At 66.0% G+C, this 54,999-nt stretch carries 57 protein-coding genes (1 of these 57 only partly in view); 22 read left to right on the plus strand and 35 right to left on the minus strand.

Going from position 1 to position 54,999, the window contains the following annotated elements:
- Positions 1-137: 137 nt before the first annotated feature.
- From JWN03_RS30700 to JWN03_RS30715, 4 genes are all read right to left on the minus strand, one after another.
- Entirely contained in the window at positions 138-2,357 is a 2,220-nt protein-coding gene (locus tag JWN03_RS30700) for a transglycosylase domain-containing protein (RefSeq protein WP_297622292.1), read from the minus strand.
- Positions 2,358-2,466: 109 nt separating this feature from the next.
- The gene (locus JWN03_RS30705; protein ID WP_297622294.1) at positions 2,467-3,366 is read right to left on the minus strand and encodes a carbohydrate ABC transporter permease; all 900 of its coding nucleotides are present in this window, start codon (positions 3,364-3,366) and stop codon (positions 2,467-2,469) included.
- Complete coding sequence (locus JWN03_RS30710) at positions 3,366-4,340, minus strand: carbohydrate ABC transporter permease (protein ID WP_297622398.1); 975 nt, start codon at positions 4,338-4,340, stop codon at positions 3,366-3,368. Before JWN03_RS30710 ends, JWN03_RS30705 begins: the two co-directional genes overlap by 1 nt.
- Positions 4,341-4,445: 105 nt before the next feature.
- Positions 4,446-5,747, minus strand: coding sequence for an ABC transporter substrate-binding protein (locus tag JWN03_RS30715; RefSeq protein WP_297622295.1), 1,302 nt, complete (start codon positions 5,745-5,747; stop codon positions 4,446-4,448).
- 235 nt (positions 5,748-5,982) lie between these two features.
- Here JWN03_RS30715 and JWN03_RS30720 point away from each other — a divergent pair, with 235 nt between their 5' ends.
- Together JWN03_RS30720 and JWN03_RS30725 are read left to right on the plus strand one after the other, a co-directional pair.
- Entirely contained in the window at positions 5,983-6,810 is an 828-nt protein-coding gene (locus JWN03_RS30720; protein WP_297622296.1) for a DUF2786 domain-containing protein, read from the plus strand.
- Positions 6,811-6,861: 51 nt separating this feature from the next.
- Complete coding sequence (locus JWN03_RS30725; protein ID WP_297622297.1) at positions 6,862-7,368, plus strand: TIGR04338 family metallohydrolase; 507 nt, start codon at positions 6,862-6,864, stop codon at positions 7,366-7,368.
- 18 nt (positions 7,369-7,386) lie between these two features.
- Here the strand turns inward: JWN03_RS30725 and JWN03_RS30730 are convergent, their stop codons facing one another.
- Positions 7,387-8,370, minus strand: a complete 984-nt coding sequence (locus tag JWN03_RS30730; RefSeq protein ID WP_297622298.1) for an o-succinylbenzoate synthase — start codon at positions 8,368-8,370, stop codon at positions 7,387-7,389.
- A gap of 540 nt (positions 8,371-8,910) precedes the next feature.
- Between JWN03_RS30730 and JWN03_RS30735 the strand changes: the two genes are divergently transcribed.
- Both JWN03_RS30735 and JWN03_RS30740 read left to right on the plus strand, forming a co-directional pair.
- Entirely contained in the window at positions 8,911-9,399 is a 489-nt protein-coding gene (locus JWN03_RS30735; RefSeq protein WP_297622299.1) for a hypothetical protein, read from the plus strand.
- A 24-nt stretch (positions 9,400-9,423) separates the two neighbouring features.
- Positions 9,424-9,759, plus strand: coding sequence for a hypothetical protein (locus JWN03_RS30740; RefSeq protein WP_297622300.1), 336 nt, complete (start codon positions 9,424-9,426; stop codon positions 9,757-9,759).
- Between the two features lie 2 nt (positions 9,760-9,761).
- Here JWN03_RS30740 and JWN03_RS30745 read toward each other — a convergent pair whose 3' ends face one another.
- Both JWN03_RS30745 and JWN03_RS30750 read right to left on the minus strand, forming a co-directional pair.
- On the minus strand, positions 9,762-10,400 hold the full coding sequence (locus tag JWN03_RS30745) for a Uma2 family endonuclease (protein WP_297622302.1): 639 nt from the start codon (positions 10,398-10,400) through the stop codon (positions 9,762-9,764).
- A gap of 107 nt (positions 10,401-10,507) precedes the next feature.
- Positions 10,508-11,677 carry a thiolase family protein gene (locus JWN03_RS30750; protein WP_297622305.1) on the minus strand — a complete coding sequence of 390 codons (1,170 nt, stop codon included), beginning with the start codon at positions 11,675-11,677 and terminating at the stop codon, positions 10,508-10,510.
- 96 nt (positions 11,678-11,773) lie between these two features.
- Here JWN03_RS30750 and JWN03_RS30755 point away from each other — a divergent pair, with 96 nt between their 5' ends.
- Positions 11,774-12,265, plus strand: a complete 492-nt coding sequence (locus JWN03_RS30755) for a winged helix-turn-helix transcriptional regulator (protein WP_441343087.1) — start codon at positions 11,774-11,776, stop codon at positions 12,263-12,265.
- Positions 12,266-12,332: 67 nt separating this feature from the next.
- Here JWN03_RS30755 and JWN03_RS30760 read toward each other — a convergent pair whose 3' ends face one another.
- On the minus strand, positions 12,333-13,403 hold the full coding sequence (locus JWN03_RS30760) for an ABC transporter ATP-binding protein (protein WP_297622308.1): 1,071 nt from the start codon (positions 13,401-13,403) through the stop codon (positions 12,333-12,335).
- A 241-nt stretch (positions 13,404-13,644) separates the two neighbouring features.
- Here JWN03_RS30760 and JWN03_RS30765 point away from each other — a divergent pair, with 241 nt between their 5' ends.
- The 3 genes from JWN03_RS30765 (at position 13,645) to JWN03_RS30775 (ending at position 17,229) form a co-directional block, all read left to right on the plus strand.
- The gene (locus tag JWN03_RS30765; RefSeq protein WP_297622311.1) at positions 13,645-14,439 is read left to right on the plus strand and encodes an LLM class F420-dependent oxidoreductase; all 795 of its coding nucleotides are present in this window, start codon (positions 13,645-13,647) and stop codon (positions 14,437-14,439) included.
- A gap of 286 nt (positions 14,440-14,725) precedes the next feature.
- Complete coding sequence (locus JWN03_RS30770) at positions 14,726-16,507, plus strand: ABC transporter substrate-binding protein/permease (RefSeq protein WP_297622313.1); 1,782 nt, start codon at positions 14,726-14,728, stop codon at positions 16,505-16,507.
- Entirely contained in the window at positions 16,504-17,229 is a 726-nt protein-coding gene (locus JWN03_RS30775) for an amino acid ABC transporter ATP-binding protein (protein ID WP_297622315.1), read from the plus strand. Before JWN03_RS30770 ends, JWN03_RS30775 begins: the two co-directional genes overlap by 4 nt.
- 118 nt (positions 17,230-17,347) lie before the next feature.
- On the opposite strand, the gene JWN03_RS30780 is transcribed toward JWN03_RS30775, so the two are convergent.
- Both JWN03_RS30780 and ggh read right to left on the minus strand, forming a co-directional pair.
- Positions 17,348-18,076 (minus strand): glycoside hydrolase family 25 protein, encoded by a 729-nt coding sequence (locus JWN03_RS30780; RefSeq protein WP_441343088.1) that lies wholly within the window; start codon positions 18,074-18,076, stop codon positions 17,348-17,350.
- Positions 18,077-18,191: 115 nt separating this feature from the next.
- Complete coding sequence (gene ggh, locus JWN03_RS30785) at positions 18,192-19,532, minus strand: glucosylglycerate hydrolase (RefSeq protein ID WP_297622317.1); 1,341 nt, start codon at positions 19,530-19,532, stop codon at positions 18,192-18,194.
- Positions 19,533-19,740: 208 nt separating this feature from the next.
- On the opposite strand from ggh, the gene JWN03_RS30790 reads away from it, so the two are divergent.
- The 3 genes from JWN03_RS30790 to JWN03_RS30800 all read left to right on the plus strand — a co-directional run bounded on the left by JWN03_RS30790 (position 19,741) and on the right by JWN03_RS30800 (position 22,278).
- A complete protein-coding gene (locus tag JWN03_RS30790; protein ID WP_297622319.1) occupies positions 19,741-20,445 on the plus strand; it encodes an SDR family oxidoreductase in 705 nt (234 codons plus the stop codon).
- Positions 20,446-20,608: 163 nt separating this feature from the next.
- Positions 20,609-21,415 (plus strand): polysaccharide deacetylase family protein, encoded by an 807-nt coding sequence (locus JWN03_RS30795; RefSeq protein WP_441343090.1) that lies wholly within the window; start codon positions 20,609-20,611, stop codon positions 21,413-21,415.
- Positions 21,416-21,486: 71 nt separating this feature from the next.
- Positions 21,487-22,278: a polysaccharide deacetylase family protein gene (locus tag JWN03_RS30800; RefSeq protein ID WP_297622323.1), complete on the plus strand. Its 792-nt coding sequence runs from the start codon at positions 21,487-21,489 to the stop codon at positions 22,276-22,278.
- Between the two features lie 188 nt (positions 22,279-22,466).
- Here JWN03_RS30800 and leuS read toward each other — a convergent pair whose 3' ends face one another.
- Positions 22,467-25,370 carry a leucine--tRNA ligase gene (gene leuS, locus JWN03_RS30805; protein WP_441343089.1) on the minus strand — a complete coding sequence of 968 codons (2,904 nt, stop codon included), beginning with the start codon at positions 25,368-25,370 and terminating at the stop codon, positions 22,467-22,469.
- Positions 25,371-25,549: 179 nt separating this feature from the next.
- Here leuS and JWN03_RS30810 point away from each other — a divergent pair, with 179 nt between their 5' ends.
- Positions 25,550-25,960 carry an SdpI family protein gene (locus JWN03_RS30810; protein ID WP_297622325.1) on the plus strand — a complete coding sequence of 137 codons (411 nt, stop codon included), beginning with the start codon at positions 25,550-25,552 and terminating at the stop codon, positions 25,958-25,960.
- Between the two features lie 7 nt (positions 25,961-25,967).
- On the opposite strand, the gene JWN03_RS30815 is transcribed toward JWN03_RS30810, so the two are convergent.
- The 3 genes from JWN03_RS30815 to JWN03_RS30825 form a co-directional block, all read right to left on the minus strand.
- A complete protein-coding gene (locus JWN03_RS30815; RefSeq protein ID WP_297622327.1) occupies positions 25,968-26,396 on the minus strand; it encodes a GNAT family N-acetyltransferase in 429 nt (142 codons plus the stop codon).
- 14 nt (positions 26,397-26,410) lie between these two features.
- A complete protein-coding gene (locus tag JWN03_RS30820) occupies positions 26,411-26,707 on the minus strand; it encodes a hypothetical protein (protein ID WP_297622329.1) in 297 nt (98 codons plus the stop codon).
- Between the two features lie 69 nt (positions 26,708-26,776).
- The gene (locus JWN03_RS30825) at positions 26,777-27,172 is read right to left on the minus strand and encodes a DUF4345 domain-containing protein (protein ID WP_297622331.1); all 396 of its coding nucleotides are present in this window, start codon (positions 27,170-27,172) and stop codon (positions 26,777-26,779) included.
- Between the two features lie 87 nt (positions 27,173-27,259).
- Between JWN03_RS30825 and JWN03_RS30830 the strand changes: the two genes are divergently transcribed.
- Positions 27,260-27,868 carry a TetR/AcrR family transcriptional regulator gene (locus JWN03_RS30830; protein WP_297622333.1) on the plus strand — a complete coding sequence of 203 codons (609 nt, stop codon included), beginning with the start codon at positions 27,260-27,262 and terminating at the stop codon, positions 27,866-27,868.
- On the opposite strand, the gene JWN03_RS30835 is transcribed toward JWN03_RS30830, so the two are convergent.
- The 3 genes from JWN03_RS30835 to JWN03_RS30845 form a co-directional block, all read right to left on the minus strand.
- Positions 27,865-28,179, minus strand: coding sequence for a hypothetical protein (locus tag JWN03_RS30835; RefSeq protein WP_297622335.1), 315 nt, complete (start codon positions 28,177-28,179; stop codon positions 27,865-27,867). The genes JWN03_RS30830 and JWN03_RS30835 overlap by 4 nt on opposite strands.
- On the minus strand, positions 28,176-29,045 hold the full coding sequence (locus JWN03_RS30840; protein WP_297622404.1) for a DUF692 domain-containing protein: 870 nt from the start codon (positions 29,043-29,045) through the stop codon (positions 28,176-28,178). Before JWN03_RS30840 ends, JWN03_RS30835 begins: the two co-directional genes overlap by 4 nt.
- A 143-nt stretch (positions 29,046-29,188) precedes the next feature.
- A complete protein-coding gene (locus JWN03_RS30845; RefSeq protein ID WP_297622337.1) occupies positions 29,189-30,127 on the minus strand; it encodes a TIGR04222 domain-containing membrane protein in 939 nt (312 codons plus the stop codon).
- A gap of 120 nt (positions 30,128-30,247) precedes the next feature.
- On the opposite strand from JWN03_RS30845, the gene JWN03_RS30850 reads away from it, so the two are divergent.
- On the plus strand, positions 30,248-31,216 hold the full coding sequence (locus tag JWN03_RS30850) for a bile acid:sodium symporter family protein (RefSeq protein ID WP_297622339.1): 969 nt from the start codon (positions 30,248-30,250) through the stop codon (positions 31,214-31,216).
- Here the strand turns inward: JWN03_RS30850 and JWN03_RS30855 are convergent.
- Genes JWN03_RS30855 through JWN03_RS30870 form a run of 4 tightly spaced genes read right to left on the minus strand, consistent with a single transcriptional unit; the run spans position 31,170 to position 35,819 of the window.
- Entirely contained in the window at positions 31,170-32,270 is a 1,101-nt protein-coding gene (locus tag JWN03_RS30855; RefSeq protein ID WP_297622341.1) for an aminotransferase class I/II-fold pyridoxal phosphate-dependent enzyme, read from the minus strand. The genes JWN03_RS30850 and JWN03_RS30855 overlap by 47 nt on opposite strands.
- A complete protein-coding gene (locus JWN03_RS30860) occupies positions 32,267-33,310 on the minus strand; it encodes a 3-oxoacyl-ACP synthase III family protein (RefSeq protein ID WP_297622342.1) in 1,044 nt (347 codons plus the stop codon). Before JWN03_RS30860 ends, JWN03_RS30855 begins: the two co-directional genes overlap by 4 nt.
- A gap of 11 nt (positions 33,311-33,321) precedes the next feature.
- Positions 33,322-33,981 carry an SRPBCC family protein gene (locus tag JWN03_RS30865; protein ID WP_297622343.1) on the minus strand — a complete coding sequence of 220 codons (660 nt, stop codon included), beginning with the start codon at positions 33,979-33,981 and terminating at the stop codon, positions 33,322-33,324.
- A gap of 2 nt (positions 33,982-33,983) precedes the next feature.
- Positions 33,984-35,819, minus strand: coding sequence for a thiamine pyrophosphate-binding protein (locus JWN03_RS30870; protein ID WP_297622344.1), 1,836 nt, complete (start codon positions 35,817-35,819; stop codon positions 33,984-33,986).
- 187 nt (positions 35,820-36,006) lie between these two features.
- On the opposite strand from JWN03_RS30870, the gene JWN03_RS30875 reads away from it, so the two are divergent.
- The 3 genes from JWN03_RS30875 (at position 36,007) to JWN03_RS30885 (ending at position 38,424) form a co-directional block, all read left to right on the plus strand.
- The gene (locus JWN03_RS30875; RefSeq protein WP_297622345.1) at positions 36,007-36,522 is read left to right on the plus strand and encodes an EXLDI protein; all 516 of its coding nucleotides are present in this window, start codon (positions 36,007-36,009) and stop codon (positions 36,520-36,522) included.
- Positions 36,523-36,646: 124 nt separating this feature from the next.
- A complete protein-coding gene (locus JWN03_RS30880; RefSeq protein ID WP_297622346.1) occupies positions 36,647-37,606 on the plus strand; it encodes an ATP-binding cassette domain-containing protein in 960 nt (319 codons plus the stop codon).
- Entirely contained in the window at positions 37,603-38,424 is an 822-nt protein-coding gene (locus tag JWN03_RS30885; RefSeq protein ID WP_297622348.1) for an ABC transporter permease, read from the plus strand. Before JWN03_RS30880 ends, JWN03_RS30885 begins: the two co-directional genes overlap by 4 nt.
- Positions 38,425-38,576: 152 nt before the next feature.
- Here JWN03_RS30885 and JWN03_RS30890 read toward each other — a convergent pair whose 3' ends face one another.
- The 3 genes from JWN03_RS30890 to JWN03_RS30900 all read right to left on the minus strand — a co-directional run bounded on the left by JWN03_RS30890 (position 38,577) and on the right by JWN03_RS30900 (position 40,561).
- Positions 38,577-39,290: a zf-HC2 domain-containing protein gene (locus tag JWN03_RS30890; RefSeq protein ID WP_297622349.1), complete on the minus strand. Its 714-nt coding sequence runs from the start codon at positions 39,288-39,290 to the stop codon at positions 38,577-38,579.
- On the minus strand, positions 39,287-39,772 hold the full coding sequence (locus tag JWN03_RS30895; RefSeq protein WP_297622350.1) for a sigma-70 family RNA polymerase sigma factor: 486 nt from the start codon (positions 39,770-39,772) through the stop codon (positions 39,287-39,289). The genes JWN03_RS30890 and JWN03_RS30895 overlap by 4 nt, the downstream gene beginning before the upstream one ends.
- Before the next feature lie 174 nt (positions 39,773-39,946).
- Positions 39,947-40,561 carry a YqgE/AlgH family protein gene (locus JWN03_RS30900; RefSeq protein ID WP_297622352.1) on the minus strand — a complete coding sequence of 205 codons (615 nt, stop codon included), beginning with the start codon at positions 40,559-40,561 and terminating at the stop codon, positions 39,947-39,949.
- A gap of 220 nt (positions 40,562-40,781) precedes the next feature.
- Between JWN03_RS30900 and JWN03_RS30905 the strand changes: the two genes are divergently transcribed.
- On the plus strand, positions 40,782-41,543 hold the full coding sequence (locus tag JWN03_RS30905; protein WP_297622354.1) for a lysophospholipid acyltransferase family protein: 762 nt from the start codon (positions 40,782-40,784) through the stop codon (positions 41,541-41,543).
- Positions 41,544-41,550: 7 nt separating this feature from the next.
- On the opposite strand, the gene JWN03_RS30910 is transcribed toward JWN03_RS30905, so the two are convergent.
- Complete coding sequence (locus tag JWN03_RS30910; protein WP_297622356.1) at positions 41,551-41,883, minus strand: GNAT family N-acetyltransferase; 333 nt, start codon at positions 41,881-41,883, stop codon at positions 41,551-41,553.
- 97 nt (positions 41,884-41,980) lie between these two features.
- On the opposite strand from JWN03_RS30910, the gene JWN03_RS30915 reads away from it, so the two are divergent.
- Positions 41,981-43,105, plus strand: coding sequence for a glycerate kinase (locus tag JWN03_RS30915; protein WP_297622358.1), 1,125 nt, complete (start codon positions 41,981-41,983; stop codon positions 43,103-43,105).
- A 31-nt stretch (positions 43,106-43,136) separates the two neighbouring features.
- Here JWN03_RS30915 and JWN03_RS30920 read toward each other — a convergent pair whose 3' ends face one another.
- Entirely contained in the window at positions 43,137-43,487 is a 351-nt protein-coding gene (locus JWN03_RS30920; RefSeq protein ID WP_297622360.1) for a winged helix-turn-helix transcriptional regulator, read from the minus strand.
- Positions 43,488-43,503: 16 nt separating this feature from the next.
- On the opposite strand from JWN03_RS30920, the gene JWN03_RS30925 reads away from it, so the two are divergent.
- The gene (locus JWN03_RS30925) at positions 43,504-44,142 is read left to right on the plus strand and encodes an NAD(P)-dependent oxidoreductase (protein WP_297622362.1); all 639 of its coding nucleotides are present in this window, start codon (positions 43,504-43,506) and stop codon (positions 44,140-44,142) included.
- A gap of 10 nt (positions 44,143-44,152) precedes the next feature.
- Here JWN03_RS30925 and JWN03_RS30930 read toward each other — a convergent pair whose 3' ends face one another.
- The 5 genes from JWN03_RS30930 to JWN03_RS30950 all read right to left on the minus strand — a co-directional run bounded on the left by JWN03_RS30930 (position 44,153) and on the right by JWN03_RS30950 (position 47,340).
- The gene (locus JWN03_RS30930; RefSeq protein WP_297622364.1) at positions 44,153-44,389 is read right to left on the minus strand and encodes a helix-turn-helix transcriptional regulator; all 237 of its coding nucleotides are present in this window, start codon (positions 44,387-44,389) and stop codon (positions 44,153-44,155) included.
- Positions 44,379-45,230: an ABC transporter permease gene (locus JWN03_RS30935; protein ID WP_297622367.1), complete on the minus strand. Its 852-nt coding sequence runs from the start codon at positions 45,228-45,230 to the stop codon at positions 44,379-44,381. The genes JWN03_RS30930 and JWN03_RS30935 overlap by 11 nt, the downstream gene beginning before the upstream one ends.
- Positions 45,227-46,156 (minus strand): ABC transporter ATP-binding protein, encoded by a 930-nt coding sequence (locus JWN03_RS30940; RefSeq protein WP_297622369.1) that lies wholly within the window; start codon positions 46,154-46,156, stop codon positions 45,227-45,229. The genes JWN03_RS30935 and JWN03_RS30940 overlap by 4 nt, the downstream gene beginning before the upstream one ends.
- A gap of 138 nt (positions 46,157-46,294) precedes the next feature.
- On the minus strand, positions 46,295-46,735 hold the full coding sequence (gene aroQ / locus JWN03_RS30945) for a type II 3-dehydroquinate dehydratase (RefSeq protein WP_297622370.1): 441 nt from the start codon (positions 46,733-46,735) through the stop codon (positions 46,295-46,297).
- A 20-nt stretch (positions 46,736-46,755) separates the two neighbouring features.
- Complete coding sequence (locus tag JWN03_RS30950) at positions 46,756-47,340, minus strand: hypothetical protein (RefSeq protein ID WP_297622372.1); 585 nt, start codon at positions 47,338-47,340, stop codon at positions 46,756-46,758.
- A gap of 338 nt (positions 47,341-47,678) precedes the next feature.
- On the opposite strand from JWN03_RS30950, the gene JWN03_RS30955 reads away from it, so the two are divergent.
- A complete protein-coding gene (locus tag JWN03_RS30955) occupies positions 47,679-49,355 on the plus strand; it encodes an NTF2-like N-terminal transpeptidase domain-containing protein (protein ID WP_297622374.1) in 1,677 nt (558 codons plus the stop codon).
- A 34-nt stretch (positions 49,356-49,389) separates the two neighbouring features.
- On the opposite strand, the gene JWN03_RS30960 is transcribed toward JWN03_RS30955, so the two are convergent.
- The 4 genes from JWN03_RS30960 to JWN03_RS30975 form a co-directional block, all read right to left on the minus strand.
- Positions 49,390-49,773, minus strand: a complete 384-nt coding sequence (locus tag JWN03_RS30960) for a DUF3054 domain-containing protein (RefSeq protein ID WP_297622376.1) — start codon at positions 49,771-49,773, stop codon at positions 49,390-49,392.
- Positions 49,774-49,850: 77 nt separating this feature from the next.
- A complete protein-coding gene (locus JWN03_RS30965; protein ID WP_297622378.1) occupies positions 49,851-50,987 on the minus strand; it encodes a lysylphosphatidylglycerol synthase transmembrane domain-containing protein in 1,137 nt (378 codons plus the stop codon).
- Positions 50,988-50,991: 4 nt separating this feature from the next.
- Positions 50,992-52,509: an adenylate/guanylate cyclase domain-containing protein gene (locus tag JWN03_RS30970; protein WP_297622405.1), complete on the minus strand. Its 1,518-nt coding sequence runs from the start codon at positions 52,507-52,509 to the stop codon at positions 50,992-50,994.
- Positions 52,510-52,756: 247 nt separating this feature from the next.
- Positions 52,757-53,593, minus strand: coding sequence for an SAM-dependent methyltransferase (locus tag JWN03_RS30975; RefSeq protein WP_297622380.1), 837 nt, complete (start codon positions 53,591-53,593; stop codon positions 52,757-52,759).
- 451 nt (positions 53,594-54,044) lie between these two features.
- On the opposite strand from JWN03_RS30975, the gene JWN03_RS30980 reads away from it, so the two are divergent.
- A protein-coding gene (locus JWN03_RS30980) for an AI-2E family transporter (protein ID WP_297622407.1) crosses the window boundary here: on the plus strand, positions 54,045-54,999 show its 5' portion. It continues 233 nt past the right edge of the window; the window shows 955 of its 1,188 coding nt (coding positions 1-955); the start codon lies at positions 54,045-54,047; its stop codon lies beyond the right edge, outside the window.

The following is a 54,999-nucleotide window of genomic DNA, read 5'->3' on the forward strand; positions in this document are numbered from 1 at the left end:
TCCGACCCCACCCTGCTCCCAACCCGCATCCTGCCACCGATGTCCGGAGTCGATGGCACCGGTGGCCGTTTCCACAATATCCGTGGCCGGGGGCGGATGGGTCCGGTAGTCGCGATTCATGATCAACAACTCTGTGGCTAACCGGGAACGGGGATGCTGAGGCCGGGGAAGATCTCCACCTGCCGTGGCGCCGGGGCGGGTGGAATCACCACCACCGGTTCCTGTTGCGGTCCCGGAGCCGGGTTGAGAATGTCGTAATTGCCATTGGCCGGCGGCGCGCCGGACAGCGGATTCGAATTCGGGAATTGCTCGATCGGTGAGCCTCCCAGTGCGCCGTCCATGGTCTGCTTCCAGATGTCCGAGGGCAGGCCGGAGCCGTAGACGGCCGATCCGCGTGCGGTGTGAATCGGTTGCGACTGTTCGGTTCCCACCCACACCGCGGTGGACAGCGAGGGGGTGAATCCGACCATCCAGGCGTCCTTGTTCTGCCCGGTGTCGCCCAGCTGGGTGGTGCCGGTCTTGGCTGCCGACGGCCGCCCGGCCGCGAGATTGTGATTATTGGAGTAGGCGGCGATCGGCAGCATGGCCTGCGTCACGGTATCGGCCACCGCGGCCTGGATGCGCTGTTCGCTCTTCTGCGGATCGGCCCCGCGATCCAGCAGCACCCGGCCGTCGCCCGTCATCACCTTCTGCACGAAGTAGGGCGCGCGGTACGCGCCGGACGCACCGATGGTGGCATACGCGGAGGCCATATCGATCGGCCGCACCGAATACGCGCCCAGCACGATGGCGGGCAGCGGTGCTGCGCCGTCCTCGGACAGCGATTTACCGGCCACACCGGGAATCTGGTCGGGAATGCCGGCCTGATGTGCCGCATTGGCAATGGCTTTCGGGCCCTCGAACAGACTTTGCGTGAGCCGGTAGAAGCTGGTGTTGAGCGAGCGCTTGAACGCCTCGCTGAGCGGGCAGGTGCCGCAGGATTCGCCGCCGACATTCTGGATCTTCTCGCCGTTGACGGTGACCGGTGCGCTGTCGAGCGGGTAGGACATCGTGATGCCCTGCTGCAGCGCCGCCAGCACCGCGAAAGTCTTGAAGGCGGAACCGGTTTGCAGCGGCGCCTGCGCGAAGTCCATGCCGATGCCGTCGGGTCCGCCGTAGTACGCGCGCACTGCGCCGGAACGCGGATCGACCGACACCACGGCGGTGCGCAGTTCGCCCGGCTGCCCGCCCATCACAGTGCCGACGGCATCGAGCGCGGCCTGCTGGGCGCGGGCATCGATGGTGGTGATGATCTGCAGCGCACCGGTATTGAGTTCCTGCTCGCTGATGCCGGAGGAGCGCAGTTCGCGCAGCACCTGGGTGCGGATGAGTCCCTCCGGGCCGCGCGGGATGCTGTCGTCGATTTGGGTGGCGGGCACGATGACGGGGAATTGGACTGCGGCGCGGTCGTTTTTGGTGAGTGCGCCCATTGTCACCATGCCGTCCAGCACGTAGGTCCAGCGGTTGCGCAGCTGATCCAGATGGGTTTCCGGATCCAGCAGCGACGGTGTGCGCACCACGGAGGCGAGCATCGCGCCCTCGGCGACGGTCAGCTCCGGTACCGGCTTGCCGAAGTAGGCCTTGGCGGCGGCGGAGATGCCGTACGCGCCGCGGCCGTAGTAGATGGTGTTGAGGTACGCGGCGAGGATGTCGTCCTTGCTCCATTCGCGGGACATCTTCGCGGAGATGATGAGCTCGCGCATCTTGCGGCTCAGTGTCCGTTCGGAACTCAGGAAGGCGTTCTTCACATACTGCTGGGTAATGGTGGACCCACCGCCGGCGTCCTCCTTGCCCAGCAGATTGTCCCGGGCGGCGCGGGCGAAGGCCGCGGTGGAGAAGCCGGGATTGCTGTAGAAGTTGCGATCCTCGGCCGAGAGCATGGCCAGGCGCACCGGTTCGGGGACGTCGGTGAGCGGTACCGGAATCCGATTGCCTTCCGGCGGAACGACCTTCGCGATGACGCTGGTGCCGTCGGCGGCGAGGATGGTGGCGATCTGATTGGTCTGTACCGCTGCCGGATCGGGGATCTCGGCGCTCCAATAGGCGAGTCCGAGCAGCAGGGTGGGTAAGACGAAGAAGATCACGAACAGTGCGGTGATCACCTGCCGAATGCGTTGACCGCGCGTTCTGGGTGTGCGCGGCCGTGCCGGACGTGGTGCGGCCGTGGACTTTTCGGCTGGTTTCGGGCGCCGCCGCGGTTTGCTGCTTTGCCCGGTCTGCTTGGGGAGGGGGCTGGTCGGGAGCTCGTTCCACCCTGCCAGGGTGTCGTACGGCGCAGGTTGTTCACGGCGCCGCTTACGGGACGAGCTCACGAGCATCTCCTTCCGGAGCGTCGACAAAGCTTGCGTACTTCAGCGCCGCAGACGCGGCGCGACCCATGCTAATGGACGCATGGGCCGCGCTCTGTCATTCCGGGTGTACGCGGGATCAGCTCTTGACGCCGCCTGCGGTGAGACCGGAGATGATGCGGCGCTGGAACAGCAGCACCATGATCACCAGCGGAATCGAGACGATGGTGCCCGCGGCCATGATCGCCGCGTAGGGCTGGACCAGCGGATCGTTGCCGGAGAATCGGGCGACGGCGACGGTCACCGGTTCGGTCTTGTCGCTGGAGAGCAGGCTCGCCAGCAGGTATTCGTTGACTGCCGCGATGAAAGCCAGAATCGCCGTGGTGAATACGGCGGGCGCGGCCAGCGGCAGCATGACCAGCCGGAAGGCCTGGAAGCGCGAGGCGCCGTCGATGCGCGCGGCTTCCTCCAGCTCCCAGGGCAGTTCGGTGAAGAACGATGCCAGGATGTAGACGGTCATGGGCAGCACGAACGAGATGTTCGGGATGATCATGGCCTGGTAGTGGCCGATCCAGCCGAGATCGGTGAACAGCTGGAACAACGGCGTCACCAGCACCACGACCGGGAACATGGAGGCGCTCAGAATGAGCCCGGAGACCACGTACTTGCCGCGGAAGGTGAGTCGCGCCAGCGCGTAAGCGGCCATGACGCCGATGAGCAATGCGACAGCCGTGGTGATCGAGCCGATGACAACGCTGTTGACCAGTGCGCGCCCGAAGTTGTTGCCGCGGTCGGTGTCGAAGGCATTGCGGAAGTTCTGAAAGGTGACGTGTGTCGGCCACGGCGTGTTGTCGAAGGTGTAGACCGGATCGCGCAGCGCGGTGACGACCATCCAGTAGAACGGTCCCAGGCCCCAGACCAGGACGATGAGTGCGCCCAGGTAGACGCGGCCGGAGGCGAGTCGTTTGGTCCACGGAACTGCTTGCCCGGCAGGGGCTTTCGGCTTCGACACGGTCTCGGTCGCCAGATCGGTGCTCATCAGTGCGCCTCCCGCTGTTCTTCCTGGGTGCGAACCGCATTGGCGCCCAATACCTTCACCAGCAGGAACGCGACGGCGAAGATGAGCAGGAAGGTGATGATGGACAGTGCCGACGCGCTGTTGGGGCCCTGGCGCACCTGATCCACCACCAGCATGGAGATGGTGCGGGTGTGCGGGCTGTTCTGCGTCATGATGGCCGGCAGGTCGTACAGGCGCAGCGCGTCCATGGTGCGGAACAGGATTGCCACCATGAGCGCCGGTTTCAGCAGCGGCAGCGTGATATTGGTGAAGCGCTGCCAGGCCGAGGCGCCGTCCACGCGGGCGGCCTCGTACACATCGCCCGGAATGACCTGCAGGCCCGCCAGAATCAGCAGCGCCATGAACGGGGTGGTCTTCCACACGTCGGCGGCAATGACCGCGAAACGCGAGGGCCACTCGGCGGCGGTCCACAGGATGTGGGTGCCGAGTACCCGGTTCACCACGCCGTCGTACTGGAACATGAACTCCCACAGCCGCGCGGTGACGGCGGTGGGGATGGCCCACGGGATGAGCACGGCGGCGCGCAGCAGGGCGCGGCCCTTGAACGTCTTGCCCATGATGACGGCCATGCCGAGCCCGATGCTGGCCTCGAGCGTCACCGTGACCACGGTGAACAGCAGGGTGATGGCGATGGCCGTCCAGAACGACGCGCCGAGATTGCCGGTGGGGCAGTCGACCGTCTGGCCGAGCGAATCGGTGCACTGCTGCAATATCCAGTGCGTGTAGTTGTCGAACCCGGCGCTGCCGCCCTCGGTGAACATGCCGGTGGACTTGTCGAGGCCCTGGTCCTTCTGGAAGGACATCCACACGGCGCGGCTGACCGGATAGCCGATGACGACGGCCAGTGCCAGCAGCACCGGGCTGACGAACAGCCACGCCTTCGCCGACCCGCCCAGGGCGGATCGGCGTTTCGGTTGCGGCGGTGCGGATTTCATGGTCTTGCCAGGCAGGTCGGGCGTCGCGACATCGGTCGCTCCCGAAGGACGTGACACCGTTTTCTTCTCCTACGGGACTCGAGCGTTATCCGCACTGCGTCGAGACTACGAACCGGCGGTCTCGATGCCCTTCTGCATTCCGACAATGGCGTCGTCTACGGATTTGGTGCCGGTCAGAGCAGCATATGCGTTGTCCTGGATGGCCTTCGACACCGCCGGGTAGAACGGGGTGACCGGACGCGGCACGGCCGAGGCGATGGAATCCTTCAGCGCGGGCAGGTACGGCATCTTGGCGATGAGGGCCGGATCGTCGTAGACCGAGGCCCGGACGGACGGCAGCGCACCCTGGGCGATGATGTGCTGAGCGTCCTCGCTGATCAGGTAGCGCAGGAAATCCAGTGCGGTGGCCTTGTTCTTGGAGAAGGCGCTGATGCCCGCGTTGTAGCCACCGAGGGTGGAGGCGCCGATACCGTCCTTGCCGGGCAGCGGGGCGACCGCGAACTTGTCCTTCACCGCGGAGGCGTCCGAGCCCGCGTCACCGAAGCTGGAGGGCCAGCCGCGCATGAACATGAGCTTGCCGCTGACGAAGGCGTTCTGGCTCTCCGGCTCCTTGAAGGAAATCGCTTCCTTCGGGATGTCGCCGTTCTTGTAGGCGTCGACCAGCACCTGCAGGCCGGCGCGCGCCTGCGGGCTGTTCACGGTGGGGGACTTGCCGTCCGGGCCGACGAAGCTGCCGCCGAAGGCATTGATGAGTTCGGCGGTGTTCACCGTCAGACCCTCGTAGGGCGCGAACTGACCGGCGTAGCAGCCGATTCCGGCGTCCTTGGCCTTCGGGCACGAGGCCAGCAGTTCGGTCCAGGTCTTGGGCGGCTCGGGAACCAGATCCTTGCGGTAGAACAGCAGGCCACCATTGGTATTGCGCGGCGCGGCGTACAGGGTGCCGTTGTAGGTGGCACTGGCCACCGGCGGCGACAGCAGGGTGGAGGTGTCGATCGCGAAGGAGTCCTTCAACGGCTGGATCCAGCCCTTGGCGGCGAACTCCGCGGTCCACGGCACGTCGAGCGCGACCACGTCGTAGTCGGACTGCTTGGCGCGCATGTGCTGCACCAGGTCGTCGTACTGCTGGGAAGCGTCGTTCGACTGCTCCTTGAACGTCACCTTCTCGTCCGGGTGCGAGCTGTTCCACCGGTCGATGAGCTGCTTGACCGCACCGGTTTCGGTGGTGTCCTTGCCCTCGACATAGGTGATCGGGCCACGCCCGGTGAGGTTCTGCGAGGTGGCGTTGCTGCTCGAGTCACTCGAGCAACCCGCGGCGAATGTCGCGGTGAGCAGCGCAGCGGAGGTGATAGCCACCGCAGCGCGCGGAATCAGCGACGATCGTAGGGACGACACCTTCTTCAAAACCATCTTTGATACTCCAGGGTCGAGACGTGAGCGGCGGCACACTCAGCCGGTTGCACAAGGGAAGATACATGGTTGCGCTAACGTTCGTCGGAGCTACCTCGTGGTTCGTGGCCCGTCTCGGTCTGGACTGCGGCTCCATAGACCTGCGCCTTGGAGCGGGGGAGCGAAGCGGAGGAGCGGAGGAGGGAAGACCGAGACTCCCAGGGCCACGAACCCGCCGGAGCGAAGCGGAGGCAAATTGGGTACAGACAAACTACTGACACGTATCGGTGGATTGCTGCGCCAAGCCGAATCCACCGACAACGAGCACGAGGCCGAGGCGTTTCTCGCTGCCGCGCAGAAGCTCGCGACCAGGTCTTCGGTCGATCTGGCGGTGGCGCGCGCGCATATCGCGGGCCGGGAGCGGCGGCCGACGCCGATCCAGCGGGTGGTGCCGATCGGCGAGCCCGGCAAGAAGGGGCTGCGCACCTACGTGCAATTGTTCGTGGCCATCGCGGCCGCCAATGATGTGCGCTGTGATGTGGCGCGGTCCTCGACGACGGTCTACGCCTACGGTTTCGACACCGATATCGACACCTGCGAGGCGCTCTACAGCAGCCTGCTGGTGCAGATGGTGCGGGCGTCGGATCAGTACATCAAATCGGGGGCCTACCGGACCGCGACCACCGAGAAGGTGGTCGCCGAAACCCGGTGGGGCCGTACCGTGCAGCGCCGGGTGCAGGCGCCGGTAGCCGCAGTGACCGCGCGCCTGAATTTCCAGATGGCCTTCGCCGCGCGCATCGGACGCCGGCTGGGCGAGGTCAAGACCGAGGTGGAGGCCGAGGCGGTGCGCACCGAAACCGTTTCCACCGGAACAGCATTGGCGTTGCGCAACAAGGAGCTGGAGCTCACCGACTTCTACACCAGCACCTCCGAGGCGCGCGGCACCTGGCGCGGGCCGCAGGCGTCGGCGGGCTATTCGGCGGCCGCGCGCCGGGCCGGAGACCGCGCGGGCAAGGCGGCACGTTTGGGCACGGCCCCCGAATTGGACGGCGCTCGCGGGCAATTGCCGCGCGGCGGACAGTGAGCCATCACCCGGTGGCAGGCAACCATCGGCTGGCCGGAAACGGGCGCGGCGGTGCGTGATTCGCAACGGGCTCAGGTGTACGACGCGGAAATGCTGGTACGCGGAGTATTCGAGCGCGCCGACGAATTCGGGGCGCGCACGGTGGAGGTACTCGGTTCACAGGTGACGCTGCCGATCGAGCGAAAGTTCGCCTCGGTGGAATCGGTGCAGAGTTATGTGGATCGGGTGCTCGCATTGAATTGGGTACGCGCCCAATGGGAACGGTCGGAAACCCCGATTCTGGTGCGCGCCCGGGCCGGTGCGAAGGCGGCCCACTACGAGGCCGAAGGAGCTGTTCTCGCTGTTCCGCTGCATGTGCACGGCCGCGCGTGGGCGCTGCGGGAATTGGTGATCCTGCACGAATTGGCGCATCACCTGGACCCCGATCACGCCGGAACCGCGGCGCACGGACCGGAATTCTGCGGCCGCTATGTGGAATTGGCGGAGGGCGTCATAGGGCCGGAAGCCGCGCTTCTCCTGCGCACCACCATGTACTCCTGTGGCGTCCGAATTACCTGACCCGCACCATTGCCCGCCCTATTCCAGGTGGCGGCGAACACGAGTGAGGCGGCTGTGCCACCAGGCGGTCCTTTCCGGGTCCGGGTGCCGGTAGCGCTTCAGCAATTCGAGGCTGGGGGTCGGCGGGGTGGCCGGGACCGCGAGGTAGCCGTCCACCGGGCGCAGGGACTCTGGGACCAGATCTCCGGTGAAGAGGGAGAGGGTGTCCAGACCGCACGCGAAGTCGAGTTCTGGAAGTGTTGCGGCCAGGGCGATCTGGGCGGAGAGGCCAACGCTGGTCTCCAGTGCCGAGGAGACGATGCAGGGCAATCCGGCAGCTTCGGCGACCTGCAGTGCCCGCCGGACTCCGCCCAGCGGTGTGCATTTCAACACCGCGACATCCGCCGCGCCCGCCACCGCGACCCGCATCGGATCCTCCGCGCGCCGAATGGATTCGTCAGCGGCAATACGCACATCCACCCGCCGGCGCACGGCAGCCAGCTCCTCGATGGTGCGGCACGGCTGCTCGACGTATTCCAAACCCCCTGCGGCCCGGTCGATCTGCTTGATGTGCTCGACCGCCGTTTCCACATCCCACAGCCCATTGGCGTCGACCCGCACCGCCCCGCCGGGCCCCAGCGCCTCCCGAGTAGCCGCCACCCTGTCGAGATCCTCCGCCAGCGACCCCGGATGATCGGCAACCTTCACCTTCGCGGTCCGGCACCCCGACGCGGCAACGATCTCCCGAGCCCGCTCCGGTCCAACGGCCGGAACAATGCAGTTCACCGGCACCCGATCCCGCACCGGCTCAGGCCACCCGATGGTCACCTGCTCCACCGCCGTAGCAAGCCAGGCAGCCGCCTCCCGATCGTCGTACTCGGGAAACGCACAGAACTCCCCCCACCCGAGCGGCCCGGGTATCAACATCCCTTCACGAACCGTGATCCCGCGAAACCGAGTCCGCATCGGAATCGCATAGACGATCGCAGCATCGAAGTCCGGGGCACCAGCGCTCTCGTTCATTAACCGAGCACCCTACTCAGCGGACGTACGGGCCGGGCCGCAGCCCGGTACCGGTACCGAAAACTGTTTCGGCCCAACCGATGGACGCGCACACTGGGCATAGCCGAACGCGGAGCTCGCGGGAATCGGAGTGGCGGTGGGCGCGCGACACGGTGAGAATGCCGGGAGAAGACGATCGACCGGGGGAGCCCAAATATGTATCCGCCCAATGAACCGCGACGGCCAGGGGCGGATGGCCCTCGCCCGAATCCCGCCCGCCCGCCGACGCCGACGCCGCCGCCGGGACCGGGTGGTCCGGTGCCGCAACGGAATCCAGGCGCGCCCGGACGTCAGCAGCCCCCGCTCGGTCCGGGACGCCCGCAGGGACCGGGCGGTGCGGGGCAGCCGCGGGGGCCGGGAGAGCCGGTGCCGCAGCGGAATCCGGGCGGGGCGGTCCGGCCGCCGAGTCCCGGAAGTTCCCGGGGTGCAGGTGGGCCAGGCGGTTCGGTGCCACCGCAGGGGCCAGGCGGCCACATTCCTCCGCAGGAGCCGGGCCGCGCGGTGCCGCCATCTGGGGCGGATGCGGCCGAAACGGTGAAGCACAACCTGCCACCTGGTGATTCCGGCGTGAACTCGGTGGTGGCGCCGGGGCCGAATCCATTGGTGGCAAAGGAGACTCGGGTGGGGCGGGGCCTGGTCGGGCGCACGGACGTACTGCTGGCGGCGGTGCTGTTCGTGGTGGATATCGGTATTGCGGCGCTGTTTGCCTATGACCTTTTCGGTAAGGCATTCGGGCTGATTCATAACCGGTGCACTGCGAAGAAGGATTTCTCGGTGCAGTGCGAGGCGATTCGGCCTGCCGGATCTGCCCTGTGGGGCTTGCTGATTGCGGGCGGTGGCATGTCGCTGGCCCTGGGTGCGGCGCTGGTGCTGGCCGCGGTCGCGGCCATGACGGGGCGGCGGGCCTGGTGGTGGACTGCGGCGGCGCTGCCGGTGATCGCGGTGTGCGGGGCGATCGGACATGTTCTGGTCGGCAACGCCGTCGGGTGACGCGCGGGCGCGCATGCTGGAGGGATGGCGGAGTGGTGGCGGCCGCCCATGCGCTGGGCCGATCTCGCTATCTCCACGCTGATCTATATCGCGGCATGCGGATCGGCCTGGGTGATAGCGGGTTTCGTGCCGGACTACCACGTGCTGGCCCGCGGTTCAGGTGATCCGCGCTACCTACCCGTTGCCTACGCCGTCGGCTGGTTCGGCATCGCCGTAACCCTCATGCTGGTCCCCCTGTGGATCCTCCGCGCCGCCCAATGGCGCCAACGCTCCTGGACCACCGCACTACTCGCCTTTCCCATGCTCATCGAAGCCTGGGTCCTCGGCCTCCTCACCGCCATAGTGGCAGTGTCGATCTGAACTCAGTCGAGCCCCTCGTCCAGCTCTTCCCAGGTGAGCCTGGTCTCGAAGGGAACCAGGGTGTCGATGGCCGCGCCGAAATCATCGGTTCGGGTTCGGTGTCCGTTGGACACGTATTTGCCTTCGGAATTGAGCGTGAGCATCTCGATGGAGACTGCCGGGCCGTCGTCGTTGGCCATCCGGACAATCCAATAGTGCTGGATACCGTACCGGGCGTACTCGGCCCGTTTGTCGATGGTGTCAGCCGTGACGGTGGTGGGCGACACCACCTCGACCGCCAGAATCGTGTCGGCGACCGTCGGTTTGGTTTTCCAGCGATTCCGAGGCTGTTCGATGCACCGGTAGACGATGGCATCGGGCCGCTTGTAGTGGAAGGGAACCTCCGATACCAGCATGTCGATGTCACGGTTCACACGCAGGCACGGCTGCCGATTCGTTCGCTTCGCCTCGCCATCGGCCAGCGCTCGTTCGATATTGCGAGAGACGATGTTGTGATTCGGGGACGGCGATTCACAAAAGACGATCATCCCGTCCTTGATCTCGACCGTCCGGGACACGTCCTCGGGCATTTCCAGATAGTTGTCCATGTCGACGGGCTGGCTGTAGGTCTTCGGTGAAGACCAGTCGAACGCTTCCGACACAGTGGTCATCCTTCGGCTCGGGATTCCCCGTTATCGTACGTCGCCCACTGTGGCGGAAGCGTGCCTGGACCACTGTGTTTGTGGCTTTCCGGCACCTGCGGCTGCTGTCAGAGGCGTTCGTAGAGGGTGGCGTTGGCCAGTCCGCCTGCCTCGCACATGGTTTGCAGGCCGTAGCGGGCGCCGCGGTCGTGCATGGCGTGGACGAGGGTGGTGGCGAGGCGGCTGCCGGAGGCGCCGAGGGGGTGGCCGATGGCGATGGCGCCGCCGTTGACGTTCACCTTGGACAGGTCGGCTCCGGTCTCGTGGGCCCAGGCCAGCACTACCGAGGAGAAGGCCTCGTTGACTTCGAAGAGGTCGATGTCGGAGAGCTGGAGGCCGCTGCGCTGCAGGACTTTCCGGGTGGCGGGGATGACCGCGGTGAGCATGAGCAGCGGGTCGTCGCCGGCGACGGCGAAGCTGTGCACCCGGGCCAGGGGGGTCAGGCCGAGCTGGGCGGCGCGTTCGCTGGTCATGATGAGTACCGCGGAGCTGCCGTCATTGATCTGACTGGCATTGGCGGCGGTGATGTTCCAGCCGATCTGCGGGAAGCGGGCGGCCATTTCCTCGCTGTAGTACGCGGGTCGCAGTGCGCCGAGCGTCTCCAGCGTGCTGCCGAGGCGGATGCCCTCATCGGTGGTGAGTGTGCCGAGGGGTGCGAGCTGGGCTTCGAAGGCACCGTCCTTCGTTGCGCGAGCGGCCTTTTCGTGGCTGGCGAGCGCGAACTCGTCCAGCTGACCGCGCGACAGTCCCCACTTCGCGGCAATGAGTTCGGCGCTGATGCCCTGCGGCACCAGCCCTTCGGGATACCGTTCGGCGAATCCGACGCCGGCGATGTCTTCCGCGCCGATCAGATTCGCACCCATGGGCACCCGGCTCATGGATTCGACGCCACCCGCGACCACGATGTCGTAGGCGCCGGCGATGACGCCCTGCGCACCGAAGTGGATGGCCTGCTGGCTGCTGCCGCACTGCCGGTCCACGGTGGTGGCGGGCACTGATTCCGGATATCCGGCGGCGAGCGCGGCCCGCCGGGTGAGGTTGCTGCCCTGTTCACCGACGGCGGTGACGACGCCACCGATCACATCGTCGATGAGTTCGGGATCGATTCCGCTGCGCCGGACCACTTCGCGCAGGCTGTGCGCGAACAGGTCGGCGGGGTGTACGCCGTGCAGGGCGCCGTTGGCCTTGCCCTTGCCGACCGGTGTGCGTACCGCTTCGACGATGACTGCGTCTCTCATGGCTGATCCTTTTCGGAGTAGCTGGCTTCATTGCCCTAATGTCAGGCTACGAGCTGACAATAGTTAGGGCAAGTCAGCTTGTGTATGATGTACCTCATGTCCGTCGTGATGGAAGGAAAGCTCAGCGATCTGAGCGCATGGAAGCCTGAGGGCTGCTCGATCGCCAAGGCCCTGGAGATTGTCGGCACCCGCTCAGCGATTCTCATCCTGCGCGAGGCCTACTACGGCACCACGCGGTTCGACGGCTTCGCCACTCGCGTCGGCATCACCGATGCCGCCGCCTCCAGCGCGCTGCGCAAACTGGTCGATGCCGGACTGCTGGAGAAGCGCCCCTATCAGGAGGAAGGTAAGCGCACCCGGCACGAATACGCGCTCACCACCATGGGTTTGGATCTGCTGCCGGTCGTGGTCGCGCTCTGGCAGTGGGGCGACACCTACCTGCAGGACGGTGCGCCGCCGCTGGAGCGCGTCGAGGATGCCACCGGTGAACCGGTGCGGGTCGAAATCCGCAGCGCCTCGGGACATGAAGTGCCGCTGGAACATCTGCGCGTGCGCATCAACAAGAACTGGCGACGCCCCAAGAAGTGAGGGGCGACAAAAGACTGGCGCCGCCCTCGGAAGTGGGGGCGACGCCAGTCGGGTGGTGCGGGAGCCGTCAGTTCAGGCGGCGGCCGTCTTCGGGACCGAAGAAGTAGATGTGCTCGGCATCGGTGGTGAGGCTCAGGCTCGCGCCCTTGGCCGGCGGATTGCGCCAATCCGCGCGCGCCACAATGGTTTCCCCGTCACCGTGGGTGCGGCCGTAGATATAGGCGTCGGAGCCGAGCTCCTCCACCACATCGACCTCCATGCCGATGCCTTGACCGTCGCTGACCGGCTCGAGATGCTCGGGCCGCACACCGACCACGATCGTCGGGCCGGCGGCGTCGGCGACCGTGCGCGGCAGCTCGAACGTGTGGCCGCCGACGATGACGGCGCCGTTCTCGATCGGCAGCGTGAACAGGTTCATGGCGGGCGAGCCCATGAATCCGGCCACGAACAGGTTGGCCGGATTGCGGTACAGATCGCGCGGGGAAGCGCACTGCTGCAGCAGCCCGTCCTTGAGCACGGCCACCCGATCACCCATGGTCATGGCCTCGACCTGGTCGTGGGTGACGTAGACGGTGGTGGTGCCGAGCCGGCGCTGCAGCTGGGCGATCTGGGTGCGGGTCTGCACCCGCAGCTTGGCATCCAGATTGGACAGCGGCTCGTCCATGAGGAACACCTGCGGCTGGCGCACGATGGCGCGGCCCATGGCGACCCGCTGGCGCTGACCGCCGGAGAGCGCCTTGGGTTTCCGGTCCAGGTACGGCTCCAGATCCAGCAGTTTGGCCGCCTCCAGCACCCGCTGCTGGCGTTCGTCCTTGGCGACCTTGGCCATCTTCAGCGCGAAGCCCATATTCTCGGCGACGCTCATATGCGGGTAGAGCGCGTAGTTCTGGAACACCATGGCGATATCGCGTTCCTTGGGCTCGGCATGGGTGACGTCCCGATCGCCGATGAGAATGCGACCGTCACTCACCTCCTCCAGGCCCGCCAGCATGCGCAGCGAGGTGGATTTGCCACAGCCGGACGGACCCACGAGAACCAGGAATTCGCCGTCGGCGATCTCCAGATTCAGTTCGTCCACAGCAGGTTTGGCCGATCCCGGGTACAGCCGGGAGGCCTTGTCGAAAGTCACCGTAGCCACGGTGCACATCCCTTCACCGGCAGGAACGTGCCGGACGATCCGAGTAGAGGGGTTGTCCCAGGGCATCGAGCCCGGGTCCCGCGCACGATATCAGGATGCTTGTCAGCGTGTCGGGAGTGCGAAGCCGATGCGCGGCGCGACCGCACCGGCAGCTCCCGGTAGCCTCGGAATCGGACTTTCGCCCGAGTCTGTCGGGCTACCAGATCAGTTCATGAACATCAGCCTGAGACGAGGAGCGACTATGAGTCGATCGGTTCGCATCGGAGTTCAACTGCAGCCGCAGCATGCGCCCAATTACGGGCTCGTTCGTGATGCGGTGCGCCGGGCCGAGGACGCCGGTGTGGACATCGTCTTCAACTGGGACCACTTCTATCCGCTCTACGGTGATCCCGAGGGCGCGCATTTCGAATGCTGGACCATGCTCGCCGCGGTCGCCGAGCAGACCGAGCGGGTCGAGCTCGGCGCACTGGTCACCGGTGGCGGCTACCGCAATCCGGATCTGCTGGCCGATATGGCTCGCACCGTTGACCACATCAGCAATGGTCGCTTGATTCTCGGCATCGGCGCGGGCTGGTTCGAGAAGGACTACGACCAGTACGGATACGAATTCGGTACTGCCGGAAGCCGTCTGGAACTTCTCAAGGAGTCCATGGCCCGCATTACCGACCGCCTGGCCAAGCTCAACCCGCAGCCCGTCCGCGATATCCCCATCCTCATCGGCGGTGGCGGCGAGAAGAAGACGCTGCGCCTGGTCGCCCAGTATGCCGATATCTGGCACACCTTCGCCGATCTCGAAGTGCTGAAGCGCAAGTCCGGCATTCTGGCCGACCACTGCACGGCGGTCGGCACCGATGTGGGCCGCATCGAGAAGTCGGTGGACTGGCCCGGCGCCGACAAGGCAGCCGACTTCGTCGCGCAGGGCGCAACCCTGTTCACGGTCGGCACCGGCGGCCCGGACTACGACCTGACCGGCGTCAAGGAAGCTATCGCCTGGCGCGACCAGTTCAACCCGGAATCCGTGGAGGGAATCGCCTGAGCGGCATGAACTCCAAGTTCGCGGCCCGCCCGGTTCTGGACTGCGGCTCCATAGACCTGCGCCTTGGAGCGGGGGAGCGAACGGCTCCATAGATCTGCGCCTTGGAGGAGCGGAGGGAGGGAAGAACCGGGTAACAGGGCCGCGAACCCGCCGGAGCGAAGCGGAGGCCAAAGATACAGACTCGAGCTGACCGCAACTCTAGATTTGCTGGTGCCCCCCACTAGGGTGGTTTGTCATGGTTTGCTTGCGCACGGCCAGGTCCCGACGGTACGGCCGTCGACCTCGCATGCTGTCGATCGCGGGGGTGTTGCTGGTCGCCCTGGGTGCCGTCACCCTCGGTGCCGGGCCCAGTGCCGCGGCGCCCAGTGGCGCCGATCTGTGCTCGCCGCCGGGGATATCGGCGGCCAGTGCGGCGCCGACCAATCTGGCGAGCGGGCAGCAGTCCCCGTCCTCGGACAAGTACACGACGGCCACGACCGAGCCGCTCGATCGCATCGATGTGAAGAAGCTCGGGCTGCTCACGCCGGGCAAGCTCAGCGTCGGCACGCTGTCGGACGCCCCGCCGAGCATCTGCGTGAATTCGCAGGGCGTCTACACCGGCTTCGACAATGAGCTGTTGAAGGCGGCTGCCGCCAAGATCGGCGTGCAGGTGGAGTTCACCGGCACCGATTTCGCGGGCCTGCTGGCGCAGGTGGCCAATAATCGCTTCGATGTGGCGTCCTCCAGCATCACCACCACCGATGCCCGCCGCCGGCTGGTCGATTTCACCAATGGCTACGACTTCGGCTACTTCTCGCTCGTCGCGCCGAACGGCAGTGCGGTCAAAGCCTTCTCGGACCTGAGCGGTAAGACGCGCATCGGCGTGGTGCAGGGCACCGTACAGGACGAGTACGTGGTGAACGAACTGCACCTGGATCCGGTGAAGTTCCCCGACTACAACACCGCCTACGCGAATTTGAAGACCGGGCAGATCGATGCCTGGGTGGCCCCGTCGCAGCAGGCCATCGGCACCATCAAGTCCGGCGATCCGGTATCGATCGTGCAGAACACCTTCAGCCTCAACAACTTCACCGGCTGGGCGGTGCGCAAGGGCAATCAGCCGCTGACCGATGCGCTCAATGCCGGTCTGGACGCGGTGATCGCCGACGGCACCTACGCGAAGCTGTACGAGAACTGGGTGCCGCGCGAACTGCCGCCGGGCTGGAAGCCGGGCTCCAAAGCCGTTGCCGCCCCGCAGCTCCCGGACTTCGACAAGATCGCCGCCGACCATGCCGGTGATCACACCGGCCAGGCCGCGGTGGCGCCGAAATCCACGCTCGCGCAATTGAAGGACACGTTCTTCGATTGGTCGCTGTACCGCAAGGCTTTCCCGGACCTGATCAAGACCGGTCTGCCGAATACCCTGATCCTGGCACTGGTTTCGGGTGCGCTCGGCACGGTGATCGGCATGTTGCTGGCGGTCGCGGGCATCTCCCGCACCCGATGGCTGCGCTGGCCCGCCCGCGTCTATACCGATATCTTCCGCGGCCTGCCTGCGGTGGTGATCATTCTGATCATCGGCCTGGGTGTGGGCCCGGTGGTCAAGAACCTCACCGGCAATAATCCGTACTGGCTGGGTGTGGTGGCGCTGGCGCTGCTGTCTTCCGCCTATATCGGCGAGATCTTCCGCTCCGGCATCCAATCGGTGGAGGCGGGTCAGCTGGAGGCGGCTCGCGCCATCGGCTTCGGCTACCGGCAGTCGATGTCGCTGGTGGTGATTCCACAGGGTGTGCGCCGGGTGTTGCCCGCGCTCATGAACCAGTTCATCGCGCTCATCAAGGATTCCTCGCTCATCTACTTCCTGGGCTTGCTCGCCACCCAGCGGGAGCTGTTCGCGGTGGGCCGGGATCTCAACGCGCAGACCGGAAATCTGTCGCCGCTGATGGCCGCCGGTCTGATGTACCTGGTCCTGACGGTGCCGCTGACACATCTGGTGAACTACATCGACCGGCGCCTGCGCACCGGCCGGGCCGAGAAGGCGATCGAACCGGTCGAGCAGACCGTGACCACGGAAGGGCGTGGAGCATGAGTGCCTCCCTCACCGGTACCGACCTGCATGTGACGCTGGGCAGCAATGAAGTGCTGCGCGGCGTGGACATTCACGTGGATGCGGGCAAGACCACCACCGTCATCGGCCCCTCAGGTTCCGGTAAGTCGACGCTGCTGCGGGTGCTGAACCGCCTGCACGAGCCGACCAAGGGCGACATTCTGCTCGACGGCACCTCGGTGCTGAAGGACGATCCGGATAAGTTGCGCCGCCGGATCGGCATGGTGTTCCAGCACTTCAACCTGTTCCCGCACAAGACGGTCGCGGAGAATATCGAGCTGGGTCCGCGCAAACTGCACGGGCTCTCGAAGGAGCAGGCGCGCACCCTGGCCATCGAGCAGTTGGCGGCGGTGGGTCTGGCCGGCAAGGCGGACGCCCGCCCCGCCAACCTCTCCGGCGGTCAGCAGCAGCGCGTGGCGATCGCGCGGGCGCTGGCCATGAAGCCGCAGGTCATGTTTTTCGACGAGGCCACCTCGGCGCTGGACCCCGAACTGGTCAAGGGCGTCCTGGCGCTCATTGCCGACCTGGCCGAGGGCGGCATGTCGATGATCGTGGTGACGCACGAAATGGGCTTCGCCCGTTCGGTATCCGACAAGGTCGTTTTCATGGACCACGGCAAAGTGGTCGAATCCGGCACGCCCAATGCGCTTTTCGACAATGCCGAAACACCCCGTCTCCGGCAGTTCCTCTCCCAGGTCCTGTAACCACCTACCGTCACCTGGCAAGCCGCCCACCGTCATCCCGGCATGCTTTTGGCCGGGATCCATGGTGAACCAATTGGTTCCGGTGGATCCCGGCCAAAGGAACGCCGGGATGACGACGTCAGCTACTGCCGAGGTTGGGCATATTCGCGAAGCGGCCGAAGTCGCCCTGGGCTCCGCTGTAGGCGTTCAGGTCGGTGCCGCCGTTGATGCCGGGGACATTGCCGGAGTCGGTGTACTGCCAGAACGTCCAGGCAGGCCAGCCGCCCGGCACCTCGGGACCGTCATTGCCGCGGTAATCGGCGATCCACAGTGGGTACCTGGTGAATTCATTGGAGTCGCCCATGGCGGTCTGCCAGAAGCGCGGATAGGTGTAGATGATCGGGGTGCGACCGGTCAACGCCTGCACCGTATTCAGGTACCGATGCGTCCAGTCGATGAGCCCGCCGGGCGACAACCCGCCGGCGTCCTCCATATCGAGCACCGGCGGCAGATCCAGCGGCCCGTTCTGGCCGAGCGCGACCGCCGCGTAGAGCGCGGCCTGCGGTTCGGGCGGCAGGGCCGGGCGCGCGAAGTGATAGGTGCCGCGTGCCACGCCCGCCGTGCGCATGAGCACGCTGTCCGGGATGAAGTAGGGGTTGACGTAGTTGAGGCCCTCGGTGGCCTTGACCATGGCGAAGTTATTGCCGGAGGCGCGCACCGCGAACCAGTTGATCATGGTGCCGTTCAGGTGCTGCCAGGACGACACATCAGGGCCGCCGGCATCGGCCGCTGCGGGAGCGGCCGACATTGCTGAAAGAATGCTGGCCGCCGCGAAGGCAACCAGGCCCAGCTTGTTTCGTCGAACCATGCCAGGGGACGCTATGTGGGCTTTTCCTCATTGCCTATGGAATCGCCCGCGTGTTGTCCAAGTGTTAGCTGAATCTCAGGTACGTGGCGGTTTCAAACCCGAGCGGCCGGGCACCCTAGCCCAGCCAATCGAGCACCGAGGCCGCGGTCCAGGACTGCTGCATGCTGCCCAGCGGTTCACCGGTGAAGGGCTCGAAATACTCGGCGAAGGTGCCGTCACTGGCCTGCCGCAGCCCTTCCGCCCGCAGCATGAACGAGCGTTCCGCCCAGCCGTGACGGGCGAAGACCCAGGAAAACAACCAGCTCATCACCGGCCAGACCGGGCCGCGCCAGTACTCGCGCGAGCGAAAGTCCCTGGAGACCGGTGAGGTTGACGGCGGCAGCGCGTACCGCAGGTCCGGATGGCCGCACCAGCGCGGCCCCTCGAACAGGCGCAGCAGGCGGCGTTCGGCATCGCGGGTCAGTCCGCCGCTGAGCAGGGGCGCGAAGCTGGCGAGGGTTTCGGTATCGATCCACCGATCGGCGCGCAGATCGAAGTCGCGGGCGACGCCGGTGCGGGCATCGGTGGTGGCGATCACCCCGGACCGGAAGTAGTCGGCCCATTCGTAGAGCTCGCGCACATCGGCGTGCGGCTGCTTGTAGTCCTCGCCGATATTGGCGAGCACATCGCAGGCCAGCGCGAAGATGGCGGTGACGAAGACGTCCTCGACGGCGAAGCTCATGGTCGAGGCCAGTTGATAGTCGTCGTACCCGGCGCGGCGCATCTGTTCGACCAGCCACATGTACCGGTCGTACTCGCGGTCGGTGGGCCGCTGTGTCGGATCCTCCACCACGTGCAGATCGGCGCGCTCATAGGGCGGCAGGTCCGCACCGGGAATCACATTGGCGTAGGCGCGATCCCAGCGCGGTGAGTTGTCCATCCCGGATTCCCAGCCGTGGTACAGCGTGATTCGCCCGTGCTGCTTGGGATCTCGCGCATAGGCCAGCCAGCGGTGCCAGCGCATGAGATCCGGCCAGCGGCGCTGCAGGAACTCCTCGGCGGTCGCCCGTGTCGAGCGCCCGTGCCGGCGCGAATGGTCCAGAATCCGTTGCACCGCAATGGCATGCACCGGCGGCTGGGTGATGCCGGAGGTGTCCGGACCGTCGGGTGCGTCGGCGGCCAGCTTGCGGCACTCCCAGCGCGCGGGGCCCGGGAAGTAGCCGTCCACGCCATTGGCGAAGACGATGTGCGGAATCATGCCGTTGCGCCACTGCGACGACAGCAGGGTGTCGAGTTCGAGGGTCGCGCGCTCCACACTCAGCGGGGCCAGTCCGACCGCGACGAACGCGGCGTCCCAACTCCACATGTGCGGATACAGCTTGGGGGCCGCGCTGGTCATGGTGCCCAGATCGTTGCCGCGCAGCAGATAGGCCGCGCGGGCCGCGAGCTGTGTCGGCGTGAAACCCGGGTGCGTCATCGCCCTATTCTGCGACGGAACTTGCAGGTATGCGCGGGGGGCATCCCGCGCTGGGTGGCCGGGGGACGCTGCGGGGTCGCCGAGGGACGCTATGTCCGGTACAGACGCCGGATCGCCAGATTGCACTTTGTTCGCCTTCTTGTGATTCGAACGCTGCTGTGCCTAGCCGAAGCATCGCCGTTCGACCCCGCCCGGTTACGGTGATCGCATGGCGAATTCCGCGAAGACCAGCAACGAGCGACCGACCGCGCTGATCACCGGAGCGAGCCGCGGCCTCGGCGCCGCCATTGCCCGGGAACTGGCGCCCACCCACCGGCTGCTGCTTGGCGCACGCACGCCGGAGGCGCTGGAACCGATCCTGAGCGAACTGCCCGATGCCACCGGTTGGCCGGTGCAGCTGACCGACTATCCGGCGGTGGCCCGCGCGGCGGAGTCGATCGAGCGGCTGGACGTACTGGTGCACAATGCCGGGGTCGCCGACCTGGGAACAATAGCCGATTCGTCCGTTGCGCAGTGGCGGAATACGTTGGAAGCCAACCTGATAGCGGTATCGGAGCTGACCCGGGTGCTACTGCCCGCGCTGCGCGCCGCGCACGGTCATGTGGTGCTGATCAATTCGGGAGCGGGACTGCGGGTGAGCCCCGGCTGGGGGGTGTACGCGGCCAGTAAGTTCGCGCTGCGCGCCTTCGGTGATGCGCTGCGTCAGGAGGAATTGGACTTGCGGGTCACCTCGGTGCATCCGGGCCGCATCGACACCGATATGCAGCGCGCACTGGTCGCCGGTGAAGACCGCGAATACGAGCCGAAGGAGTTCCTCACTCCGGAAACGGTGGCGTGGGCGGTCCGGAATGCGATCGAAACCCCTCGCGATGCGCACCCCACCGAAATCGTGCTGCGGCCGATTCCGCGCTGACGATCACGCGGCGATCGGACCTCATTGCGGCTGTGTCGGATAACACCACTTTGTGGTTGTGTGCGAACGCACACTGAGAGCAGCCTGAACGTTTCGGATGAATTCAGATCCTTTCGCACAGAATTGGTGCCCGGTTCATCGGAACTCGATATAACCGAACATGATGGATAGAAGACGGCTGCTCACCCTGCTCGCGGTGGGCACCGCGGCCGCGCTCACCGGCGGCAGCGAAGCTCAGGGTGATCCGATCGACAGCGGATCCGCAGGTGGAGGACCGGTTCAGCTGCCCGGTGTGCCATCGCCGACCCCGCGTCTGCTGCTCCCACCGCCCGGCGGGCCGAAAACTCCGATCGGCCGGGGCACAATTACCGGGCTTCCCGGAACCGGCAGCAGTATGGCGCTCACCGTCGATGACGGCGCGAGTCCCGAGGTGGTCGGCGCATACATCGAATTCGCGCGGCGCACCGGTGCGCGTTTCACCTTCTTCGTGACCGCGTATTACGAGTCCTGGTCCATTCACCGCGATGCCCTGCGGCCGCTGGTGGATTCCGGTCAGATCCAGCTCGGCAATCACACCTGGAATCACCCCGATCTGACCACGCTGTCCGCGAGCGCGGTCGCCTCGCAGCTGGATCAGGCGAAGACGTTCCTGCGCAATACCTTCGGTGTGGACGGGTCGCCCTACTATCGCCCCCCGTACGGCCGCCACAACAGCACCGTCGACAAGGTGGCCGCCGACCTCGGCTACACCGTCCCCGTCATGTGGTACGGCTCGCTGTCGGACTCCGGTGTGATCACCGAGCAGTACCTGATCCAGTGTGCGCAGCAGTATTTCAATGCGCAGACGATCGTCATCGGCCACGCCAATCATCCCGCGGTCACGCACTGCTACGACCAGATGGTCGACATCATCCGCGAACGCAATCTCGCCATGGTCACGCTCAATGACGTACTGGCGCCGCCCGGGTGAGTTCGTAATCTCCAGGGGGAGTGGATCGTCCGGCGCCCACCGGCGGCGGAGTGAGTTGAAGAAGGTCGATAATGGACAGACGACGGCTGCTGACGCTGCTGGCGGCGGGCACCGCTGCCACCCTGCTCGGGAGTGGTGAGGCGAACGCTGACTTCCCCTTCGATAACGGGTCCTCCGGCGGGCTGATCCCGCCGAATCTGATTCCCGGAGTAACGATTCCGCCGCTCGCGCCCCGCGCCGCCATCGGTCCGGGCACCATCAACGCCCTGCCGGGCGCCGGCAACAATATGGCGCTCACCATCGACGACGGGGCCAGCTCCGAAACCGTGGGCGCCTACCTAGAGTTCGCCCGCCGCACCGGAGTCCGCCTCACCTTCTTCGTGACCGCCTACTACCAGTCCTGGATGGACCACCGGGATACCTTGCGTCCTATGGTCGATTCGGGTCAGATCCAGCTGGGCAACCACACCTGGGACCACCCGGACCTGACCAAGATCTCGGCCGGGGCGATTTCAGATCAGCTGGAGCGCGCGAAGACCTTCCTGTGGAACAACTTCGGCACCAACGGCACGCCGTACTACCGCCCGCCTTACGGCCACCACAATGCAACCGTCGATCAGATCGCCGCCGACTCCGGTTATGTGGTGCCCACCATGTGGTACGGCACCCTGGAGGACACCAACAAGGTCATTAACGAGGACATGCTGCTCAACGCCGCCCGCCAATGGTTCCGCGCCCAGTCGATCGTCATCGGCCACGCCAACCGCCCGACCGTGACGCACATCTTCGATCAGCTCAACGACATCATCCGAGAGCGCAACCTCGCCACGGTCACCTTGAACGACGTCCTCGTATTGACCTAGGCGCCAGCGCTGCCCCGGCCGCCCCCGCCCTCGAGTTCGTGGCCCGCCCGGGTCTGGACTGCGGCTCCATAGACCTGCGCCTTGGAGCGGGGGAGCGAACGGCTCCATAGACCTGCGCCTTGGAGGAGCGGAGGAGGGAAGGCCCGGGTAACAGGGCCACGAACCCGCCGGAGCGGAGCGGAGGCAAATTAGGCACTGACGATGTTTACGAGGCGGCCGGGGACCACGATGATCTTGCGCGGGTCCTTGCCGCCCAGCAGTTCCGCGATCTTTTCGTCGGCCAGGGCGGCGGCCTGTACCGCCGCCTGATCGGCGTCCGCGGGGACGCTGATGCGGCTGCGGACCTTGCCGTTGACCTGGATCGGGTACTCCACCGAATCTGCCACCAGCAGTGCCGGATCCGCGATCGGGAAGGGGCCGTGTGCCAGGGAGGCGGTGTGGCCCAGGCGTTCCCACAGCTCCTCGGCAATGTGCGGTGCCATCGGGGCCAGCATCAGGACCAGCGGCTCGACCAGGGCGCGCGGTGCGCCGTCGCCGTAGTTCTTGGTCAGATAGTTGGTCAGCTCGATCAGCTTCGCGCCGGCGGTATTGTCCCGCAGGTTGGCGTAGTCGTCGTCCACACCGGCAATGGTCTTGTGCACCAGGCGCAGTGCCTCGTTCGAAGGCTCGGCGTCGGTGACGCGGACCGCGCCGGTCTCCTCGTCCACCACCAGTCGCCATACCCGCTGCAGGAAGCGCTGCGCGCCGACGACATCCTTGGTGGACCACGGGCGCGAGGCATCCAGCGGGCCCATGGACATTTCGTAGAAGCGGAAGGTGTCCGCGCCGTACGCGTCGTACATCTCGTCCGGGGAGATGGCGTTCTTCAGTGACTTGCCGATCTTGCCGAACTCTCGGAAGACTTCGATCTCCGTGCCGGATTCGTTGGTCCAGAAGAACTTTTCATCCCGCTCGACGATCTCGGTGGCGGGCACGTAGGTGCGACGCTCGTCGGCGTAGGCGTAGTCCTGGACATAGCCCTGGTTGAACAGGCGGCGGTACGGCTCGCTGCTGGATACATCGCCCAGATCGAACAGCACCTTCTGCCAGAAGCGCGCATACAGCAGGTGCAGCACCGCATGCTCCACGCCGCCGATGTACAGATCGACGCCGCCGGGATCCTTCGGGCCGTGCTCGGCGGTGCGCGGACCCAGCCAGTACTGCTCGTTCTCCTTGGCGCAGAACGTCTCCGAGTTGGTCGGATCGGCATAGCGCAGCTGGTACCAGGAGCTGCCCGCCCAGTTGGGCATGACATTGGTATCGCGGCGGTACTGCTTGGGGCCGTCGCCCAGGTCCAGGGTGACGTGCACCCACTCGGTGGCCTTGGCCAGCGGCGGCGACGGCTCCGAGTCTGCATCGTCCGGATCGAAGGTGACCGGTGCGAAGTCCGCCATCTCCGGCAGCTGTACGGGCAGCATGGATTCGGGCAGGGCGTGCGCCGCGCCGTTCTCGTCGTAGACGATGGGGAACGGCTCGCCCCAGTAGCGCTGACGAGCGAACAGCCAGTCGCGCAGCTTGTACTGAATGGTGCCCTTACCGTGGCCATTGGCCTCCAGCTCGGCGATCACCTCGGCCTTGGCGGCGTCGATCTCCAGCCCGTCCAGGTAACCGGAGTTCACCAGCGTGCCCTCACCGGAGTACGCGGCCTCCGAGATATCGCCGCCCGCAACCACTTCCACGATCGGCAGGCCGAAGGCGGTGGCGAACTCCCAGTCGCGCGGATCGTGGCCGGGGACCGCCATGATGGCGCCGGTGCCGTACCCGCTCAGCACATAGTCGGCGATGAACACCGGCACGCGGGCGCCGTTCACCGGGTTGGTGGCGTAGGAGCCCAGGAAGACGCCGGTCTTCTCCTTGCTCTCCTGCCGCTCCAGATCGGATTTGGCGGCGATGGACTTGCGGTATGCCGCAACGGCTTCCGCCGGTGTGTCCGTGCCGCCGAAGGTCCAGCGCGGTTCGGTGCCGGTGGGCCAGGTGGCCTCGGTCAGCCGGTCGACCAGCTCGTGCTCGGGGGCCAGCACCACATACGTCGCGCCGAACAGGGTGTCGGGGCGGGTGGTGAATACCTCCACGATGTCGGAGCCTGCTTCGAACTTCACCTGCGCGCCGCGCGAACGCCCGATCCAGTTGCGCTGCATGGCCTTCACGTTCTCCGGCCAGTCCAGATCGTCCAGGTCGTCGACCAGGCGATCGGAGTAGGCGGTGATGCGCATCATCCACTGCCACAGGCGCTTACGGAACACCGGGAAATTGCCGCGCTCACTGCGGCCTTCGCCGGTGACCTCTTCATTGGACAGCACGGTGCCCAGCCCGGGGCACCAGTTGACCATCGAATCGGTCTGGTAGACCAGGCGATACGAGTCGATCAGCGCATTGCGCTCGGACGGGCCCAGCTGGTTCCAGGCGCGGTCGTCGTCGGCGGCGACGCGCTTGCCGTCCTCGAACTCGGTGATCAGCTCGGCGATCGGGCGGGCCCTACCCTGACCCTCGTCGTACCAGGAGTTGTAGATGCGCAGGAAGATCCACTGCGTCCACTTGTAGTACTCGGGATCGGTGGTGGCGAAGGAGCGGCGGCGATCGTGGCCCAGGCCCAGCCGGTCCAGCTGGCGCTGCATATTCCCGATATTCGACTCGGTGGTCACCCGTGGATGCGCGCCGGTCTGCACCGCGTACTGCTCGGCGGGCAGGCCGAAGGCGTCATAACCCAGGGCGTGCAGCACATTCCGGCCGCGCATGCGGTGGAAGCGAGCGAAGACGTCGGTGGCGATATAGCCCAGCGGATGGCCGACGTGCAGGCCCGCGCCCGAGGGGTACGGGAACATGTCCTGCACGAACAGCTTGTCGGCCGGGGTCTCGCCCTGCAGCGGGCCGACCGGATTGGGCGCGTAGAACGTGCCGCGCTCCTGCCAGGCATCCTGCCACTTCTGCTCTACCCGGCCGGCCTGCTCCGCGTTGTAACGGTGTGCGGGCACATCGCTGGCCCCACCCACCGCCGCCGCGCTGCCTGCAATGCCGTCAGCGGTGGGTGTGTCGGTTGCGCGAGTGTCCTGCACGTCCTGCCCTCTTGTCCTAGCCGATCCCCTATAAGGTCGTTCACCAGGTTAAAGCGTGTGCACCCCCACACCCAAAAGGGGCCGACGACCGGACCCGACACGCCGCAAGAACATCCGTGCCAAGTTCGCGACCAGGGGCCGCGAACCCACCGGAGCGAAGCGTAGGTAAATTAAACAGAGTGTTGGTTGTAGCGCTCATTCTGTTTGTCCTGTCGGCGGTGGCCGTGGTCACCGGAGTGCTCGGGCTCACCGGCACCCTCCCGCCCAATCGCATCTTCGGTGTTCATACCGATGAAGCCGTGCGGACCGAGGAGAACTACCGGCTCGCCAATCAGGTGGCCGCACCGACGTCCATCGTGGCGGGCGTGCTGCTGGCCGCCGGTGGCGGAGTCGCCGTGGTCGCGGGTGGTATCCCGGCCGTGATCATCTCGGTGCTGACCCTGGTCATTGCCGTCTTCACCCTCGGCGCCGGGGCTACTGCGGCGGCCAATGCGCTCGCGGCCAATGCGCCCGCTCCCGAGGTCGGCGGCTGCGGCACCGCCTGCGGTTCGTGCTCGCTGCGCGACGCCTGCGCGCCCGCCGCCAACTGATTTCCGGCTACCCGAGGTTCTTGCGCATCCAGATGTGCGGAATGCCCGCGTCATCGCCGATATCGCCGTAGGCCTGATAGCCGAGCCGTTCGTAGAAGCCTTGCGCGTGCGTCTGCGCGTGTAGTTCGACCGCGGCCAACCCGCGTTCGCGCACCCGTTCTTCGATGGCTCCCACCAGCGCGACCCCGAGGCCGGTGCCCCGGGTTTCGGCCAGTACGGCCAGCCGGCCGAGCACGCCTACGTCCTCACGAACGATCAGGCGGCCCGCGCCGACCGGCTGCCCGTCGAGACGGGCGAGGAAGTGATCGGCCGTCTCATCGAGCTCGTCGAGTTCCAGCTCCTCCGGCACACCCTGTTCCGCCACGAAAACCTTCATGCGTACGGAGTATGCGTCGGCCAGCTCCTGCTCCGTGCCGACGGTGATGACCTCGATCATGAGGCCAGCATGCCTCAGTGCTCGTCGTAGTGACCGTCGTGGGCTGCGTGCCGATGGCCGTCGTGGATGTAGTCGACGTGATCGCCGTGCGGCACCGATACATGCCCGCAGCCGTCGCCGTGCTGGTGCTCGTGAGTGTCGTGCGGGGTGTGATCGGCGGGCTCGCACTCGTCGTAATGACCATCGTGAACGCGGTGCAGATGTCCGTCGTGCACATAGTCGACGTGATCGCCGTGCGGAATAGCAACGTGTCCGCAACTAGCGCCGTGTGCGTGATCGTGATCGGTGTGAGCAGCATGGGTCTGTGTCATAGAGCTTCCCTTCCGAGATGGTGGGTGCAATCCAGCAAACCGGTAGGGACATTAGCACCCATGCATGCGTCAGCTTCGTGCGACTGCACTCGGTCGACACACCGCGCGGACCAGCAGGTAATTGACCACGGGCACAACCAGTTCCACCGGAGTCATCAGCACGTAGAACCAATTCGGCTGACCCGTCGCGATCCAGGCCAGCGCCCGGGCCAGGCCGCCGGCGAAGAAGATCAGGCTCAGCAGATTGATCGGAAGCGCCTTGGTCTCGATGTCCCGGACACACCACAGCACCGCGAGTCCGTAGGCCAGGAACAGCACCGCGTAGAACCGCATATCGGAATCGATGGTCGCATTGACGGTCCCGCCTCCGATGATCGTGGACGAGCCGAAGAGTAGGTGCGCTACCGCGATTCCCACGCAGGCCACCCCGAATATCGCCAGCCAGATCCGCAGAATCTGTCGCATGTGAGCCCCTATTAGACGACTGTTGAATAGTGTGACGGTATGCGCCTCGCCGGTCGTGCGTCAACCCCTTCCACCTACGATGACCACGTGCCCAGCCGTCGACGCCTGACTCCCGAGCAGCGTCGTGACGAGCTCATGGACGCGGGCGCGCAGCTGTTCGGCGAACGCGCTTTCGACGACATCGCGATGGAGGACATCGCCGCGCACGCTCAGGTTTCGCGGGCGCTGATGTACCACTACTTCCCCACGAAGGGTGATTTCTTCGCCGCCATCTGGAAGCGCGCGCATGATCGGCTGCTCGCCGAGGCGACCATCGACCCCGCCCGGTCCGTCCGTGACGGTGTGGCCGTCGCGCTTGCGGCGCACCTGGATTTCTACCGGGCGCACGTGCCGCTGGTGTTCATCGCGAATCGCAGTGCGGTAGCCAATGATCCGGCTGTGCGCGGCCCGGTCGCCGAAGATCTCACAGCGATCTGTGATCGCATACTCGACGCCTGTGCGGCCACGGGCCACAGGCGTGATCTGGCATCGGCGGCACTGGCGGGATGGATTGCGTTCATCCGCGAGGTAGCCATCGAATGGCTACTGCACCAGCGTATTTCGCGGGACGAGGCGCTGGAGCTGGCCATGGCCACACTCGACGCCACCGCCGGCGCTCATCTCGACCTGAAAGCCGTTCCCGTGCAGTCGAATTAACGCGACCGCTGCCACCACTTGCGCCGGGGGAGCGGGATGTCGATGTGGTTCGCGAAGGCAGCCGCGTCCTCGGCGGTGGTGGTCTTGGGGCGGGTACGTGCCCACTCGAGGAAGCGGGCGGTGAAGTCCGGTCCGCAGCTGTGCGCGAGCAGCGGGAAGCGGTGCGCTACTTCGTCGGCGCGCTTGTGTAGCAGCGCATGCGCGGTTGCCGAGAGATCCGACGCATCGAAGCCCGGGGGTACGGCAGCACCGGCGACCAATGCCCGCACGACTGCCGCCTGCTGCTCGGCGAGGCTGCCCGACTCGGTCATGCCTGCCGGGCCTTCGCGTGCACCGTGATGAGCGGGCGCCGGGAGGCGGTGGCGATGGCATTGAGCTCATCGAGCAATTCGGCTGCGGGCGGGTAGTTTCCGTCGCGCTCGAGCAGGAGCGGCACCGAACGGTCGGCGGCGAATTCGGCGACCAGGGCCAGCACCTCCGCGGGCACCGGGTCGCCGTGGGTGTCGTGGTAGCGCCCGCCGGTCTCCCGGCCCCCGGCCACATGGCAGTAGGCGAGCCGCTCGGTCGGCAGCCGCAGGAGCTCGGTGAGTGGATCGCGGGAGGTATTGCGGGCGTTGGCATAGACATTCGCGATATCGAGCAGCAGATGAACTCCGGTGCGCTCCACCAATTCCCGGAGGAACTCGGCCTCGGTGAACTCGGCATCCGGCCACTCGAACAGTGCCGCGATATTCTCCACCGCGAGCGGCACCTCCAACTCCCGCTGGGTGCGGGAGACATTGCGTACCAGCGCATCCAGCCCTTCCCGGGTGCGAGGCACCGGCAGCAGATGCCCAGCCTCCATGCCACCCGCCCGCACGAACGCAATATGCTCGCTCACCAGCGGCGATCCGAGCGCCCGCGCACACGCGGCCAAATGCGCGACCCGCCGATCATCCACCGGCTCCGCACCCCCGAGCGACAGCGAAATCCCGTGCGGCACGGTGGCTATGCCTTGCGCGACCAGCGCGGCGAGCTCGTCGGGAACTACAACTTCACCGCGTGAATCACGCCGTCCGACCAGACCGGTCATCGCGGCCGCAGCGCGGCCCACGAGCTGATTCGACCGGTCCGGTCCCGCGACCAGCGACTCCGCGATGACCTCGCAGAATCCGATCCCGTCCAGAGCGTCGATCATGCCGCAGATTTCGCGCCGCCAGCCGATGCCGATAGCTCTGTCCGGGAGCAGGCCGCCCGCACTGTCGCTATTCGGCAGCCACAGCGCCTGTGCCGCTGCCACCGCTTCCGCCGGCTGCGGTTGTGTTCTCGATGCGGGCCGTGTCATCCGCCGCACCCGCCGCCGCAGCCCCCGCCTCCACAGCTGCTACCGCCACTACAGCTGCTGCCGCTGCTGCCGCCGTCGCTGCTCGAGCAACTGCCCCCCGAGCCGCCGAATCCTCCACTTGCGGCGAGGGTTCCGGTCGCGCCGGCCAGGGCCGGGTCGAGACTCCACAGCACTGTCGCGCCGAAGAGTGCGGTGCCCATGGCGGCGCTGTCTGGGCCGTAGGCGCTGTACGCGGGTGCGTTGTGCGGGCGCAAATGCCCGTTGCGGCGGACGGATTCGTCGGCGACGTGGCGGCCGAGGCGGGTCAGGCGTGGTGGGCGCCGTACCAGCAGCATGACGACGAGTACCACGATCAGCGCGAGAATCAGGTAGCCGACGCTGTGCTGGTTGGCGATGCCGGCGATGATGCGCAGGACGCCCAGCAGGAACAGTATGCCGAGCGGAAATGCGGCCAGCAGCAGGGCATTCCGCTGTTCTGGGCTGATCAGGTAGCCGCGGTCGGTCAGGGTATTGCGCAGTGAGGTGAGTGCGTCGCGCGCGGCTCCCGCGAGGAACAGCACATGCCGCTTGTCCGAGTTGCGCAGATGCGTGTGCAGGGTGCGCGAAACCGGGTCCAGCAGGTGTTCTTCGGTGGTGGTCGGGGTGCGGGTCGGTGTGCCGGTGGAGTCGATGAGGTAGTAGCCGCGTAATTGGGCGAGACCGGTGAGAACGGGTCGCCGGTCGTCGAAGAGCATGGCGGTTTCGGTCGGTGAGAGTGCGCGGGCTGATTCCTCCGGTCTGTGCGCGTCCCGCAGGATCATGGCGCGCCTGCCGAATCCGTACAGCGCGGCAAGGACACCGGCCAGGGCGTAGAGGCTCAGGAAGGTCGGGCCTGAGATACCCCAGGTATCGGCGGCCGTGCGCGGTGCGCCGGCCAGGGCGGTCCAGGGGTCCATGGCGATTCCATCCTCGGAGTCGTCTGTATGTACAGCGTCTGAAACACAGATCAACATGAGTATCGCCGAGGTATGGGTGCGGTGTTAATCCCGGAATTGCTGGGTGATTAGCCTGGTTCGGTGCGATTTCTCAGCAAGTTCTACATCGACGGGTTCATCCTGTCGATCCTCGCCACCGTCGCTGTGGCCAGCGTCTTCCCGGCGCGAGGTGAGGCCGCGACGGTAGTGACCTGGCTGACGAAGATTGCCATCGCATTGCTGTTCCTGCTGTACGGCGCCCGGCTTTCCTCGCACGAGGCGGTCACCGGTCTGAAGCACTGGCGGTTGCACACCACGGTGCTCGCCTGCACCTTTGTGCTCTTCCCGATTCTCGGTGTTGCCGCGCGAGTGCTGGTGCCGCACGTACTGACCGACGATCTGTACACCGGACTGCTGTTCCTGTGCCTGGTGCCGTCCACGGTGCAGTCGTCGATCGCCTTCACCTCGATCGCCAAGGGCAATGTGGCGGGCGCGATCGTGAGCGCGACGCTCTCCAATCTGCTGGGCGTCTTCCTCACGCCCGCACTGGTGATCCTGCTGATGAACACCACCGGTCAGGCGAAAGTCGATCTGTCCTCGATCGGCGATATCGTGCTGCAGCTCCTGGTCCCGTTCTTCCTGGGCCAGCTGATCCGCCCCAAGGTCAAGGGCTTCCTGGCCCGCTATGCGGAGCCGACCAAGCTGGTGGATCGCGGCTCCATCCTGCTGGTGGTCTACAGCGCTTTCAGTGCGGGCATGGTGGAGGGCATCTGGCATTCCCTGTCCCCGTGGCGAATTCTGCTGCTGGCCCTGGTGTGCGGTGTGCTGCTGGCACTGGTGATCGCCGCGACCTCCGCGCTCGGCAAGGCCGTGCACTTCGATCGCGGCGATCGGATCGTGGTGGTGTTCTGTGGATCGAAGAAGAGTCTGGCCACCGGTCTGCCGATGGCGACGGTCCTGTTCGCCGGTCATCCCATCGGCCTGATCGTGCTGCCGCTCATGATGTTCCATCAGATCCAGCTGATCACCTGTGCGGCGCTCGCACAACGCTGGGCTCGGAGCGCACCGTGAGCGACAGCACCCGGCTGTCGTCCCGGCGCAGTGGGCGCGCACCCGTGGTCGGCCGGGTGGCCAGCGCCTTCAATACCGCACGCCCGGCGGTCGGATCGCCGACCGCTATGCGCGCACTGCCGTCCGGATAGCGTTTGGCCACTATCCCGGCGCGCGCGAGGGCCGGGGCGACCTCGCGGCCGGGCAGGTACAGGAAGTTCGCGCTACTGCGCGGAACCCGAATGCCATTGCGCCGCAGTGCTGTCCGCAAGAGTTCCCGCTCGGTGGTGATGCGCAGGATGCGCTCCCCGAGTTCGGCCTCCGCCGCATAGGAGGCGCTCACCGCGGCGACGGCGGCCGACGGCGTCCCGAACGGCAGTTGCAGCCGCTGCACGCGCTGTACCAGTTCCGGTGCGCCGAAGGCATATCCGATGCGCAGGCCCGCGAGCCCGTACGCCTTCGAGAAGGTGCGCAGCACCAGCACATTCGGGTGCCGCCGCACCAACTCCACGGTGTCGAGCGTGTCTGTCGCGCCGAGAAATTCGATATACGCCTCGTCCAGGATGACCGGCACGGTGGCCGGAACCGAGTATAGGAAGGCCTTCAACTCGCTGGCCGGAACGACGGTGCCCGTCGGATTGTGCGGCCGGCACACCGCCACCAGCCCGGTGTTCTCGTCCACCGCCCGTGCCATGGCCCACAGATCCTGCCGGCCGGACGAATCCAGTGCCACCGGATGCGAGCGCAGCCCGACCATGCCGCTCATGATCGGATAGCCGTCGAAAGTCGGTGTGGCGAACACGAATCGAGCGCCGGATGCGGGCAGCGTCTGCATGATCTGCATGGCCACCCCCGTCGCACCCGATCCGACCACCACCTGGTCCGGGTCCACGCCGATATGGTCCGCGATGATCCGGGGCAGGACACGCGGCAGGAATTCCGGATAGCGATTCGCGTTCGCGAGACTGTCGTCGAGTGCGCGTATGACGGAAGGCAGTGGCGTGAACGGGTTCTCGCTCAAACTGAGATCGAAGCGCACGGTCTCGAATCGGTAGGCCTCCAGCGACGCACTCATCTTGCCGCTCCCCAGCGCACGGCCGCCGCACCCGCGAAGTCCCCCGCATGCGCGAACGCCGACATGAGCACGATCGAACCATTGCGCAGCCGCCCCGCCTCGTTCTCGGTGTCGAGGGTGACGGGAATGCCTGCGGCGAACAGGTTTCCGCAATGATCGAAGGTGTCGGGATGTCGTTCGGCGGGCAGCTCCAGCGCATCGTGCCAGTTGCGCAGGAAGAGCCGGTTGGGCTGATTGGTGACCAGGGTATCGATATCGCTGCTCTTCACCCCGATGCGCCGGCACACCACCTGCGCCACCTCCGGGACCAGGCGATTGCCGCGCGCGAACACCTTGGCGACCTTCGATTCGCTGAAGGTCACGCAGCCCTCGCCTTCGCCCGGCTCCCAGTACTTGCGGTCGGAGCCGGTGGAGAACTCCATATCCCCGGCGAATTCCGGATAGGTGCGGCACTCGATATCGAGAATCGGTGCGGTGTTGTTCTTTACGAGCAGTCCGACACCACAGCCGTCGCCGGGCACCGGGGCCTGCGCGAGTTTGCGGATCTCGGGCTGGGTGAAGACCGGGCCCGCGCAGTTCTGGGTGGCGACGATGAGCGCGGTGCGCGCATCGGAGCTCTGCATGATGGTGCGGGCCAGCCACATCATGTGCACGAAGGCGGCGCATCCGCCATTGTGCACATCGAAGACGTAGCGGGGGTTCATATTCATTCGCCGCGCCACCTCGCCGCCCGCGCCGAGTACCGGATTGTCCGGCAGCTGGGTGTGGGTGATCAGGATGTCGATATTCGCAAGTTCTTGTGCCCCATGGCGTTCGATGAGCGGTGCGATGGCCTGCTCCGCCATATCGTGCACCCGCTCGTCGCGGCCCACGTGATGTCGGCCCTTCGGCGCCCGGAACATGACGTTCTTCGCCATGCGCTCGGAGCGGGAGAACTGGGTGAAGTATTCGGTGCCGACCGGCTCACCGGGCAGATAGCTGGCCACATCGACCAGACTGACCGGAGACCGTGTTTGCAGGGTGGGGTCCGTGAAATCCATGGTGCGCCTACCTACTTCATCCAGTCGGGGGTGAGCGGGAGTCCGTGTGCGGCGCGGTATTCGGCGATCGCCTTGAGGTTGTCCATTTCCAGCTGGTGCCCGGCCGAGAACATCTCCCAGAAGTCGCCGACCCACACCTTGCGACCCTCGGGTGCGCTGTCCTGGTAGGGATTCCGGTCGTAGAACGGGTGATGACAGTTGGTCCACAACACCACCGAACCGGGCTTGTCGAATACCACCTGCGCGTCCACCACCCGCATCAGGTAGATCATCCACAGGTGCTTGCTCTGATCCCACGCACAGTGGTAATCCACCGTCATGGCATCGGGATTGGCGACGGTGCGGGTGTAGATGCGGGTATTGGGGCCCAGCCGGTCGTACGACTCCCACAGTCCCGGCTCCGCGGTTTCGGTGAAGCCGCGCAGGCTGTAGGTCCACTCCTCCAATGACCGTGTGTCCGAAAGATATTCGTACAGCTCGCGCGGGGGAGCCTCGATATAGGCCTGGACCGGGCAATAGTCGCCGAAGATCTGGTCGTGTGGATACACCGACCGGAGCATTTCGAGGATGACGGGGGTGGTCTCCTCGCGGTCGGAGTTCTCGATACGTAAGAGTCCGGGCACCACCCCCTCGGGGATGTCGCTGAGTGCAGGCAGGGCGCTGGTGGTCACGATTACCTCCGCGGTGCCGTCAGAAACGGCGTGAAAGGTGGGATTTCGTCGGGATCGCAGTCGACGGCGATGAACGACGGACCTGGACTGCCGACGCAGTGCCGAAGTGATTCGGCGAGATCGGCTCTGGTGATGGGTGCGTGTGTGCACAGATCCGGGAACATGGCCGCGAGACCGGCGCCCGGATACGCCGGTCGAAATCTGTTGAAGCTGTAGCGATCCCCGTAATACAGCTGTTCGCGAGTTATGCACATGGCATGCGCGTTGTTGTTGAAGACAATGAAGGTGATCGGCAGGTTGTGCTCGATGGCGGTGTGAATCTCCATGCCGTGCATGAAAAATGCACCGTCACCGGCGATGACGTAGGTCCGTCGCATACTCCCGTCCGGGCGTTGGCTCCGCGCGAAGGCCGAGCCGATGCCGGCTCCGAACGCATACCCCATCCCGCCCATCCCCAGGGCGACCGTGAACCGGCCGTCCCGCGGCAGCCGCAGATGATGAACCACTGCGGCGCCGGTGTTCCCGGCATCGGCGAACACATCCGCGCCCTCGGGCAGCGCCTCGTTGATGGCCTCGACCACCTCCCGGTACCGCAGCCCGGGACCTTCCGAGGGCTGCGCGGCCGTATCTTCGGGCTGTTCGTCGCGCTCGGCCTGGACGGCGGTGATCGCGGTACCGGAGTTGTCGAACGCTGTGGATAGACCTGTGACAGTTGTGGATAGATCCGCGACCTCTCCGCTGTCCGGTACCAGTTGCAGGCTGAACCGGATATGCCGCGGGCCGTCCGCGGCCGCCTCGCTGCCCGGGCCGTGCAGGTGAATCGGTGTGGCAGCGGTCAATTCGCCGATCAGCTCGGCCAGCGTGAGCGACAGATCGGTGCTGCGCGCATGGATCGAGCCCAGGAACGGGATCTCCCCGCCGATGCTGGCCAGCGGCACCTCCGCCAGCGCGTCCTCCAGCCCGGCGCGGGCGGTGACCGGCATACGGGTGCCGATGAGCAGGCAGAGGCTGGCCCGGTGCAGTGCGTGGATGAGTTCCGGATGCCCCATGCTGCCCGCTACGCCGCAGAATCCGGGATCGGCGTGGTGGTAGACATCCTTGGCGTCCGGAGCCACACCGACGGCCGCATCGAGCACCGCGGCGAGCTGTGCCAGTTCGCCGCGCGCGGCGTCGCGGGCGACCTGATCTCCGGCAATGATCACCACCTTGCCGATGACCCGGGCGGCCTGCAGAGTGTGCACAACTCTCCACAGGCTCTCGGTATCGCGGCGATAGGCGCGCAGCGGCGGGGCGAACGCGGGCGCGACGAGTTCCGCCTGCTGAATATCCTTGGGCAGCAGCAATACCGCCGGACCACCGTGCTGCGTGGCATGGATGGCGCGGGTGAGGTGAGCGGGCAGGTCGGCGGGGGCCTCGACGCGGGCGCAGTAGTGCGAGATCGGCGTGAACAGCCGAACCGCGTCGAAGGCGCCGGCCCGCCCGCTCGTGTCCTGAAAGGCGCCCTTGCCTTCCAGGACGGTCGGCGGCTGCCCGATCAGCGCGAGTACCGGTACGCGGGAGGTGAAGGATTCGGCCAGCCCGGCGACCAGATTCATGGCGCCGCCGCCCGAGGTCGCCGCGACCACGCCGAGGCCGGCGGTGGCGCGGGCATAACCGTCGGCCATGGTGGCGGCGGAGAATTCGTGCTTCGCGACCACGGCGGTGACAAGTTCGCGATGATCGAATGCCGCGTCGTAGAGGTCTTCGATATTCGCGCCGCCGACGCCGAATATATGCCGCACTCCCAGCTCCGAAACGGCTTTGACCAGGTGATCCACCACGCGTGTTCGATTGTGCATCGGGCGGCTCCCTTCGGTGCCTGACACCGGACTCCCGAGTCTGTACTCGGGATACGAATGCGAGCCGTCGCCGGTTCAATCCGGCGGGTCCGCCGTACGCCTGCTGGAGGACCATTCCCGCATCGAGCCGGGTCAAACCCGACCGGATCACTTGCCATGTATGTATACGTCTACGTATAGTTGGCTCATGCCGAACAAGACGATCTACGTATCCGATGAGGACCTCAAACTGTTTCAGCGTGCGCAGGAGCTGGTGGGGGGCAATTTATCGGGTGCGATCGTGACGGCACTGCGGCGCTTCATCGAGCTCGAGGAGGGCCGCGTAGAGGGCTACGACGAGGTGGTCCTGAAGGTCGGCAAGGACGGGGTGCGGCAGATTCGTTTCTCCGGCGCACTGCTGACCGAGTGGCACCAGGTCGGCGACAAGCGCGTCGAGGACATTCGGGTGTACCGCACACGCAAAGGCGCGTACGCGGTGCACAGCCACTTCTCCTACTGGAGTGAATTCCCGACCGACACCAATATCCTCAAGGATTGGAAGCAGTGGCGGCGCTTTCTCGGTGTGGGTGAACAGGATTGGGGTGACTACCTCTTCGAGGTCGTCGACAGCGTCGGCGAGCTGGAGGGCAAGATCCCCGATCGGCTCTTCGCCCGCGTCGTCGACATCACCGAGCACCGGAATATCGAAGTGCTCGACATCTGAACCGCCTGATCTCTGAACAGCCTGTCGCACAACTGAACACATAACAGCTTTGATCGCAGCCGCAGCGGTCACGGCCTAGGTAAGTCATGCATTCATGCGTACCTATTGATGAGAAGGGGAACCCATGACCACCGCCCACCGCCCGGCAGCCATCGAGGCTGCGGGTCTGTGCAAATCGTTCGGGGAGCAGATTGTGCTCGACCGGATCGACTTCACCGTTCCGGAAGGCAGCATCTACTCGCTGCTCGGCCCGAACGGCGCGGGCAAGACCACCACCGTGCAGATCCTCTCCACGCTGATCAAGGCGGACGGCGGCGAAATGCGGGTCGGCGGTTACGATCTCGCGACGCAGCCGGACGACGTCCGCTCGATCATCGGTGTGACCGGACAGTTCTCCGCGGTCGACGAACTGCTCACCGGCCGCGAGAACCTGCTCCTCATGGGCGACCTGCACCACCTGCCGGGCACTGAAAGCCGCCGTCGCGCAGTGGAATTGCTGGAGAAGTTCGATCTGGTCGATGCCTCCGAGAAGGTGGCGTCCAGCTATTCCGGCGGTATGACCCGCCGCCTCGATCTGGCCATGACTCTGGTCGGGCAGCCGCGCATCATCTTCCTGGACGAGCCCACCACCGGCCTCGACCCGCGCAGCCGCCGCGTCATGTGGGACATCATTCGCGACCTGGTCGCAGGCGGTGTGACCGTCTTCCTCACGACCCAGTATCTGGAGGAGGCCGATCAACTGGCCGACCGCATCGCGGTGCTGCACCAGGGCCGCCTGGTCGCCGAGGGCACCCCCGATCAGCTCAAGCGGCTGGTACCCGGCGGCTATGTGCGGCTGGATTTCCATGATCGCGCCGAACTCGACTCCGCAGCACTGGCTTTGGGTAACGCCGCCCAGGTCAACGGTGATCTCACGCTGGCCGTGCCGAGCGACGGCGGCGTGCGCTCGGTGCGCGAGGTGATCGACCGCCTCGATGCCGCCGGCGTCGAGCCCGCCGGACTGTCCGTGCACACCGCCGATCTCGACGACGTCTTCCTGGCCCTCACCGGTGGCCACGCTCCCGAAAAGGAAAATGCGAAATGAACACAGCAGCGCTCAGCGATTCGAACACCGGTACCGGCCGGGCGATGGGCGGGCGCACCTCGTTCGCTGACTCGAAGACCATGCTGCGCCGGAATCTGGTGCACGCCAAGCGATATCCCGGGATGACTATCGGTATTCTGCTCATGCCGATCTTCATGCTGCTCATGTTCAACTACATTTTCGGCGGTGCGCTGCGGGGTGCGACCGGCGGCGCCAAGTACATCCAGTACCTGACGCCCGGCATGATGCTCATGATTCCGGCGTACATGATCGCGGGCATCGCGGTGTCGGTAAATACCGATATGACCAAGGGCATCGTCAATCGTTTTCGCACCATGCATATTTCGCAGTCGTCCGTGCTGACCGGTCAGGTGATCGGCACCTGGATCCAGGGTATGGCAGGCGTGAGCCTCATGACCCTGGTGGCTGTGCTCATCGGTTTCCGGTCACACGATGCGGGTGTACCGCAGTGGCTGGCCGCCTTCGGTCTCATCGGCCTGACCATCTTCGCGCTGAACTGGCTCGGCGCGGGCTTCGGTGTGGTCGCCCAGAACCCGGAGAGTGCGGGCAATCTGGCCACGCCGATCCTGTTGCTGCCGTTCCTCGGTAGCGGTCTGGTGCCCACCGACACCATGCCGGCCGGTGTGAAGCAGTTCGCCGAGTACCAGCCCTTCAGCCCCATTACGGAAACCCTGCGCGGGCTGCTGATGGGCACCGAAATCGGCAACAACGGCATCCTCGCCATCGCCTGGTGCCTGGCGCTCGGTGCGATCGGATACTTCTGGTCCACATCAGTTTTCCGGCGTAAGACCAGCTGAAGCTTCGCGGCCCGCCCGCGCCCTCCCCCGCCCCAAGGTCGTGGCCCGCCCGGGTCTGGACTGACGGAGCGGGGGAGCGAAGCGGAGGAGCGGAGGAGGGAAGACCCGGGTAACAGGGCCACGACCCCGCCGTAGCGAAGCGGAGGCAGACATCACAGCCCGGCTGCCAGCAGGATCTTGCCGGTGGCATTGCGGATCTCCACCGATTTCACATCGCCCGGCGTGGCCGAGGTGGTGCCGTCCGGGGTGAACACCTGACCCGGTTTCGCCGTCCACTCCGCCAGTTTCGACTGGGTGCCGTCGGCGCGCACCACCCACAGCGACAGCTGCCACGCGTAGATCTCATTGGACGGCGGGTAGTTGCAGATCATGTCCACCCGCGTCTGCCCGTTCACCGAGAGCAGCTTGTAGGTGGCGGCGATCGGGGTGGCCACCTGAGCCTGCAGCGGCCCCTGGGCCACCACCTGCTCGATGGCCGGAACGTCGCGCTCCGCGAGGGTGGCCGTCACCGGCACCGCGATCAGTGCGGTGGCCGCGGCCGCCGCCACCGCACCACCCACCGACCAAAATCGCTTGCGGCGCTCCCTTTTCCGGGCCTGCGCCGCCAGCTGTGGCAGCATGCGTTCCGGCGGCGGAGGTATCGCGATCGGCGGATCCTCCTGCGCCGCAATGGAAAGCGCCGTGTCCTCGTCCACCAGCGCCAGCAGTCCGGGTAGCCCGGCCAGCTTCGACACGGCCGTCCGGCAGTGGTCGCAGCTCGCCAGGTGGTCCTCGTACTCGCGGCGCTCGTCGCGGGCCAGGGCGCCGAGCACGTACGACCCGTCCCACGTGGTGTAGCCGTCACAGAGGTCGTGGCCCTCCGTCATCTCGTCACCCCCATCTCCTGTAGCACCAAACGCAGTGCCCGCATGCCGTAGTGCATACGGGACTTCACCGTCCCCTCCGGGATATCCAATTCCGCCGAGATCTGATGAGTGGACAGACCCCGGTAGTAGGCGCGGACGATGACCTCACGATGATCGATGGTCAATCGGGCCAGTGCGTCGGCTACCAGCCAACCGTCCAGTGCTCTATCCGATTGATCCGGCGTCGGCACCTCCGGCGGATTGTCCGTTCGGAACTCGCGCCGGCTTCTGGCGCTGCGATGCTCGTCCACCGCCAGATTACGGGCCACCGTGAAGAGCCAGGCCCGCGCCGAGGTTGTGGACTGGTCGAGCACATTCGGTCGCTGCCAGGCTCGCAAAAGCGTTTCCTGCACAATGTCCTCCGCGCGGCCGGGATCTCCCACCAGGCCGTACGTGTATCGCCACAATGCGGCCGCGTGCTCCTCGTAGAGCACACGGAGCAATGCTTCCCCGCCTCCCCGGGACTTTTGCCGATCGGCGGGGACGGCGAGACTTCTGAACCGGGCCGGCGGTTCGGAGTCTGGTTGCGTTCCGGGGGTACCCGGGGAGTTACCCATAACTCACCAAATCAGTCGTTGCGTACCGCATGGTGTGGGGTTCATACCAGAACCACGATGTTAGTTGCGTTCCAGTTCGATCGGGTGCGTGGCGAGCAGGGACAAAGGCAGCGGCTGCCGGCGCAGCACCTGCGCCCATAGGTCGGTGCGGCCCGCCAGCGGGTCGGTCGGAAGTGCGGACAGGACGATCCAGTCCCCGCGATCCAATTCACCTTCGAGTTGCCCGAAGGTCCAGCCGGCATAACCGGCGAAGATACGGATGCCCTCGACGAGCGGAGCGATGCGATCCGGGTCGGAGTCGAGGTCGACCAGTGCCACCCGGCCGTCCACCCGCCGCAGACCCGGGATACCGGCGAACGAGGCGCCGACCTTCACCGTGGCCAGGCACAGCGCGGCATCGCGTTTCACCGGTCCGCCGAGAAAGAGTGCGCGGGGTGGCGCCGCCAGCTCGGCCCAATTGGGGAGTACATCGTGGACGGCCGTATCACTCGGGCGGTTCAGGACCACGCCGAGACTGCCCGCGTCATTGTGCTCGATGATGTACACAATGGTGCGCCGGAAGGATGGTTCCACCAGGTCCGTTGCCGACACCAGCAGAGTCCCAGGACGTACCACCTGGTCCTCATGCCGGAATTCGCGTCGAGAACGGTCACCGTGTTCCTCTGCGCGTGCCACTCCGCCATCATTCCACCGCTGCAGGCTCTTTGCTGTGTTTAATTTGCCCTCCGCTTCGCTCCGGGCGGGTTCGCGGCCCCCTTTGTCTCGGTCTTCCCTCCTATGCTCCTCCGCTTCGCTCCCCCGCTCCAAGGCGCAGGTCTATGGAGCCGCAGTCCAGACCGAGACGGGCCGCGAACTCTGTGTGGTTGTCTCGGAGGGTTGATGGTTAGGTGGCGTTATGGAACGTCCCGAGGTAATTCTCGAGAACAATGACGCGGTGTACGACTTCTATCTCGATCATCAGCAGAATCTGTTGAAGGCGCGGGCAGCGTACTGGCTGCTGGGCCGGCGGTACCGGCCGCGGATCTCGTATGCGCCTGGTGCGCGGGAACGGCTGCGTGAGTTGATCTCCCAGCGCCGGCCGCTGCTCATCGCCGTCAATCATCTGTCGCAGCTGGACCCCTATACGGTGGCCGCCGCGGCCTGGGGGAGCGTGCTGCGACCGGTCATCGGGCGCACGCGGGTGCTGGCCAAGGACGAGCTGTTCCAGGAACCGGAACTGCGCCGCCGCATCGACATGATGGGCGGGATTCCGGTATTCCGCGGTAAGGACCACGGGCTCCGCGCGGTGAATGCCGCCGGACAGCGCATGATCGATATCTGTGCCGAGCGCATGGCACGCGGTGACGGGGTCGCGGTCTTCCCCGAGGGCACCTGCAATGATGTGGACCCGGCTCAGGTGCAAACCGTGGGAACCGGCATCGGGCACATCGCCTTCCGGGCCAAGAAGCTCGGGGCCGATCCGGTGCTGGTGAGCCTGGGCCTCAGCTACGGGCCGAGGCCGGACCCGAAGGTGGAGCCCACCAAGGAGGAGGCCAAATCGGCCAGCTTCTATTTCGGTGTGCCGGTGCCGGCGCTGCCCACCAAGCCCGCCGAGATCACCCGCATCGTGCGCGATGAACTGCAGACGGCGCTCGACGGGGCGGTCGCCGCCTACTGACTCGCGACTATTGCTGGGGCAGATTCAGGCGCTCCCGCGACCACTGCGGCACCAATGTCAGGTACTCCGGCCGGGATTCGACAAAATGGTGCACCATCGGGCACATCGGCAGAATGCCGAAGCCCGCGACAGTGGTCTGATCGAGCGCACCCTGTACGAGTTTGCGGCCGTACCCCAGGCCTTCGTAGCGCGGATAGATCTCCGTGTGCACGAAGGCGCGCTCATTGGCGGTGTCCTGATAGGCGGCGACGCCCGCGAGGTCGCCGTCGACGTACAGCTCGAAGCGATCCAGTTCGGTATTCCTGCGGACGTCGACCGACCCATTCGACTCACTCGGCATGGTGCGACGCTAACCCGTTTGCCCAGGCTATTTGTCCGTATCTACTTTCCGGCGTTCCGGGCGTGTCGCGCGCGCGGAAATCGGTGAGACTGAGCGGGTGACACACGCCGGACCACGCCGGGTGATTCTCGCCCCGGACAAATTCAAAGGCTCGCTGACCGCCGCCGAAGTGGCGGCCGCGCTCGCCCGGGGCATCCGCCGCGCCGCGCCGCACACGGATGTGCGGCAGCTGCCGGTTGCGGATGGAGGTGACGGGACGGTCGACGCTTTCCTCGCGGCTGGGTGGGAGCGGGTGCCGGTGCGGGCCCTCGGCCCTACCGGCAGAACCGTCGACACCGCCTACGCCGTCCGGGGCGATACCGCCGTGATCGAACTGGCAGCAGTGGTCGGAGTGGTGAAACTCCCTGGTGGAGTACTCGATCCTGTGGGCGCGAGCACTTACGGACTCGGTCTGGTCATAGCGGACGCCCTGGACCGCGGGGTGCGCGATATCGTGCTCGGCCTCGGCGGCAGCGCCTCCACCGACGGCGGTGCGGGCATGCTGCACGCTCTGGGGCTACGTATCCGTGATACTCGCGGCGCCGAATTGTCCTGGCCTGAAATCGTTCTCGGTCGCGGCGACCGCGTGGACCGCACCGGTCTGCACCCCGCGCTGGCGCAGACCCGCATCACTCTCGCCAGCGATGTCGACAATCCACTACTCGGCCCCGCCGGAGCGGCCGCGGTCTATGCGCCACAGAAGGGTGCAGGTCCGGCCGAGATCGCGACTCTCGAAGCGGCCCTGACGATCTGGGCGCAACTCATCGGCCCCGAATGGGCGGATAAACCCGGTGCGGGCGCGGCGGGCGGCACCGGTTTCGGTGCGATGGCTGTGCTCGGCGCGGTCCCGCGCTCGGGCATCGACGTCGTTCTCGACCTCGTCGACTTCCCCGCTCATCTGACCGGAGCCGACCTGATCGTCACCGGAGAAGGCTCCCTCGACCTGCAAAGCCTGCACGGCAAGGCCCCCATGGGCGTAGCCACCGCCGCCCGCCGCGCGGACATCCCGGTCGTAGCCGTGTCCGGTCGCCTGCAACTCACTCCGGATCAGTGGCACGCCGCCGGATTCGCCGCCGCCTACGCACTCACCGACCTGGAACCAGATCCTGTGCGCTGCATGGCCGATGCCGCGAACCTCGTGGAGCGCATCGGCGAACGCCTCGCCGAGCAATTCACGATTTGAGTGTGTGCGATCAGTACGAGGGAGGTTCGGATCAGGGGGTGGGGGCCAGGAGTCGGGTGCGGTTTCGATCGCCCCAGTGTTCGAGGGGGCGGAGGGCGAGGTTGAGGTCCTCGCCCAGAGGGGTGAGGGAGTACTCCACGCGGGGTGGGATCTCGCGGTGGACTACGCCGCTGGATTCCAGGTGGCGGAGGTTTTCTGCGAGGACCTTCTCGCTGACGCCGGTGCGGAGGCGGCGGATTTCGCCGAAGAGTTTCGGGCGGTCGCCGAGCACCCCCGCAGTGCCGAAAAGGCTGAGGCCATGGTCGAACTCGGTGCGAAGCGGGCCGCCACCGTGGCGAAGGCCCTGGATGCGAACGAGGTGGCGGTGCTCAGCCTCACCCATTACGCCGCCATACGACGTGCTCGGTCAGGCGTCGGAATGCCTGGCGGGCAAGGTGATAGCCAATCTCTCCTCGGATTCGCCGGAGCAGACGCGCCGCGGTGCAGCCTGGGTGCGTGGGCACGGTGCGGAATTCCTGCCCGGCGGTGTCATGTCGGCGGGCGACAATATCGCGCATCCGGCGTCGTACATCTTCTACAGCGGTCCGCGCGAGGTCTTCGGCGCGCACGCCGAGTTGCTGCGCCCGCTCAGTCCACCGGAGTACCTGGGTGTGGATGACGGTCTGGCACAGGTCTTCTACCAGGCATTGCTCACCATCTTCCATCCGTGGATGCTGGCCTTCGACCAGGCCTTGGCGCTGATCGCGAACTCCGGCAACGAGATCGACCGCTTCCTTCCGTTCGCACTGCGCTCCAACGAGGCGTTCCCCTACTTCATGACCGATTTTGCCGCTGCCGCGAAAGCCGGTGGCTGGGGTGATCGGGCCCAGTTGACCATGATGGATGCCGGGGCGCAGCACGTGGTCGACGCCAGTGTGGAAGCAGGCGTGGATGCTTCGCTCTCCCGCACCGCACAGGCGCTGTGGCGCAAGGCGATTGCCGCCTCGGAGAGCGCGGGTACGCCGGTACCGGTGTATTCGGTCATGCGCGGCGCCTGACCACAGCGGTCTACGCCGTTTCGGAGCCTATGCGAGGGAAGGGGTCGGTGGAGAAGACCACCTCCACCGGGACCTCGAAGTACTGCGAAACCCGCAGTGCCAGATGCAGGCTGGGGCTGTATTCGCCGCGTTCCAGGTAGCCGATGGTCTGATAGTGCACGCCGAGCGCTTCCGCCAGCTCCCGCCGGGAGATGCCGCGCTCGGCGCGCAGCATCGCGATCCGATTGAAAATGACCTCAGTAGGCACGTGCCATGGCCTTCTCGCGCCGGGCCGCCACGCTCGACCCGGATTCCCGTCGCGCCATGCGGCGCAGCACGACCGGTGCCAGCAGCAGTCCGGCAATCGACCAGACGCCCAGTATCGCAACGGTTTCCAGGTGCCGCCAGGAGTGGCCGAGCTCCACCGCCACCGCACTGTCCGGCAGCAGGGCCGAGCGCATGCCCAGACCCAGCCAGTAGATCGGGAAGATCTGGCCCACGCCCTGCAGCCAGCCGGGCAGGGCTGTCATCGGGTAGAAGATTCCGGAGATCGCCACCAGACCCATAATGGGGAAGGAGATGAAACCGATGGCGCGTGGGCTCTCGAAGATCGATCCGAGCACCGCGCCGATCGGCAGTACGGCCAGCAGGCCCAGCACCAGCACCCAGATCAGGGTCATCCAGGAGCCGACCGTGCCCAGCCGCACGCCGCCGATGATGAACGCGCCCACCGCCAGCACCATGATCAGCTGGGAGAGCACGATTCCGGACACCATGACGATTTTGCCGATCAGATAGCCGACCATGCCGTTCGGAGTCGCCTTGGCGCGCAAGAGCGTGCCGTCCTCGCGGTCCGTGGTCAGGCCCTGGCAGATGCCGAACATGCCGTTGAAGGCGATCAGCATGCCCAGGACGCCCGGCAGCGCCAGCGCACCCAGCTTCAGCCCGCTGGCTGCGAAGCTGCCATTGCGCATGAAGTACAGCGCGACCAAAGTCATGACGGGCCAGAAGAATTGGATGAACAGGTCCTGGCCGTTGGTCAGCGTCTGCCGCAGTTCGATCCAGCCGCGCCGGAACCCGGCCTTGACCGCGATGCTGATGGGATTCATCGGACTACCTCCTCCAGCGTGTGCACATCGTTCTCCTCCTGGCCGGACTCGAAGCGCTGCACCAGTGTCATATACGTGTCCTCGAGGGAGGCGCGCCGCACCTCCAGCTCCTCGATCTCCGCGCCGTGCTGCTGGAACAGCTCGTAGACGAACTTGGTGGACTCGGTGGTGGTGTGCACGAAGCGCTGGCCGTCCCGCGTCCACTTCACCTCGGCCTCACCGGCAATGCGCCGGGACAGCTGATCGGCGGACCCGTCGGCGATGATCCGCCCGCCCGCCAGTACGAGAATGCGGTCGGCCAGCTTCTCCGCCTCATCCAGATCATGGGTGGTGAGCAGGATGGTGGTGTGCTCGTCATCGGCGAGCCGGTGCACCAGATCGTGGAATTCGCGCCGGGCCTGCGGATCGAAGCCGGCAGTCGGCTCGTCCAGGAACAGCAGCTCCGGCCGCCCGACAATGCCGATGGCCACATCCAGCCGCCGGCGTTGCCCGCCGGAGAGCGTCATGACCTTCGCATCGGCGTGTGCGGTGAGACCGACCGCCGCGATGAGTTCATCGGTGTCCCACGGACGGCGAATGCTGCCGGTGGAGTAGGGCGCATAGAACATGCCGAGGTAGTCGAGAAGTTCGCGGATCCGCCACTTGCCGTGATCGCGCCAGGACTGCAGCACCACCCCGATCCGTGCGCGCCAGGCTTCGTCCCCGTGTGCCGGGTCGGTGCCCAGTACCGAAACTCGCCCCGCCGAGCGCATGCGGAACCCCTCGAGAATTTCGATGGTCGTGGTCTTGCCCGCCCCGTTCGGGCCGAGCAGGACCAGCACCTCGCCCGCATGTGCCTGAAAAGTGACGTCGTGCAGCACATCTCGCGTGCCGTATCGCATTCGCAGCTGTTCGACGTCCAATACAACATCTTCGCCGACGGTCATACCATCCTCCGTAGTAGAAGCCGGATGATATGTAGCATATCTGCTACATCTCGTGGTGCGGAAGCGATATTCAGCCGCCCGGAAAAGACAGGAAAAAGGCCCGGCTCGAGGCGAGCCGGGCCTGATCAGTGGGTGTTGTCAGCGAGTGGCGAGGAACTCGATCGCGGCCGCATACCCCTGGATGCCCATGCCCGCGACGACCGCGGTGGCGACGGGGGAGACGAAGGAGTGGTGCCGGAACTCTTCGCGCGCATGCACATTGCTGATGTGCACCTCCACGATCGGCACCTCCGGAATCACCAGCGCATCGCGCAGCGCCACCGAGGTATGCGTGAAGCCGCCCGGATTGATGACGATCCCGGACTCGACGCCGCGCGCCGCATGGATCCGGTCGATCAGCGCGCCTTCGTGATTGGACTGGAACGCCTCGACCTCGCGGCCGAATCGCGCCGCCGTCTTGCGGCACAGCTCAATCACATCGTCGAGGGTGTCGGACCCGTACACCTCGGGCTGCCTGGTGCCGAGCATGTTCAGGTTCGGCCCATTGAGCACGAGGATCGGACCCACGGTTTCCACCATGGGTCCGATCCTATGGCCTCCTACAGTCCGCGCGGGCCTTCGGAGCGCAGGTCGTCGACCTTGCGCATGGCGCCGCGCAGTTCGTCGAGCCACTCCTCGGCGTGCTTGCCCGCGAGTTTCACGGTCCAGGCGAGAGCGTCGGAGCGGGAGCGGGCGACACCGGCGTCGATGAGGGTGTCGAGGACTTTGCGTTCGGGCTGGCGGAGCCGGGTCATAACCGGAACTGCCAGGTGGGTGAACAGGATTCGGTCGTCACCGGCCGATACGCCCCAGGCGACATTGCGGCCGTAGCGGGCCTGGGCCTCCTGAGCGATCTGCATGCGGGCCGAGCGGGTGGATTCCCGGAAGCGGGAAACCAGGCCCTCGCGGGTGGCCTGCGGCACTTCGGCCGCATCCTCACCCTCGGTGGATTCGGGAGTGGGCAGGGGAAGTTCACCGACTACGACGATTTCGTCGCGGTCGATCTCCAGGGTCGGGGGTCCGGTGAACCAGTCAGCTGGCAATCGTCCAGCGAACCAATCGGAAGCGTCTGCGGCGTCGGGCAGGTCGGCTTGTTGCCAGCCTCCGGGGCGTCCGAACTCACGTCCACGGTGTCCGTGTCTCATGGCGGTCACTCTCACTTGCTGTCTCGAGTTGTAATACTGATTACAACGTTACGTTCATTCCGGGCGATTGGATTCCGCTCTCGGAGAACAGGGTTCGGGCGCCCCATCACGGCAGTTGCGCAAGCACGCCATGGGGTACGTACTAAACGGTTCGCGGAGGCGCGAATACGCCAGGTCCGTAACCGACCGGTGATCATGTAACTGGTCCTTGTGGGCCGAAATCGGCACTATGGTGGATCTCGATACATACACGCCTGGTGGAAAGGTGGCACCGCGAGTGATTTGAACGCGGTACCGTGGTCCTGTTGCTGATGTGGCAAGAGTGAAGAGTGGGCGATATGGATGTGTGGGGATCCCGCCGCTTCCGGATCCGTGGCGCGATCGTGCTCGCGGTGGTGCTGGCCCTCGCGATTGCGATGGGGTCGTGTGCTTTCCGGGGGCGAGCGACCGGTGCGGAGGCTGTTGTCGAGCGATTCTCCAGCTTGCTCGACAAACAGAACTATGAGGACGCAGCAGAGCTGACGTCCTACCCGAATGGTGCGTCCGCAACGCTGAAGCAAGTCTTCAGCGGGCTGAACCCGGGCAAACCCGACTACCAGGTGACCCAGTTCATCGGCCTCGACGGTAATACCGGTCTGTTCAGCATGAGCGCGGCGTGGAACTTCGGGGAAAACAAGACCTGGAAGTACGACCTGCAGGGCACCGTCCGCAAACTCAGTGTGGGCTGGCGCATCTCATGGGATCCGGCGCTGATCATCCCGCAGCTGGACAGCAAACGCACCGTGAAGCTGGTCCGCACGTACGCCACGCCGGCGCCGCACGTCAATGACATCGTCGGTGCGCCGCTCATGACGGAGCAGACCGTCAATGTCGTCAAACTCGACCCGACCAAAACCGGTGATCCGGTCGCCTCCAGCAATGCGCTGGCCGATGCCATCGCTCCGGTCGCACCGCTCATCACCGGACCGTCACTGCTGCAACAGCTGTCGGCCTCGCAGGGCAAACCCGTGGTCGCGGTGAATCTGCGCGACGGCGACTTCGCCATCCTCCAGCCCAAGATGGCGGCCATCCCCGGCGTGGTCATGGAACAGCAGCCCCGGCTCATCTCCGCCGACCGCCGTGTCTGGTCGCCGATGCTCGACTCGCTGAACAAGGTGTGGCAGAACAATAACGATCAGCGCTCAGGTTGGGGTGTGCAGCTGTTCGAACCGGACGGCACCTTCGTCACCCAGCTCGCCGGCGAACAGGGCCCGCCCGGACCGGATATCCCCGGCACCATGGACCAGCATCTGCAGCGCGCCGCAGAGGACGCGGTGGTGAGCGTAGGCACGCCCGCCTCCATCGTGGCCATCCAGCCCTCCAGTGGCGCGATTGTCGCCGCTGCCCAGAACAGCCAGGCCAGTGAGCACGGATCGGTCGCCTTCACCGGGCTGTACCCGGTCGGCGGCATGATCGAACTGTTCAAGAACATGGCCGCGATCACCAAGAAGAAAGCGCCGCAGGACGTCTCGGTCGGCGATGCGGCCGATGCCGCGAGCATGCTCGGCGTCGGCATCGACTTCAAGATCCCCGGCCTGGACGAGACCACGGGCCGCCTGCCCACCGGCAAGAACGCGGCCGAACAGGTCGGCCGCGGCAATGCCGCCGATTCACTGCTGGCCAGCCCCTGGGGTATGGCCATCGCGGCGGCTGCCATCGCCAATGGCCAGGTGCCCAAACCGATGATCACCATCGGAGTCCCGGCCACCACCGAAGCCGATCTGCCCGCTCTCCCCGGCGATGTCACCGACCGCCTGCGCACCATGCTGCGCGACGGTACGGCGGCCCCGGAATTGGCCAGCCTCAACCGCTATCAGGGCGTACAGGCGTTCGCCGCTCCGGCGGGCACCAATGGCTGGCTCATCGCCACCATGGGTGATCTCGCCTTCGCCATTCACATCGACGATGTGGACAGCGGGGATTCCGCCGCACGCATGGCGGCGCGACTGCTGCAGTCGCTCGCGGCCCCGGACTGACTTCGGCCGTCCGGGCCCGGCTGCGAGCTCCGAACTAGTTCCAGCGCAGCGCTTTCATGCCGGCCCGCCAGCCGAGCAGGAACAGCGCGAGCGCGGTCGCGGCGACCAGAACGAAGCTGAAGGCAATGCCCTGCCCGCTCACCACGCGCAGCAGCATGCCGCCGACCAGGGTGCTCAGCCAGACGATGACGCCGGTCGGCCACACCGGCCGGCCGTCGAAACGCTTTGCCGCGCTGGCTCCTTCGCGCCCGGCGGCGACCGCGATGGCGATCACCCAGCCCAGTAGCAGACCGGTGGCGAACGGCCATACCGTGCGGGCCATCCCGGCCAGCACCGGCTCGTCGTGATTGTGCCGACCGATTGCGCAGAACACGATCACCAATACGGCATCTGCGACGAACGGCGCCAGTTTCTTCACGGCCAAAGGTTATCGGGCGTCCTACATCACGCTGCGCAGGGACACTCATCACGCTGCGCGGGACCACTTTCCGGTGGTCAGGACTCCGGGGCGGGCGGGGAGTTCGGGCGGCGGCGGTCGGTGATGAGAGGCCCGCCGCGCTCTTCGAATTCCTTCTCGTACGCCGCGTCGTCGTCATGGGGTTTGCGGAAGAGGAAAAGGAAGACGATCCAGCCGATGATCGCCACCAGAATGAAGCTGATCAGGCGATAGAGGAAGGCGGCCGCCACGGCCTGGGCGGCGGGCAGCCCCGCGGCCGCGGTGAGCGAATAGATGAGCGTGGCGTCCACGTAGACGATGCCGCCGGGAGCGAAGGGGATGGTGCCCACGGCTTTTCCGGCCGCGAAGGCCAGCATGAGCCCGGCCAGCCGGGGGTCGGCGCCCACGGCGTAGCAGGCGAAGCCCAGACAGGCGACATCGGCGAGCCGGTGTATGAGCGCCCACAGCACCACCCACGCGCCGTCCTTGCGACCCAGATCCACCGACTCCAGCTGGCCCAGGATCTCACCGATCTTCTCGGTGCCCTCCTCCGCGGGCTTGTGCCGAATCCTGTTGATCAGGTGCAGGATTCGATGCAGGACCGATTCGAGGGTGCCCGGATGGCGGGAGACGTAATTGAACGCCCACACCAGCACCGCCACCGCACCCAGTGACAGGATCACCTTGCCGGGACCGATCCGGTCGCCGGCCAGTACCGCGCCGAATACGCCCAGCAGGGTCAGCCCGGCGGTGGCGACCACCCCGGACATCACCAGTTGCCACGACGCCAGGATCGGGCTCGCGCCCCAGCGTCGCATCTGTCTATAGGTGAAGGCGGTCGAGAACACCTGGCCGGCGGGCAGTGTCAATGCCATGCCGGTGGAGCCGTACACCACCGATACCGACTTCCGGTGGCTCACTTCCACGCCTCCGGCATGCAGCAGCTGTTTCTGGATGGCGCCGTACCCACTCATGGAAACCGCCTGCATCGCGATGCAGGCGGCGACCCATCCCCAATGGATTTCGGTGAGGTTCTTCCAGGATTCGTGCAGGCGGGGATATAGATAAAAGCCTTCGGAAATCAACAGAGTCAGCAGCGCGGCCCCGAGCACCCATTTGGCCCACCAGAACCTGCCGCGGCGCGAGTTCTCCGCGGGCGGCGCAGGTTCGCCGGCCAGCTCACCATGGGCCGTCACATGCTCACCCTAACGAACTGGCTACCGCCTCGTCTGCATCCGTCGGGTCGGTACTTTCTTTGGGCCAGGCCAGCCGGGTTTTCCGCCGGCGGCCCCGGAGTTGGACCTCTTCGCCCGTTTCCCAATGTCGCTGTTCGTTCTCGTCGGCGAAATAGAGCGCGCTGGAGGAGGTCAGGACGCGTCCCGGGCGATCCTTCGCGAGTTCGGTGAGACGGGACGCCTCGTTGACCGGGTCACCGATCACGGTGTACTCGAAACGATTTGCGCCACCGATATTTCCCGCGACCGCCAGGCCCGCCGAAACACCCATGCCGATATCCAATCCGGGCACGTCACGCAGGGCTTCGCGCAGCTCACGGGCGGCGGCGAGAGCCGCGGTCGGGGCATCTGGGCGGTCCAGCGGCGCACCGAAAATGGCCAGCGCGGCATCACCCATGAATTTATTGATCAGGCCGTGGTGGCGGTCGATCACATCCACCACGACGCGGAAGAACTCGTTGAGCAGACTGACCACTTCCGCCGGCGGCCGTTCCGCCGCAGTGGCGGTGGAACCGACCATATCGACGAACAGCACCGCAACAAATCGGGTTTCACCACCGAGTTCGGTGCCGTACTCCAGCGCCCGCCGCGCGACATCCTCGCCGACATGCTGACCGAACAATTCCTGCAGTTCTCGACGTTTCGCGGCCTCACCCATCATTCGGTTGAAGCCAACCTGCAGCAGACCGATTTCGGAACCGTCGAAAACTTCCACCTGCACATCCCGCGCGCCTTCCTGCACGCGATCGATGGCCTGGCTGAGCTGCCGAATCGGATCGGAAATACTGGCCGCGGTGAGCATGGAAAGGGCCAGCGCCTGCATGATCACCACACCGCACAGCAGCAGAATCGACACCGCCAGCGACTGCGCGGAAAACTGCACGCGCGAGGAGATCTGGGTGACGCACAGCAGCACGATGGCGATCACCGGGGCGAAGGTGCCCATGCCCCAGGTCATGGCCATGCGGGTGCCGACACCGGCGGTGAGGGTGTGATCGAACGCGCCGACGGTCAGCGCCTCGGCCGCGACCGGGCGCAGAATCCGTTCGCCCAGCATGTAGGTGAAGCCGAAAACGATGGTGGCGGCCATACATTCGGTGACGATGACCGCGGCCGCCAGCTCCGGGGCCCGCACAATGATCAGCGATGCCAGCACCGCCCCACCCACCAGCCACAACACCAGGTGCACGATGGACTGCCGCAGCGGTGCGTGCAGCGCGGCCATCTGCTCCTGGCGGCTCGGCGGACCACCGCGCACCTGCCAGCGCATCACCGGCCGCAACATGAGCGCCGAAGCGGTCAGACTCAGCAGCCCACCGACCAAGAACACCAGCGCAGGCCACACCAAACCGGTCTGCCGCGTCGCGCTGGACCCCCGCTCCGGCACGGGCAGCCCGTATTGGATGAACGCCCACACCAGGACAGCACCGAACGCGTTGGCCGCGAGCATCGATGCGAGGTACAGCGGCCAGCGTGTTCTCATGGTCTGTTTGACCGCTTCGAAGGGCGCTGTTGACACGATCACCAATCTAGCTTCCCCGCCGTTCAGGGGCTTCGATGCGTGTAGGTAGTTGTGGTCGAACCGGACTGCTACGCGATCGGGTATCCGGTGTCACCTACCCAGGCACAATCCCAGGCTGGCGGTCTGGTGTAGCTGCCCGGCTTCCATGAGGCTTCAGCGCTCGACCTGGAGCGAGGTGTTGAGGTGTAATCGGTGCGGCGCTCGTGCGCTACCGCTTGCGGCCGACGCCGCCGACTATGCAGTGGCGCACCGCGCTGAGCAGGCGTAGGCGCGGGCCGTCCTGCCACCAGTCGTCGCACAGCACCAATCCGGGTTCGATCATCTCCAGATCGCCGAACATGGCCTGGATTTCGTCGCGGGTGCGGAAGCGGCCGCTGCCCATCGGGCTGTGGACGAACTTGTCCTCCATCTTCGCTGCCAGTTCGCTGAGCTCGGGCTCCTGCGGATCCTGCGGGTCGAAGAAGTGCGAGATCGCCACGAACGATCCGGCCGGCAGTGCGTCGATGTAGGTCTGCATCAGCGCGGCCGAGTCCTCGCCGAGGTAGTGGTGCAGTGTCCCCACCTGCAGGAGGGCGATCGGCCGGGTGAAATCCAGGTGCTCGAGCACCGAGGCGTCTTTGAGTACTTCCAGCGGCTGAAAGATGTCGCAGGTGGAGATCGTGGCTTTGTTGTTCTCGGCCAGCAGCGCCCGGCCGTGCGCGAGGACCATCGGATCGTTGTCCACGTACACCACGCGAGCGTCGGGGTTGACGCGTTGCACCACTTGATGGGTGTTCTCGGCCGTCGGCAGCCCGGACCCGAGGTCGAGGAACTGATCGATTCCCGCGTTGCGAACAAGGAAGCGGCACACTCGGATCAGAAAGTCACGGTTGGCCCAGGCCAAGTCGGTGGCCTGCGGTGCGACGGTCTGCACCCGTGCGAGCACCTCACGGTCGACCTCGAAGTTGTCCTTCCCGTTGAGGAAGGCGTCGTAGACCCGCGCAATGCTGGCGCGGGTGGTGTCCACCCCGACCGGCGCCGAGCTCGGGTAGTCGGACTCGGTCATCGCAGACTCCTGAGTGTGGTGTGTCCAGATCGCCACAAGTATGCGACACGGACGCGGCGGATATCGCGCGAATGCGTTGATCACCAATAACTTTGGATAACCGGCGAGGACGCTCGGATCGTGTCCCACCTGGCGGAAGCCCGATCTCGGGCGTCAGGTTGTGGGCGGACAAATCGTGCCCCGCCGAGGATCCGAACCTGCGGCACCCGCATTACTTCCCGGCAGCCGGAGCGCCGCCGCTGTTGCGGGGGCCTGTGCGGCAAGCCGCCCGCTGAAGTTCCGGGGAGGCGGGAGAGTGCAGCGGAGGCAAATTGTTTGCCACACGGGTTAGGCTCGCGACGTGAGCGAGGCGGAGGCAGAGCCCGGTAGATCGCAGGCAGCGACCGGTGGTACCGGGAAGAGTGGGACCGGGAAGGGTGGTTCGGCGCGTCGCCGGGAACCTGCGGATGCGGTGCACCCGCTCGTTCGGGAGACCGCGGAGTGGTGCTGGCGGTTGCTCATTATTTTCGCGGCTGTGCTGGCGCTTGCCTATCTTGCACACCGGTTGTCGACTGTCGTGATTCCGCTGTCCATTGCGTTGCTCGGGGCGGCGCTGCTGTCGCCGCTGGTGGATTGGATGCAGCGGCTCGGGGTGCCGCGATCGCTCGGTGTGTTCGTGGCGCTGGCCGGATGTCTCGGGCTGCTCGCCGGGATCATGACGTTTGTCGTGGAACAGTTCGTCACGGGTCTGCCGCAGCTGTCCGACCAGTTCAAGACCAGCGTGCACGATGTCCAGGACTGGCTGATCAACGGTCCGCTGCACATGAGCAATGAGCAGATTCGCAATGCGGGCGACACCATCGTCAAGACCGTCGAATCGAATCAGAACGCGCTCACCAGTGGTGCGCTGACGACGGCCACCGTGATCGGCGAATTCTTCACCGGCGCCTTCCTGACACTGTTCATCCTCATCTTCTTCGTCTACGGCGGCGACCAGATCTGGCAGTTCATCACCAAGGTCATCCCGGCACGGAACCGGGAACGGGTGCGCACCGCGGGCCGGCTCGGGTTCGGCAGCCTCACCGGATTCGTCCGTGCCACCGTCATGGTGGCGGGTGTCGACGCCCTCGGCATCGGGTCCGGCCTGGCGATTTTGAATGTCCCGCTGGCGCTGCCGCTGGCGTCGCTGGTCTTCATCGGCGCGTTCATCCCGATTATCGGTTCGTTCCTGGCCGGTTCGGTCGCGGTGTTCATCGCGCTCATGACCAAGGGTTTTGTCACCGCGCTCATCGTCCTCGGCATCACCATCGCGGTCATGCAGCTGGAAGGGCATGTGCTGCAGCCTTTGCTGATGGGCCGCGCGGTGCGTATCCATCCGCTCGCGGTGGTGCTGGCGATCGCCGTCGGCATCGTGCTGGCCGGAATTG

It is taken from the genome of Nocardia sp. (assembly GCF_025465275.1).
Lineage (GTDB): Bacteria > Actinomycetota > Actinomycetes > Mycobacteriales > Mycobacteriaceae > Nocardia.

Coding starts and splice junctions, on each gene's coding strand:
- ggh (WP_297622317.1), bottom strand. CDS start 19,532: ATGACGCACCCGGGTTTCACGCCGACACAGCTCGCGGCCCGCGCGGCC.
- JWN03_RS30815 (WP_297622327.1), bottom strand. CDS start 26,396: ATGATCGAGGTCATCACCGTCGGCACGGAGCAGGAGCTGGCCGACGCA.
- JWN03_RS30700 (WP_297622292.1), bottom strand. CDS start 2,357: ATGCTCGTGAGCTCGTCCCGTAAGCGGCGCCGTGAACAACCTGCGCCG.
- JWN03_RS30820 (WP_297622329.1), bottom strand. CDS start 26,707: ATGACACAGACCCATGCTGCTCACACCGATCACGATCACGCACACGGC.
- JWN03_RS30800 (WP_297622323.1), top strand. CDS start 21,487: ATGGACAGACGACGGCTGCTGACGCTGCTGGCGGCGGGCACCGCTGCC.
- JWN03_RS30880 (WP_297622346.1), top strand. CDS start 36,647: ATGACCACCGCCCACCGCCCGGCAGCCATCGAGGCTGCGGGTCTGTGC.
- JWN03_RS30730 (WP_297622298.1), bottom strand. CDS start 8,370: ATGAACGAGAGCGCTGGTGCCCCGGACTTCGATGCTGCGATCGTCTAT.
- JWN03_RS30870 (WP_297622344.1), bottom strand. CDS start 35,819: ATGCACAATCGAACACGCGTGGTGGATCACCTGGTCAAAGCCGTTTCG.
- JWN03_RS30970 (WP_297622405.1), bottom strand. CDS start 52,509: ATGAGAACACGCTGGCCGCTGTACCTCGCATCGATGCTCGCGGCCAAC.
- JWN03_RS30775 (WP_297622315.1), top strand. CDS start 16,504: ATGAGTGCCTCCCTCACCGGTACCGACCTGCATGTGACGCTGGGCAGC.
- JWN03_RS30920 (WP_297622360.1), bottom strand. CDS start 43,487: ATGGGTGAGGCTGAGCACCGCCACCTCGTTCGCATCCAGGGCCTTCGC.
- JWN03_RS30885 (WP_297622348.1), top strand. CDS start 37,603: ATGAACACAGCAGCGCTCAGCGATTCGAACACCGGTACCGGCCGGGCG.
- JWN03_RS30740 (WP_297622300.1), top strand. CDS start 9,424: ATGGCGGAGTGGTGGCGGCCGCCCATGCGCTGGGCCGATCTCGCTATC.
- JWN03_RS30910 (WP_297622356.1), bottom strand. CDS start 41,883: ATGCCGAGTGAGTCGAATGGGTCGGTCGACGTCCGCAGGAATACCGAA.
- JWN03_RS30780 (WP_441343088.1), bottom strand. CDS start 18,076: ATGGTTCGACGAAACAAGCTGGGCCTGGTTGCCTTCGCGGCGGCCAGC.
- JWN03_RS30905 (WP_297622354.1), top strand. CDS start 40,782: ATGGAACGTCCCGAGGTAATTCTCGAGAACAATGACGCGGTGTACGAC.
- JWN03_RS30875 (WP_297622345.1), top strand. CDS start 36,007: ATGCCGAACAAGACGATCTACGTATCCGATGAGGACCTCAAACTGTTT.
- JWN03_RS30950 (WP_297622372.1), bottom strand. CDS start 47,340: ATGAGACACGGACACCGTGGACGTGAGTTCGGACGCCCCGGAGGCTGG.
- aroQ (WP_297622370.1), bottom strand. CDS start 46,735: ATGGTGGAAACCGTGGGTCCGATCCTCGTGCTCAATGGGCCGAACCTG.
- JWN03_RS30750 (WP_297622305.1), bottom strand. CDS start 11,677: ATGAGAGACGCAGTCATCGTCGAAGCGGTACGCACACCGGTCGGCAAG.
- JWN03_RS30790 (WP_297622319.1), top strand. CDS start 19,741: ATGGCGAATTCCGCGAAGACCAGCAACGAGCGACCGACCGCGCTGATC.
- JWN03_RS30755 (WP_441343087.1), top strand. CDS start 11,774: ATGTCCGTCGTGATGGAAGGAAAGCTCAGCGATCTGAGCGCATGGAAG.
- JWN03_RS30840 (WP_297622404.1), bottom strand. CDS start 29,045: ATGATCGACGCTCTGGACGGGATCGGATTCTGCGAGGTCATCGCGGAG.
- JWN03_RS30705 (WP_297622294.1), bottom strand. CDS start 3,366: ATGAGCACCGATCTGGCGACCGAGACCGTGTCGAAGCCGAAAGCCCCT.
- JWN03_RS30855 (WP_297622341.1), bottom strand. CDS start 32,270: ATGAGTGCGTCGCTGGAGGCCTACCGATTCGAGACCGTGCGCTTCGAT.
- JWN03_RS30935 (WP_297622367.1), bottom strand. CDS start 45,230: ATGAATCCCATCAGCATCGCGGTCAAGGCCGGGTTCCGGCGCGGCTGG.
- JWN03_RS30795 (WP_441343090.1), top strand. CDS start 20,609: ATGGATAGAAGACGGCTGCTCACCCTGCTCGCGGTGGGCACCGCGGCC.
- JWN03_RS30975 (WP_297622380.1), bottom strand. CDS start 53,593: ATGACCGAGTCCGACTACCCGAGCTCGGCGCCGGTCGGGGTGGACACC.
- JWN03_RS30825 (WP_297622331.1), bottom strand. CDS start 27,172: ATGCGACAGATTCTGCGGATCTGGCTGGCGATATTCGGGGTGGCCTGC.
- JWN03_RS30770 (WP_297622313.1), top strand. CDS start 14,726: ATGCTGTCGATCGCGGGGGTGTTGCTGGTCGCCCTGGGTGCCGTCACC.
- JWN03_RS30890 (WP_297622349.1), bottom strand. CDS start 39,290: ATGACGGAGGGCCACGACCTCTGTGACGGCTACACCACGTGGGACGGG.
- JWN03_RS30835 (WP_297622335.1), bottom strand. CDS start 28,179: ATGACCGAGTCGGGCAGCCTCGCCGAGCAGCAGGCGGCAGTCGTGCGG.
- JWN03_RS30940 (WP_297622369.1), bottom strand. CDS start 46,156: ATGACCGTCGGCGAAGATGTTGTATTGGACGTCGAACAGCTGCGAATG.
- JWN03_RS30710 (WP_297622398.1), bottom strand. CDS start 4,340: ATGAAATCCGCACCGCCGCAACCGAAACGCCGATCCGCCCTGGGCGGG.
- JWN03_RS30860 (WP_297622342.1), bottom strand. CDS start 33,310: ATGGATTTCACGGACCCCACCCTGCAAACACGGTCTCCGGTCAGTCTG.
- JWN03_RS30955 (WP_297622374.1), top strand. CDS start 47,679: ATGGATGTGTGGGGATCCCGCCGCTTCCGGATCCGTGGCGCGATCGTG.
- JWN03_RS30765 (WP_297622311.1), top strand. CDS start 13,645: ATGAGTCGATCGGTTCGCATCGGAGTTCAACTGCAGCCGCAGCATGCG.
- JWN03_RS30845 (WP_297622337.1), bottom strand. CDS start 30,127: ATGGACCCCTGGACCGCCCTGGCCGGCGCACCGCGCACGGCCGCCGAT.
- JWN03_RS30715 (WP_297622295.1), bottom strand. CDS start 5,747: ATGGTTTTGAAGAAGGTGTCGTCCCTACGATCGTCGCTGATTCCGCGC.